Genomic DNA, 53,808 nt, shown 5'->3' with positions numbered 1-53,808 from the left:
AGGGCGATCGCCTGTTACCAAGCGGCATTAAAAGTTTATACCCCAGAAGCCTTTCCCCAAGACAATGCCAGAACCCAAAATAATCTGGGGGCTGCCTATAGCGATCGCATCCGAGGGGAACGCGGCGAGAATCTCGAAACGGCGATCGCCTGTTACGAAGCGGCATTACAAGTTAGAACCCGAGAAGCCTTTCCCCAAGACAATGCCGAAACTTTATTTAATTTAGGACTTGCCTATCGCGACACTTCCCAATTGCAGAATGCCTACGATACCTTTGCCCAAGCAATTAACACCGTAGAATCGATCCGCAGCGGCATCATTGAAGGCGGGGAGGCAGATAAACAGAAATTAGCCGAAGAATACAATCAACTGTATCTGGTAATGGTGGAAGTCTGCCTAGAATTAGAAAACTACGCTATAGCTTTGGAATATGCGGAACGCAGCAAAGCGAGAAACTTAGTCGAATTACTTGCCGCTACGCGCCTCAAACCCGAAGGAGTTTCCCTGGAAGTTTGGGAACGTTACGATCGCCTCTATCAAGAGTGGTGGAACATCCAGCAGCAGCGCTATAGTAGCGCCTCCTCCACCCCCGCAACCGCCACTGCCGACATCTCCCACCGCCTCACCCAGTTACGCCAAGACATCGATACCTTAATCGAAACCGAAATCGCCCTCCACGATCGGAAATTCCGCTTCGGGCAAGAAGTAAAACGGATCCGCTACGCCGAAATTCAAGCCCTGGTGGATCGCAACACCGCAATTGTGGAGTGGTATTTTACCAGCAAAGGCATCCACGCCTTTATCGTCACCTGCCAAGGGCAACAACCCATCCCCGTCTCCACCCCCAGCGATGCTGTTGAAGCGTTAGGACAGTTGACGGATGAGTATAAAAACGATTATCTTCACTCAGATGACACTCACTGGCAGCAGCAGTTACCCGCTTACCTGCAACGGTTGGCAGAGATTCTGGAACTGGATACCCTGCTGTCGCACATTCCCCCCCAGTGTCAGCAGTTAGTCTTAGTTCCCTATCGCTATTTGCATTTGTTCCCGCTTCACGCCTTACCTGTTTCCGAGACAGAATATCTCAGCGACAAATTCCCCCAAGGAATTCGCTATGCCCCCAGCAGTCAGATTTTGCAGCTATCTTTATCGGAAGATAGCACAGCAGAGGATACCCGAGAGGGCAAGATACCCCCACGTCCAGAAATACCGAAAGCTCTATTTGCTATTCAAAACCCAACAGAAGACGACCGCTTAGAACCTTATGTTTCTATTGAAATTGAGGCATTACAGAAACTATTCACTCCAGTCACCGTATTAAAAGGAAAAGCGGCGAGCAAAACTGCATTTACGCAAGTTGCGACCCAATTAAAAGAGTCAGCCTTCGTTCACTTCTCCTGTCACGGTTCTTTTGAGTTTGAGAACCCTCGCATTTCAAAGCTGTTTCTTGCTGATGCCAAGCTGCCGGGAATAGAGTTATCCGAAAAAATCAATCCTCTTGGATGCCTCACCCTGCCGGAAATTTTTAACCTGCGTTTCCGGCAATGTCGCCTCCTCACTCTTTCTGCCTGCGAAACCGGCATCACCGATATCACCACCACCAGCGACGAATATATCAGCATTCTCGCTGGATTTTTCTTCGCCGGTTCGCGCAATGTGTTGGGGACGCTATGGGAAGTTGATGCCTTTCCCACCGCAATTTGTATGATTCACTTTTATAAAACTCTCCTCGACTACAAAACTTGTCCCTCCGTAGCGTTGGCATTGAAGCAAACCCAGGAGTGGATGCGGCAAGTTACGGTTGCTGGTTTGTTAGAATGGCTCGATGAGTGTCGGTCGATCGGGGAGGAACGCCGGAAGGAAATGCGGGATGATTTAACGGACTGGTATAGCCAGACCGAAATTCCGTTTCAAAAGCCCTATTTTTGGGCGGGGTTTTGCGCCGTTGGACAGTAAAAATCCAAGCCAAAAGACAATGGAACTCTTGCAGAATTACGAAGAGATCCCCCCAACCCCCCTTAAAAACGCCAATCGGCTTAAGAAATTTAAGTTATAATTAAGCCGAGTATCTTTTGAGGGAAAAGAACGATGTCATCAGCAGCAAACGATTTGGTGGAAATGGTAGAAGCTTTACCGATTGAACTACAGGAACGAGTGGTAGAGCATTTGCGCGAGTACATTGCCGATCTACAGGATGAACAGCAGTGGGATGCCTCCTTTAGTCGAACCCAGTCAGCATTAGTCGCGGCGGCGCGAAAAGCGAAACGGGAACGGGCAGAGGGAAAAGCAACTGTAATGGATTACGAGCAGTTATGAAATCTGAAGTTCTTCCCTCCTTTTGGGCTGAGTATCGCAAGCTCAGTGATGATATTCGGCAACGTACCCGCAAAGCTTATCAGCTATGGGCTGAAAACCCATTTCATCCTTCTCTGCATTTTAAGTGCATCAATCAGAAAGAGGAGATTTGGTCAGTGCGAGTTACGCGGGGGTATCGAGCAGTGGGATTGAAAGAGGAAGACACAGTAACCTGGTTTTGGATTGGTAGCCATGATGATTACGAGCAATTTTTTGGCTAAAATGTGTGTGGCGTTATAACCTTTGAAGTGATTCTCAAGGAAATTAAAACGATGATGACACCAGAAGAAACAATAGAAGCCTTTCTGCAAGTTTGGGAAAACAAGCCAGACTTGTTTCTATCGCCGGATGTAACAAACGAAGAGTTAGACAGTTTAAACAAACAAATTACCTCGTCCAGCGATACATCTAACGCAGAGATTGCCAAACAGATTAGAGAGTGGTGCAAAAATCATCCCACTATCAGAGATGCAGTACGCGCCGCCCCAAAAAAAGTTAAAGGATACCAAAACATTTCCACTCAAGAAAGTCACTCTTTGCAGAATCAATATCCCAAAATTTCCTCAAGTTTGCGAGAACGACTTCCGAAAATTACCGAAAGCAAACCCAATGAATGAAGTTTGGGATGCTTTAGTTCGGGAACATCTGGAAAGTTGCGAGTATAAAATTGCGGGGTATTGGGATGAAAGCGATCGCTATTATGCAGAAATTGCCTTACCGCGCAGGTTGTCGGCTGAACTGATTAACTGTGCGATCGCTGTTTGCGGAGACAAACACCGGATTTACCTTCAATTTGTGCTGAAGAGTGCAACCCCTAAAGGGGTTACTACAAACGGGACGTTAATGCTGATTTATGATAAAAATATGGAATTTGTGGATGAAAATTGGCAGATCGATCTGAATTCTCTATGGATGGGGAACTCGTAAGATTGAAATCTACGGTTAAAGAGACTTTTGTCTAATTTGATGAAAGAATTTTTTTAATTCAAAATATCCTTTTAGTGTAGCTACGGGGTAATAATCGATGTTGGAACAACTAGATAGAATCACATTTAATCCTAAAGTAATGACAGGAAAAGCCTGTATTCGAGGAATGCGACTGCCGGTTTCTTTAGTGGTTAATTTAGTGTCAAACGGTAAAACAGCAGCAGAAATTATCGAAGACTATCCCTATTTGGAACCGGAAGATATTCGCCAAGCTTTGTTGTATGCGGCATGGTTAACCGAGGAAAGAGCGATACCCATTAAAAACAATCCAAATGTGGAGTCAGTTCAATGAAGTTTTTGGCCGATATGGGAATTTCCCCGCGCACAGTTGCTTGGTTAAGAAGTCAAGGCTATGATGCCATTCATTTAGTGGAACAAGGACTAGAACAAATTCCCGATGAAGCAATTTTGGTTAAGGCTGAAACTGAAGAAAGAATAATTCTTACTGTGGAACTAGATTTCGGTTTTTTGTTGGCAACAACTAAATCTTCATTACCCAGCGTTATTTTATTTCGGCTAGGAAACGCCAGTCGGGAAACGCTCGAAAAAAGATTAGCAGATGTTTTGGCAGAATGTGAAACGGAATTATCTACTGGCGCAATTATTTCTGTAAGTGATGAATATTTACGAGTGCGTCGTTTACCCATATAACCCAATTGTTGCCGCCACTCAACCCTTAAAGTATGATAAAGGAACCCACTCCCGACAAGGCAAACCCAATGAACCCTAAACCCAGCGATCGCATTTTTGCGCCAAACATCTATTTATGCGCCTACTACCTCAGCGACGACGCCAGAGAAAATCATCCCCTCTGGCAAGAATGCGATCGCCTTTTAGATAAGTTAGCTTCAAAACCAGAATCCCTCAAAAATCATCTCGATTTTAGCCAATCCAGAAATGGGGAACGTCAGATTTTACTCCAGGGTAAACCTCGGATTGACTTCACTCTGAAAAACGACGACGAAATTGAAGTCTATGCTCAACCTTTGAAACTCTCAGAAGATAGCTATGCGTTAGTCTTCAATGTCGGTTATGACGAGGAAAACGAATCGACTCCACCAGAAGTCGAGGTGAATCTCCTCAACAGCTTTAACCCCGAAAATTGCTTGCTGCTGCCAAAATCTGATGATAATTTTCTGGGACAAACTATCCTGCTTACCGCTTGGATAACCACCAAAACCAAACAACGGAATGCCACCTATCTACAAAACCTTGCCAATACCTGCTACCAGGAGTTACTCGGCAAGAATGCACCGCCATTATACCGCAGTGGCGAGTTATTTGGTAGCTCAATTTTTGAATATGGCAAACCCCGTGAAGCTGACAATTCTCCCCACGTCCTGATCTGGCTATTTCGCGACGAAGCTGCCGATCGCACTCTGCAAGATTGCTTCGATCCTATCTTCGATATGTTCTTCTATCGGAGCAAAATTGTCAAAGCGTTTCAAGACAGTCGCAACATTTACGACGAACTGAAGCAAGATTATAAACAACTTGACCCCTTCTTCGACAACCTGCAAAAAAAACTCGATAGCGCTAACCCCGACAAAGACGACAGTTACTTAGACGAGTTTAAAACCCAGTTAAAGCAACTCGCTTGCGATTCGTTGGAATACACCCGCCTCTTGCGAAAGCTGGAAGATTTTGCCAATACAATCGAGATAAATCTTTACAATTATAACGAGACAATTGAGCAAATTTGTGCTACACTAGGAACCGATAAGGAAGAACTATCATTTTTACAGCACTTCAGTCAACAAACCGCACCGTACTTCTACAGGCAAATCCAAGGGGACTTAGGCTATTTTGAACATGGGACGGAGTTAGTTGAGCAAGCGATCGCTTCGATTCGAGGGATTGTGGAAATCGACCAAGCCAAACGCGATCGCCAAATCGAAACTGCGATTTACGTGATTGGCGCTGGGTTAACAGGCGCGGGAATCGCCGCATCGAGTTCCGGCTATCTCACTGCTGGCAGTCAAAATGGTGAGATGACCATCCAATGGATTCCCGATTTTAGCCATTCGATTCATCCCTTTACCAAAGTGCTGGGAATTAGCATCGCGATCGGGGTTGTATTGGGAGTTGTCGCTTTGCTGATTAGAAAATTGATAGAATTAAAAAGCGTCACGACAATGTTGCACCGGATATTTAAAAAGCTAAATTGATTGAAGAAGGCGCACTAGAATTGATTGTGAAAATTGCGATTTTTAGTGCTAGTTATGACCTCAATGATAAGCTGAATGCCTATCAACGCAATGGAGTTCAGGAATATATTGTCTGGCAAATTTATAAGAATAAATTGGATTGGTTTATCTTCCAATAAGGTCGATAGGTTTCCTGAGAGTCGGATGAACAGGGAATTTTGCGATCGCAAGTGTTTCCGGGTCTATGGTTGTCTGTAGAAGCGTTGCGAGGAAAAGATGGCGCGAGTCTGAATACGGTGTTGCAGCAAGGGTTACAGACAGCAGAACATCAAGGGTTTGTGCAGCGTTTGGCATAGTTTTCAGCGGAGTGATGGAACGGATATTAAGATTAAGTTGAGAAACCGGGTTTCTTTCAACAACTTGTGATAATTTGCAGAAACTTAGGCAAGAAACCCGGTTTCTGGTCCCCTGGCAAGGTTGAGAAACCGGGTTTCTTTCAACAACTTGTGATAAGTTGCAGAAACTTAGGCAAGAAACCCGGTTTCTGGTTTCTTTTGATAGAAACCTGTTATAAAATGGATATAGCCTAACGTTTTATTTTACGCCGATGACTACTATTACTGTGCGAAATACTCCCCCTTTAGAAAGTGGCGATCGCCTGACTCGTGATGAGTTTGAGCATCGCTATCATGGGGCACCGGAGATTACCAAAGCTGAATTAGTTGAAGGAGTTGTGTTTGTGGCATCCCCCGTTCGTGTAAATCGACATAGCCGACCCCATGCGCTGATTATGGCTTGGTTGAGTGCGTATTGGACGGGAACGCCCGGTGTAGACCCCCAAATTGAGCCGACGGTTCGTTTAGATGAGGAGAATGAACCTCAACCGGATGCTTTGTTACGCCTTGAACCGGCAGTGGGGGGTAATTCTTCGATTACGGAGGATGATTATATTCAAGGTGCACCGGAATTGATTGTGGAAATTGCTGCTTCTAGTGCCAGTTATGACTTGAATGATAAGCTGAATGCCTATCAACGGAATAGAGTTCAGGAATATATTGTCTGGCAAATTTATGAGAATAAACTGGATTGGTTTATCTTAGAAGAAGGTCAATATGTTGCCCTAGTGCCGGATGAACAAGGGATTTTGCGATCGCAAGTGTTTCCCGGTTTATGGTTATCCGTAGAAGCGTTGCGTCAGAGGAATGTGGTGCAGGTGGTAGCGGGTGTTCAGCAAGGGTTACAGACAGCAGAACATCAAAAATTTGTGCAGGGTTTGGCGCAGTTTTCAGGGGACCGCCTACAGGCGGATAAATCCCACTGAATAAGACTTTCAGTCGGTTTCAACCGACTTTAGCTATGAGGCCGCCAATCGTTTGAACCCCCGCCGGGTGTTGCCACTTACCCAGTTGAATTACCCCACTGCGATCGCCTTGCCAAATTTGGTCAGGTAGCGGAATGCTTTCACCACAAAACTGGCACAAACATAAGGCGAAGTATTGTAAAATGAAGGCCATGCCAAGGCTTTATCTTCATCGTAGAAGTCGCTGCGTTCCGGATGCCCTTCAATCCAGGCTAATCGCACGGCATGACCAATTAATACATCCAGGACGATATATTCCTGAATCTGTAAATCCGGGTTGCGATCGCAAATTGCCGCGAGTTCCATCAAGGTTTCAATATTCACCTGTCGGTATTCCGGTGCTTGGATTTTATTTAGCAAATGTTCCACCCGCAGGGCAAAATTTTTCTCCCCTGGGGTCATTTCTGCTAAAATTAACTCGCTATCTAAGCGGTTGCGGCGCTCTAATTTATCCCCAATCACCAACCCTTTGCAATGTTGCATCACTTCCCACACCCGAGGGTAAAACTCTTTCGGGACTCGTCCTGCGGCACCATCTAACTGTCGCCGTCGCTGCCAATTTCCGCCAGAGATTTCCTCGGTTTCATTGGGGGAAGGCAGCACCACCCAGTCAATCTCTTGTTCCTGTTTTTGGACGTGCAGGGATTCTTGTTTTTTCAGGAGTTTATTCATCCCGGCATATCCTTTCAACACTTCCCGCAAGCGATTATTAATTTCAAAGGGACTTAATTCCATCACCCGTTCATAGGCTTCATCTTGGGTGAGGTGTAATTCTTTCGCTAATTCACTGGTAATCAGCAAGATTAAGTAACTCACGCGCAGGGTGAGCAATCCATTAAATAAGTCCGGTTCGGCTTTGATTAATAACCCTAGATAGAGTAAAATCTCCTGAGTCAAGACGCGATCGCGAATGTCCTCCCCGCAAAACAACCGAATTTTGTCCACAATTTCTGTATAGGACATCGGACGAGAAATCAGGGATGCCTCCGTATAGGCTTTGCCGACGGTAATCTGCTTTTGCCGGACGAGGATATCCGTCACCGCATCGGATAACCCAATATCCACTTTATTCAACAATCCGGCAGCGCGACGGACGACGGACCAATGAATCTGCTGTTCGGCGGCATTCTCGGTGCTATTACCCTCGGGTTTCGGAGTTGTTCTCGGGTTACTTCCGGCGATCGCACAATCCCCGATCGCCTTCCCGGTTCCCGCCTTAAAATACACTTCATTCAGTAAATCCGCCACTGTCACCGAGCGTCCGGGTCCTGCCAGTCCCGTTTCAAACTCTAATCCCTGCAAGCGACAGAGGGTATGCAACAGTTCAATTTGTTCATACAGATTATAGGAAGATCTCAAACTATCCAGCAACAATCCCGGATCCGTTTCACACTCTAGCATGAACTCCTGAGTATGATTCAACGGCCCATTTTTCTCGGGATCGTAAGCCAAAAAATAACAAGCGGGTGCGGCATTTTTCACCGGATTCTCACTAAACTGAAAGTCATGGAGAAAATCAATCCGCTCAATGCTGCCAGTGAGCATCAATTGATTCAGTCGTCCCAACTTCACCGGCGTCCCTTCGCAGTTCCCGTCCCGCAATTCTTTCATCAGTTCCAGCAATGCCGGGAGAAATCCCTCACTACTGCCATCAGTTTCCAACATCGCATGAGTTAGCAACAAAGTGACCGTGGGACGTCCTACCCCATGACCCCCAATTTGAGGATAGCGCCACCAATGGCGATGGATATAGGCGAGTTCACCCTTGATATTGGATACCAAAAAGTGATAATCTAAGGTGAGGTAAAACTCCTGTTGGTCTAAGAACGACGGCAAGAAGACAATCGTTTCCCCGCGAATCCGAAAAATATTAGAAGTAGTGAGACTGCGTAACCGGCGCACAGGTCGTCCCGTTAGCCCGAACTTATCGTTCCGGCCAATTTGCCGATAGACCCCAGAGAGGTCTCGCGCTTTTCGCACTTGAAGCGGTTCGACTTCTGCCGGAGTTTGGGTGGCAATCCCATGATAGGCGAGTTCGGTTTGTAGGTCTTCATCTTCCGCCAGCAGGGCGATTTGCACCACAGGTTTGCGGCGTCCGGCGAGGGTGCGGCGACGTCCTAGGGGGTCAATATCCCCTCGGTGTAACAATCCTTCATCGAGCATCAGACCGAGGAAATAGAGGCTTTGGGCCCAGACTAAGGGGAGATTTTCATTGGGGAGGCGCGTTTGAGTCTGGGGATTTGCCCGTTCCGCTTCTACTTTGTCCGCAGGAACGTAATACAACTCGGGAAGGAGTTTCAATCCGTAGGATTCGACAACTAGGGAGTTGAGGCGTTCTTTATACTCTTCGATTTGGGTGCGATCGCCTCTAAAAATGCCATCCAGGAATAAGTAAGTGAAAAATAACGGCCACTCACATTCAATATTCTCAAACTTTTTCAGTTCCCAAGGTTCGTAATGCAAGCGCCAAGGGTCTTCCAAAACCGTTTGATGTCCATCCCGCAAAAACCGCTTGCAGCCGTATTTCCCCTGTAATTTATTGATGACTTTCTGTTTGGTGCGATCGCATAAAGGCCCATCCTCAATTGCAAAAGCCGGAAACGTAATGATACTCAACAACGCCGCATCCACTTCCTTAGAACTCGATTCCCGAGGTAGAATCGATTCCAAAGTCTGTCTTGCGCGGGCAATTTCATCCGCCAAGACATGAATCACCGAATTCTGAGACCCTTTCACCCCAAACAGATTCACCCCATTAATCGCTTCCAATGCCGCCAGTGCCATGCCAATGGAAGAAGCATTTAACTCCGGATTCCCTTTATTAATTTTATTTCCCCGTTCCCAAATTCCATAATCCGGAGTGCGATAAGCTCGTCCAATATAATAGACTAAATTCTGAATAAAATTAACTTCATCCACCGTATAAATGATGGACAATCCCGAAACCGTCATTTGAGCCAACATCAACAAAAAGATGGACGTGGCATCAATTTGGAGATGTCCCCACTCATTATCCCCAACCACCGTATCTCCGCTATGGGTATCAAATTTGGCGTGCAAAGAATCCAGCAGGGATTGGGTTTCTTTGAAGCGTTCCACCTTGTCTGCTTGTCGCATCATACAAAACAGCAATCCCCGCATCAACTTGACAACACTATGTTCTAACTCATAAGTGCGTCCTTGGGAATCATCCATTTTGCGATAGGCGAGGGCCAACCCCCAAACCGCGAGAATGCTATAAACATTGTCGCGCACCCAGGCATCGGTATAGTCGCCGTGGGCGTTGATGGCAGTAGAAGCCGGTAACAGTCCTGTAATCGGATTTTGGCGAACTAGGATGAGTGACTGGATCTGGTGATAGTAATACTCTAATCGGGTTTGACGTTCGTTTGAGGTCAGGGTCATGAGGTTGTTGGGGGTTGAAGAAACAGTAAGATTGGACTCGTTGGCGCAAGGGATTTTTACCCCGCCTTGAGAATATCCTGGCGCTTTGATTCCAATTTTTATAAATGGGACCTCTCCCCCCCCAGCCCCCCCTCCCCTCCGAGGGGAGGGGGGGGAGTAATCACTCCCCCTTCCCTTGTAGGGAAGGGGGTTGGGGGGTTAGGTCTGATTTGGACTTTAATTCTGTCTAGTTAGTTAATAAAATTAAAATATAATTAAAATCAAATTTCGTCAAGAATAAGCTGAGGCATTAGCAAGCTGGAAGTAAGGGTCTAAAAACAAAAGGGTTATGTTACAGGTGTTGCAAAAATTTTCCGTATTAGGATTGCCGGTTCATATTACAACTGACTATCGAGATTGGTTACAGTCACGTTTGCAGCAACGCCAGGGTACTCATGTGGTGACGCTGAATGCGGAAATGGCCATGCAAGCGCTAGAGACTCCGGACCTCGCTGAGGTGATTCATCAGGCGGATTTGGTGATTCCTGATGGTGCCGGAGTGGTGTTTTACTTTCTCGTCCGGGGTCGAAAAATCCAGCGCTGTCCGGGAATTGAACTGGCGGAGTCATTGGTGCAGTTAGCGGGGGATTTGGGGGAGGACTGTTCCACCTTTTTCTTTGGGGGGAAACCGGGAATTGCTGAGATAGCGGCGAAGCGATGGCAAACAGAGTTACCGGGATTGGCGATCGCCGGAACCCAGGATGGATATCTCTCTCCAGAGGATGAACCGGCGTTCAAAGCGCGACTGCAACAACTGCAACCCCGATTGATTTTAGTCGGATTAGGCGTTCCTCGACAAGAGTTTTGGATTCGAGAAAATCGCCATTTATGTCCCGAAGCAATTTGGGTGGGAGTTGGCGGGAGTTTCGATATTTGGTCGGGTCAAAAAGAGCGAGCACCCGTTTGGTTACAAAGGATACAGATGGAGTGGGCCTACCGTCTCTATCAAGAACCCTGGCGCTGGAGACGGATGTTAGCATTACCCCAGTTCGCCTGGATTTCCATGAAAACCGCCCTCCGGCAGTAAGCATATTTCCAATTGTTCGTAGTAACGACTTCAGTCGTTTCCAATGTTTGTAGTAACGACTTCAGTCGTTTCCAATGTTTGTAGTAACGACTTCAGTCGTTTCCAATGTTTGTAGTAACGACTGAAGTCGTTATCCGGTGTTTGTAGTAACGACTGAAGTCGTTATCCGGTGTTTGTTAAAGCGCGCGCGCATCTTAAATATTAAAGGTCCGAGTCACCTTACCTCTTCCCAAGGGGGAGAACGACTGAAGTCGTTACTACGAACTAAGAAAGAAACGACTGAAGTCGTTACTACGAACTAAGAAAGAGAACGACTGAAGTCGTTACTACGAACTAAGAAAGAAACGACTGAAGTCGTTACTACGAACTAAGAAAGAAACGACTGAAGTCGTTACTACGAACTAAGAAAGAGAACGACTGAAGTCGTTACTACGAACTAAGAAAGAAACGACTGAAGTCGTTACTACGAACTAAGAAAGAGAACGACTGAAGTCGTTACTACGAACATGAAGAAACGACTAAAGTCGTGACCTTGAAAGGGAAGACCCTCTTCCTCCCCATCCTCCTCATCTCCCCCATCAACCAATGACCAATGACCAATGACCAATGACCAATGACCAATGACAACTCCCCCCAAACTACGCCGACACCCGACGCTGTGCTTGTTGTTCTTGGATGCGATCGAGGGTGCCGGTGGGGATGGAGGCGATGAGCGATCGCGTGTAGTCTTTTTGAGGGTTGCTGTAAATGCTTTCTGCCGGACCGACTTCTTCTACTTTGCCTTTATTCATGACTAGAATGCGATCGCTCATAAACTTGACCACACTCAAATCATGGGAGATGAAAATATAGGTGAGTTTAAACTCCTCCTGTAATTCTTTTAACAAATTCAGCACCTGCGCTTGGACCGACACATCTAAGGCAGAAACCGATTCATCGCAAATAATAAACTTAGGATTTAGCGCCAATGCTCTAGCAATACAAATCCGTTGTCGTTGACCTCCAGAAAACTCGTGGGGATAGCGATTCATCAATTCCGCATTTAATCCCACTCGTTCTAATAAATAGGCCGATCGCTCTCTTCGGTGGCGCGAACTCTCACCCACTCCATGTATTTTCAACGGTTCCATCACTAAGTTCCCAATGCTCATCCGTGGATTGAGGGAACTAAACGGATTTTGGAAGACAATTTGCATTTCTCGGCGCACTTGTCGCAACGCTTTCCCTGCAAGTTTACCCACATCTTGCCCTTCAAATAAGACGTTTCCAGCAGTGGGTTCAATTAATCTTAATAAGGTGCGAGCGAGGGTGGTTTTACCACAACCGGATTCTCCCACCAATCCCAAGGTTTCTCCCGGATACACTTCAAAAGAAACCCCATTCACTGCCATTACATAGCGTTGGGTTTCTCCAAAGACCCCGCGCACCGGAAAAGCAACTTCTAGGTTACGAACTTCTAATAAGGGGGACTTTTGCTGTAAGTTGGTTAACCGTTGTTGTACGTCCGCCGCACTGACTTCTTGGATGTTTGTTACTCCGTCAAGGGATTCGTGAGTTTCGCTGTGTTTTTCCCGAATCTCGCGATCGCCACTGGCATTGGTGACCTCTTCCATAAAATCCGAGACTGTCGGCAGATAAATTAACCGGCGATCGGGACGGGGACGACAAGCTAATAGACCTTTTGTATAAGGATGTTGGGGATTAGAAAAAATTTGCAATACCGAACCCTGTTCGACAATTTTACCTTGGTACATCACCACCACCTGATCCGCGATTTCCGCAATCACCCCAAGGTCATGGGTAATAAACATCATGGACATTCCCCTGCGATCGCGCAAATCCCGCATTAATTCCAGGATTCTCGCCTGGACCGTCACATCCAAGGCCGTTGTTGGTTCATCCGCAATCAGCAACGTCGGGTCACAGGAAATCGCCATTGCAATCATCACCCGCTGAATTTGCCCCCCAGAGAGTTCATGGGGAAAGCGCTTCAAAATCGCCAATTTTTGCTGATTCACCTGTTGCATGATTTCCCGTTCCGTTGCCGTTTCAGGCAACTGCACCTGTTCGCGCAACTCTGCATCACTGGGTAACAACTTCACCTCTTGTAAAGCTGCGATCGCCCGTCTTCTAGCCTCGGATTCTGATACTTGATGATGCAACAAAATCGCTTCAGTCAGTTGAAATCCGATATTATAAACCGGGTTCAAAGAACTCATGGGTTCCTGAAAAATCATCGAAATTTTGCCCCCGCGATACTGCTGTTTCGCTTGGGGAGGGAGGGCCAATAAATCGACGGGTTCTTCGTCCTGAGTTCCTCGAAACCAAATTTCGCCCCCGGAAATCCGTCCCGGAGTCGGCACTAATCCCATCACCGCCAGGGAGGTGACGGATTTCCCGGAACCCGACTCCCCCACGATCCCCACGGTTTGACCGCGTTGAACCGTAAAGGAAATTTGGTCAACCGCTTTAACGGGTCTTCCTTCGGTGAAAAATTGGACTTGCAGGTTGCGAACATCAAGAACGGTGTCTGTCATGGAGAATTAGGGGGAAAAGTTAGGAAGATTGTAACAGGGTCAGTTCGATAGATATTGTAGTGTAAGCGGTATTGTTAGAAGAAAAACTGCATCAGTATGCTCTCAATAGTAACCCACTCCGGAGCGGGACTGCTCCCCCGCTACTCTCTCCATCGGGGACCCTGGCACTAAAAACCCAGTCCAAGTCTGGAAAAGCCCCCACGGTGACAGGTTCAGGTTGCTGACCCCTTATTCCCCTCAAAGATGAATATTGCTATCCAATCAAAATCCTAAACTCATCAAATCACTTTTCGACCCAAGGATGAATCCCGCACCCCGTCAAAAACATCGGGTTCGATCCATATTCCCTCAGCATTCAGTTCTTGGCGAAAGGACTGAAGACGTTGCCAAAACTCTCCCCCGGTTTCAATTGATAAGCTAATTTCTTGACCATCCGGAATATCTAGGTCATCAAATATTTCGATATTTCGGCCTTTTTTAATTCCTTTGATTTGCATAAGGTATTGTTTTTAGTCTCTCATGAATAAACTTTTTAAAATTATAACATCCCCATCTAAAAATTTCATCAATCAGACAGAATAGGAAGAGTTTAGAGTCAATCTAGCCCGGTCCCGCAGGGGTGAAGGGTGGAAAAGCAGAAAGAGGCGATCGCTCGCCTCTGTATCAACAAAATCTTTTAATACCCTGACGCACCCAGGGGATTGACTCGGGGATGAACTTGACGGATTCACCTTTCCCCTGGAGGGCGATCGCTTCTTTTGATTACTGCGGGGTAGGGTGTTGATGGTTTTGATGATCTTGATGATCTTGATGGTTGGGGCCATATTCTCCGTGGCCCATCATGCCACCGCTATTCATGTTTGACTGGCAATGCTTCATCATTCCCTGCATTTGCCCCCTCATTTCCTCCATCTGCGCCCTCATTTCCTCGTGCTGTTGCTGCATTTGTTCGAGAGTCATGGGGGGGACCGGTCCTGCGGGTCTTTGTGCGAATAAAGGACCCGCACTGACTCCTAATAGGGTCAAACCTGCAACGGCGGTTCCGAGGACGGTTTTGGTGAAGAAACTTGCGTTCATTGCGACTTCTCCCTGGCTGAATTTTTTCCTGTTAAACACAGGATAAACCCTCCAGTTAAGAGGAGAGTCTAGGGGGTTTTACAATTCTTTACAACCTGGTGGAGATGATGCGGGGGCGATCGCCTCGGGAGGGCTGTCTGGGACCTAGTGTTGGGATTATAGCAATTGGAGGGTGGGCAATGCCCACCCTCCAATTGCTCTCTTAGCCCGCGCAGGCGGGCTTCGTCCGTATAGCCCCACCCTTCAGGGTGCGGGTTTTTATTAAGTCCAATTCCCCAAACGGAGATTAACTAATCGCTGCTGCCTCTTGGAGTTCAGGGTCTTGGAATAGAGGCGTGCTCAGGTAACGTTCCCCAAAACTTGGCTGAATCATCACAATCAGTTTGCCTTGATTTTCTGGCCGTTGAGCGAGGCGGATCGCCGCGCATAAGGCGGCACCGGAGGAAATACCGGAGAGGAGACCTTCTTCCCGGGCCAAACGACGACCGTAGGCCATTGATTCATCATCGCTGACCACAATCACTTCATCAATGAGTTCGACATTTAAAACATCGGGAATAAATCCGGCCCCGATGCCTTGAATTTTGTGGGGACCGGCAGATCCGCCAGAGAGGATGGGACTATTGGTGGGTTCAACGGCGATCGCCTTAAAACCGGGTTTACGGGCCTTAAGCACTTCGGCCACCCCGGTTAAAGTTCCGCCCGTTCCGACCCCAGCAACCAAAAAGTCTACGGCACCATCGGTATCTTCCCAAATTTCTTCTGCAGTGGTTTGTTGATGAATCTGCGGGTTAGCGGGGTTGCTAAACTGTTGCAACATATAGGCATTCGGGGTACTGTCCACAATTTCTTGGGCGCGAGAGATGGCCCCTTTCATGCCCATATTGCCCGGAGTCAATTCTACCTTAGCCCCATAAGCGCTCAACATCAATCGGCGCTCTTGACTCATGGTTTCGGGCATCGTTAGAATCAGTTGATAGCCCTTAGCAGCAGCGGCCATTGCTAGGGCAATTCCGGTATTTCCCGAGGTCGGTTCAACTAATACGGTTTTTCCCGGAATAATTCTGCCCTGCTCTTCGGCGACATTAATCATATTCACGCCAATGCGATCCTTAACCGAAGCAGCCGGGTTCATGCCTTCTAGTTTCACCACAATTCTAGCCACACAACCTTCGGCTTGAGGAATGCGGTTTAAATCGACTAAAGGCGTGCGACCGACGAGTTCGGTAATATTTCGAGCTATTTTCATGACTTCACTGAATGGATAGGTTTAGTGGGATGATTGACTGTTGAGAACGGTGTAGCGCCCGGTTGCACTCACCGATTGTACTGGGGTTCCCTTGGGGGATTTTTGAGCTTAACCCGACTCCAGTAAACGCTTGAGAATGGGGGATGGTCAAGGTTGATGTAATAAAACTTTACTCATCAAACGTCCCAGGATGTGAGAAGCGGCTGCCAAGTTTTGATAAATGAATCAATCCAAACCCTATTTCTCTAAACTGCATGGGAGTCGTCGTCAACCCGTGAAAATGACAAAAGATTATTATAGCGCGATTTGGAATGATTTTAATTGTGGATTGGGGCGATCGGCATCCATTTTGATTGCTTTTGGCTAGAATTAAAGGAGCAATTACGACAATTTACATTATTGCTTCATTGGCTCCTTCCTATTTAGGCGGGTATCCCCTAGTTCAACGATTTGTGCAAAAGCAATTATGAGTATTCCCCCACAATTCTGCGATGAATCGCCGGGTTATCATATCAAGGTAGAATTGAAGGAGTAAAAATTCTTAAGAGGGAAGCAAAGCTATCCCTTCAGATAGCAATAGTTGGATGTACCCAATGCAATTTTAAGGAACAAAACAGATGATAAATAGCTTTGAACTCAAGAACTTTGGACCGATTCAGCAGTTTGCCTGTCCCAGGGCCAGCCATATAAATGTCATGATTGGAGGGAATGGCACAGGAAAAACTATTTTCCTGAAAGCACTGTACACCGCCATGCGAACGATAGAAGACTATAAACGAGGTAACGAACCCCGTAGTGCTTCGGAAATTTTATCGGAGAAACTATATTGGACTTTTGAGGTAGACAAAATAGGCGATTTAGTCCGAAGAGGATCCGATGCACCCCTGTCTTTCCAGCTAAGTTTTAATGGAAATTCGTTTTTTTATGAATTTGGCAAAGATACGACTAGAACCATTAATCACATAGAAAATCAGGTTTCACCTCGCGAAAGCAACTCAATTTTCTTGCCCGCCAAAGAAATTCTTTCTCTTCAATCTTTGATTTTACAGTCCCGCGAGCAAAGTAAAACTTTTGGCTTTGATGATACCTATCTGGATTTAGCCCGGGCGCTGCGACAAGCTAAAACAAGGGGGGGAGATTATGCTGAATTTGCTCAATCCAGAAAAAGCTTAAAAGATATTATGAGCGGCACTCTGGAATACGATAATCTATCAGAAAGTTGGCAGTTTAAAAAAGGAAATCAAAAGTTTTCAATTGGCGTAACGTCCGAAGGAATTAAAAAATTTTCTATTATCGATACTTTACTGGAAAATCGGTATTTGGACCCTAATTCTATTGTTTTCATTGACGGAATAGAAGGGGCTTTACATCCCACAGCAATTTCCAAATTTCTTGATATTGTTGTAATGTTAGCAGAGAAAGGAATCCAATTTTTTATGGCAAGTCACTCTTATTTCGTGATTAAAAAGCTGTTTTTAATTGCTCAAGAAAAAGATGACATTTCCATTTCCATATTTTCTGCATCTGAAGACAATTGGAATACGGCTAATGTAAAAGAGGGTTTACCCGATAATCCGATTATTGATGAATCAATTCGGTTGTATCAAGAAGAGGTAAGGCTGGCACTGGAATGACTTTAGACCCTATTATTGAGTCAGGCATGACTTTTGGACCTTATCCCGAAGGACATTGCTTTTATATTGAGAACAGTCAAACCTATCAAGCCCTTCAATCCGATGTAAAAATGGCAGAGTTTCTGCTGCTGCGTGATTCAAACCGATCGCTAGTCTGGATTGTTGAGGCAAAATCTAGCTCTCCACGTCCTGAAACTCAACCCAACTTTGATGAATTTATCCAAGAGATTTGTGACAAACTCACCAATGCGATGGCTTTATGTATTGCCACTTGCCTCAAACGCCATGCTTCCACCTATGAAGAATTACCTGTTCCCTTTCAGTCTCTAGCATTAGAAAAAACTGATTTTCGATTGATATTGATTATCAAAGGACATCAGGATTCATGGCTTCCCCCACTCCAGGATGCACTGAAAAAAGCGCTCAAGCCTACCGTCAAAATTTGGAAATTATCTCCGACTTCTGTTGTTGTCATGAATGACCAGATGGCGCGGGAGACCGGATTAATTCAGTAAAACGAATCCGGTGTAAACCCTCGGGTTAAAGTAGGGGTAATTCATCAAACTACCCCTACTCAACTCCTGAACGAGTTATCCTCTGTTCAGGCAGTGTTACACCCTAAGACTGGGTATTAAACCCGGTCTAAATATTCCAAAACTTAGGCTTCATCTAAGGCGGCAACTCCGGGGAGTTCTTTGCCTTCGAGCAATTCTAAGCTGGCACCGCCGCCGGTGGAAATGTGGCTCATTTTATCTGCCAATCCGACTTTTTCCACTGCTGCCACGGAGTCGCCACCGCCGATGATGGTGGTGGTGCCTTTGGGGGTCAGTTCGGATAAGGTATGGGCGATCGCCTCGGTTCCTTTGGCGAATTTGTCGATTTCAAACACACCCATCGGTCCATTCCAAATCACCGTCTTGCAATCAGCCAGGGCCTCTTGGAAGGTTTTCACGGAATCAGGACCAATATCCAATCCCATCCAACCATCGGGGATATTCTCAACGCTGACAATTTGCGTATTGGCATCGGCACTAAATTTGTCCGCAATCACCACATCCGTCGGCAATAACATCGCCACGCCGCGTTCTTTTGCCTTCGCTTCCAAAGACTTCGCTAACTCTAGCTTGTCATCTTCCACCAAGGAATTCCCCACGCTGATTCCCCGCGCCTTTAAGAAGGTGAAAATCATCCCCCCACCGAGGAGGAGTTTGTCACACTTTTCTAACAGGGTTTCAATGACGCCAATTTTGCTAGAAACCTTAGAACCCCCAATAATCGCCGCCAAAGGACGCTGAGGTTCTTCGATCGCCCCTTTCAGGTATTGCAGTTCCTTCTCCATCAAAGACCCCGCAACGGAAGGACTCAGGTAATGAGTCACCCCTTCAGTAGAAGCATGGGCGCGGTGGGCGGTCCCAAAAGCATCATTCACATACAAATCGGCCACAGACGCCAGTTTTTTCGCAAATTCTGGGTCGTTTTTCTCTTCTTCGGCATAGAACCGGACATTCTCCAATAAGGCAACCTGGCCGTTTTCCATGCCTTTGACCTTGTTTGCCACCTCATCGCCAATGCAGTCATCGCATTTGATAACTTCTTTGCCGAGTAATTCCGAGAGGCGCTTGGCAACCGGGGTGAGGCGCATTTTTTCATTCACCTGACCCTTGGGGCGTCCAAAATGGCTAGACAGAATAACTTTGGCCCCTTTACCCGTTAAATCTTGAATCGTCGGTAAAGCAGCCCGAATCCGGGTATCATCGGTGATGTTACCGGCATCATCAAGGGGTACATTGAAGTCAGCACGAACTAAAACCCGTTTACCGGATAGGTCTGAGGCTGACAAATTTGCTACAGTTTTCTTGGGCATGAAGATCCCTCCTAATTGCGTTTTTTGGTCTGTTTTCTAGAAAATCGGCTTATAGCGCGTGGGATTTAACTCCTGCGCCGAGGCAGTACCCCAAAACTGACGCCAGGAATGGCGTCCTTGATAGATCAATCTCTATCGATCTGGAAGGTTTGCCGTAAACATTTTATCGTTGAGTGCGTCCTAAACACGGCTGCTATGTTTAAAACTGTTCTTTTTCCAATCGATGAAAGTCGCGAGTCCCGTGAAGCGGCAGATACAGTGGCCCAAATGGTCAAAACCTTCAACTCGCGCTTAATTTTGCTCTCGGTGAATGAGGTTCCGGTGGAGGGAGAGGAACCCCCACCTCCAGAACGGGTAATGACCCCGGAGGCGATCGCCGAATTACTCAAAAATGCTCAGTCGATGTTTTCTAAGCTGGACATTGAAGCGGAAACCATTGAACGGGAAGGAAAACCCGCCTTTGTCATTTGCGATGTCGCCGATGAAGTCAATGCGGACTTGGTGATTATGGGTTGTCGCGGCATCGGGTTGACAGAAGAGGGTCTCGCCGATAGCGTCACCAACCGGGTGATTAATCTGGCCCCTTGTCCCGTGTTGATTGTCCCGTAGGGGATAGGGGGGAGATGGGGGAGATTGGGGAGATTGGGGAGATGGGGGAGAGACCATTCTCCCCTGTTCGTAGTAACGACTTCAGTCGTTCTCTTGTCAAAGTTCGTAGTAACGACTTCAGTCGTTCTCTTGTCAAAGTTCGTAGTAACGACTTCAGTCGTTCTCTTGTCTTTGTTCGTAGTAACGACTTCAGTCGTTCTCTTGTCAAAGTTCGTAGTAACGACTTCAGTCGTTCTTCCGGTGCCTTAAAATGTAGCATTTTAAGCTTTATGGTTTGAGCCCTAGACGTGGTTAATCCGGAAACGACTGAAGTCGTTACTACGAACAGTGGATCCGGAAACGACTGAAGTCGTTACTACGAACAGTGGATCCGGAAACGACTGAAGTCGTTACTACGAACAGTGGATCCGGAAACGACTGAAGTCGTTACTACGAACATCGGAGAATGATCTCTCCCCCATCTCCCCCCACTTCCCCATCAACCCATGACAAATGACCAATGACAAATGACCAATGACAAATAACAATGACAACTCCTGACATTCAATGGTATCCCGGCCATATTTCTAAGGCGGAAAAACAACTGGCGGAACAGTTGAAATTGGTGGATGTGGTGTTGGAGGTCCGAGATGCGCGGATTCCTTTGTCTACCCATCATCCCCAGGTGCCGCAGTGGGTGGGGAGTAAAAGCAGAGTTTTGATTATTAATCGGGTAGATACGATTTTGCCCCCCCTGCGCGATCGCTGGCATCTGTGGTTTCAACGCCAGGGAGAAACGCCGTATTTTACCAATGCTCAAGATGGGACGGGGATAAAGGCGGTGTCTAAGGCGGCGAAGGAGGCGGGGATTGCCCTCAATCAACGGCGTCTCGATCGCGGGATGCGCCCTCGCGCTGTTCGGGCGGTGGTGATTGGGTTTCCCAATGTGGGCAAATCGGCGTTGATTAATCGCTTAGTCGGGCGTCGGGTGGTGGAAAGTGCCCGACGTGCGGGGGTGACTAAGCAACTGCGCTGGGTTAGGATTTCTGATGAACTGGAACTGTTGGATGCCCCTGGGGTGATTCCCAGTAAGTTAGAGGACCAAGATGCTGCTTTAAAGTTAGCCATTTGTGATGATATTGGCGAGGCAGCTTATGATAATCAACGGGTGGCATGGGCATTTGTGGATATGGTGAAAGAAATTGAGGCAATTGGGAGCGGATGGATGCCACCGGATGCGTTGCGATCGCGCTATAAACTTGACCCCCTCCCCATTACCGGGGAAGATTATCTGCATAATTTTGCCGAATCCCGATATGAAGGCGATGTGGAACGGGCGGCGAGGCAAATTCTCAATGATTTTCGCAAGGGATTGTTAGGGAAAATTCCCTTAGAATTGCCTCCGGAGTAACGGGGTTCAAGAGGGCGATCGCCTGGGCAAGTTACCCGAGGGCTAGAATCTCTGGCGACACCGGGGTAATTGCCCTTCGCAGTTCGCTTTCAGTCGCATTCAGCACAAGAGCTAAGACTCTACCTGTGGACTCCTGCTGAATGAATGTCCCTTCCATCTGTCCATTTTCATTGGGATCCAGTTGGCCTAGGGACAATTCACTTAACACCAAAATATCATCAGTCGTATAGGTTTGCAAAATAGCGACTTCGGTCTCTAAATCCCGAGTAAATGGTTGAAACACCAAATCATTCACCGTTACGTCTGCGGTGAGTCCAATGCGATCGTTATTAAAATCTAAAATAATATCTGCTTCTTCGGGATTGGTCGAGGCGGCATCGGTGCGCAGGACAAATAAATCTGTACCACTTCCCCCCACCAGGCGATCGAGTCCGAAATCCCCGATTAGGGTATCATTTCCTTCCCCACCTATCAGCAAATCGTTGTCTTGACCCCCTCTGACGAGATCGTTTCCTCGACTCCCAACGACTAAATCATCCCCGCGATTGCCATTGAGAATATCATCCCCTTCTTCTCCATAAACGGCATCATTATCCTGTCCACCGCGCAAGGTGTCATTACCCCCTCGGCCAAATAATAGATCGTTGCCCAAATTGCCGTTGATCAGTTCATCAGATACCGAACCAGTGACCGTATCATCCCCTGCTAAAGCTCTGACTCCCCCTGGGCGTTCAGCGAGTTGTCCCGGACTCAGCCTAAAATCATCGGGACGCAGGGGGTCATCCCGGAGGTCCAAAAAGTCCTCTGGGTTTAATCCATCACCCGGGGGAGGTCCCGGTTCTGTCGGTCCCGGTGTTGGTCCCGGAACCGACACCGGGTCGGGTTCTTCTGGGATCAGTGTACTCAAGCAACCACAGGCTAAATCTCCGGGTAAAACTCCTGCTACCATCTGTTTTTCTCCCTGTTGAAACTCACGTTATTGATTCTTTTTATTGTATGGCCTGATTTCCAATCCTCAACCCCTGGGATGAACCGGATGAACCGCAGGACAAGACTTGTCGGTGGATTTGAGCGTTTCCTCAAATTTTAAATCCCATGTCTTTTAAACTTTGGCGCAACGCTGGACCTGCCGGGGATTTTCGTTGTTCATAGAGGGAAACTGACCGTCGAAAGGCTTCTAATCCATCTAAAATATTGCCGCCTTTGAGTAAGGCAACGCCCAGATTTTGATAGGCTTCGGCATAGTTGGGATTGAGTTGAATGGCTCGTTGATAGGCGGCGATCGCCAGGGGAATTTGCTTTTTCTCTTTTAGGGCAATTCCCAGGTTAAAATAGGCTGAACTCAGGGATGGGTCGATTTGTAAGACTTTTTGATAGGTGGCGATCGCCCCGGTGAGATTTCCGGTTTCAAGCAGGAGGTTACCTAAGTTGTTATATGCCCCCAATTTGATGGGTTCTAAAATCGGCAGGGCAACCGCTTTTTCATACTGTGCTTTCGCTTTGCTCAGTTTCTGTTTACGGGTATAGGCAATTCCCAAATGATAATGCAGTTCATAGACCACCAAGGGTTCTAAGCGCGTACTGGCGGCTAATCCCAGTTTTAATAACTGCATCCCCCGTTTAATCTCTCCAGTTTGCACATACAATGCCCCCAGTTTGCTGCAAGTATAAGCATCGTTGGGATTGGTGGCGAGATAAGATTCCATTGCTTCTCGGGCTCGGGTCAATTTATCTCGGGAGGCGATGGTTTCTGCTTGATAGCCTTGATGTAAAATTGCCACCTCCATCAATGAACCCACTTGCCATTGATTGGATTGCTGCTGTAACATCCGTTGTACACTATCATCAATCATAGCATGATAGGGCCGCTCAAATTGGATGCCCGGTTGATTTCTAAACAAGCGTGAAACTAGGGAATAAGGGGATTGTTGCGCGCCGATTTCTTGGCGAATTAAGTTCATTAACAGATAGGGGTTCCCTTGGAGGTTGCCATTACCATTCACCAATTGTTTGATTTGGGGGACAACTTCCGGGGTCAAGACTTCATCGGCATCTAAGACGAGAATCCAGTCCCCTTGGGCGTATTTTAGGGATTCATTGCGCGCTGCAGCGAAATCATTGCACCAGTCGAAGTGATGAACCTTTGCACCAAACTCCTGGGCGATTTCTACGGTGCGATCGGTGGATCCGGTATCGAGAACCACCATTTCATCCACCAGATCCTTAACGCTGCCCAGACATTTGGGAAGGGTCGCTTCTTCGTTTTTGACAATCGTGCAAAGACTCAGCTTCATCGGAAACCAGTTAAAGGTAAGGGGTCAATTTTATTGTACTGGTAGAGACCCCGGAATGGTAGTCTAAGTTGAGGGCAGTGGGGATCGCTGCCTCCCGAGACCCGAGACGAGAGTCCTCGCCTCAGGGCGGAGGGATTGGTTTATACTGAGACAGCAGAGGATGAAGAGGTAAGAATGTGGCAGAAATTATTCTCAGAACGGATAATCCAGACCGAGTTACGGACTTAATAAAAAGAGCGATCGCTGCTGAAATAGACCGCCTTGAAAAAAATCTGAAATTCACCCAAACAAGACTTCATGTTTTTGAAGATAAATATAACCAACCCTCCCATCAGTTGAAAAATAGACTGAGGGCAGAAGATATGGATGGGGGAGATTTAGAATATTTAGAATGGGCGGGAGAATATCAACTGTTTTTAGAGTTGGATGAACAAATTAAAATCCTCAAAAGTTTAGAATATGTCAATCCATAACGCCAGTTTTTACCTTAAACTCAGATTGAGTGACCTCGGCACTCTCGTCATCCCGTGAGAACCCAATTAGGAGATGATCCTCATGACTCTAGCCCGATATCCTGACTTGCCAACCCTGGAAAGCGATCGCCTCATGCTCAGAAAAATGAGCCTAGAGGATGCACCGGATCTGTTTGAGTATGCCTCAGACTCCCAAGTTGCCCAATACACCACCTGGACCCCGCATCAATCCCTAGAAGACAGCCAGATTTTTTTAAATTCTATCCTCGAAAAATATCAGACTCATGAAAGTTGTGATTGGGGCATTATCCATAAAGGCGACTGCAAATTAATCGGCACTTGTGGTTTCGTCAACTGGGTTCAAGCTCATCATCACGCTGAAATCGGCTATGCTTTATCCCGACCCTATTGGGGACAAGGATATATGCCCGAAGCTGTAAAAGCTGTCGTCACCTTTGGCTTTCAGGAAACCGACTTAAACCGGATTGAGGCGCAATGTAAATTAGCTAATCACTCCTCTGCAAGGGTTATGGAAAAAGTCGGCATGAACTATGAAGGAATCCTCCGCCAACAAATGTTCAGTAAAGGCAGATTTCATGATATGAAACTCTATGCCATTTTGCGGGAAGATTGGGAAAATTTATCCAAGTAAACGGTGTCATTTCAGGGAAAAAGGGAGTTTAGCTCTCTCATTCCATAGCTAAACCCCCAACCAAACTGACTCAAGCCTTGGGTTTAATTCAGTAAATTGTCGCGACCTTTAGGGCAAATTTTCCTACATTTGAGGCGGCAGAATTACTTTATCAATCACATGAATCACGCCGTTACTTGCTTCGATATCGGCTTGAACCACGTTAGCACTATTGACCATAACGCCATCGTCACCCACTGTCACATTGATGGGACGCCCTTCAAGACTGGGAACTTCCGTGGTACTCAAATCCCCAGACATGACTGAACCCTCTACGACATGGTAAGTTAAAATTTGAACCAACATATCGCGGTTTTCAGGCTGCAATAACTGCTCTAAAGTGCCTTCGGGTAAAGCGGCAAATGCTGCATCGGTGGGTGCAAAAACGGTGAAGGGACCTTCTCCAGAGAGAGTATCCGTTAAACCGGCAGTTTCTAAAGCGGTAGTGAGGGTGGTGAAGGAGTCGCTACCGGCTGCAATTTCAGCAATTGTCTGTTGACTCATTGTCATTGTGTTGTCGGGGGTTTGAGCCACAGCTTCAGCGATCGCCTCGTCAGAAGCTGTGCCATTCTCTGCCGCAGTGTTCACTCCTGCCACCACCGGCAATCCCATCATTAAACTCGTCCCTGCCACACTCAAAAAGATAGCAACCTTTTTGTTGAAACCGTTCCAAAACTTAGAACTCATCAGGTTTTTCCTTATATGTGAAAAATCGAAATTGTCGATGTATGAAGTAATGTTACACGACGATTTTCGATTTGACCACTCCAGCAAAAAAATTTTTCAAATTTCCTGGAATAGCGGGGCCTAGCCCCTATCCGTGAGGATTCTAGTCGGAGGCATAATGGGCCTGGAATTGGCATCAGGAAGGGGGCGATCGGTCCAACTTTCCTCACCCTAAAAACCAATGAAATTTTTGCAGGGCAATAACTTTGCCGATAAATTTGGGCAGATTTATCCAAGAGTCCCTCCCCCAAAACTGAGGGCTAGAACAACCCTTTTTTCCCAGATTGAGTCCCTGAACCAAGAGGGGATGAGTCTTACTTAAATGTGAAAATACCGCGCCCCTTGAGAGATTGATTTAGCCCGAAAAGTCAGTCTATCTGGATTTTTTTAGCGCCAATTTAAGGGCATCTCCAAATTTTTGACTTATATTCTCTTTTAAGTGACACTAATCATTAATTAAATATCTATTTTAGGGTAGAGAGAAATTAGGTCAAGATACCCTATTTATTTCGGAGGATGTTTAGCAAGGGCATCGCCTGGACTGACTCCCCTCTATTCCAAGTCATATCAGAGGCGATCGAGTGCTGCTTCCCTTATGAGTTAACCTGTATAAAAACAGGAATCGGCTTACTTTGAGACAGGTAAAAATTAACCGCTTCTCAGATTTCTAAAAAAGTCAGTTATTGATTTATGATGACAGAGCAGATTATTGAAGAGGTACTGTTATGATAACCCTCGTTAAATTAAAGAACTTTAAAGCCTTTGAGGAACAGTCGTTTCAGTTTGAGCCTAAGAACGAGATGGAGGCTATGCTGCCGATCGCGAGTTTAGCGGTTGGATGTTCAATGTTAATCTCTCAACCTGATTTCCTATTCCTGAGACTCCCATGAATCAACAAGAATTGCTCGATCGCCTCAAACAAACAGTCCACGAAGTCGAACCCTCAGCCGAAATCATCTTATTTGGTTCCCGTGCCCGTGGGGATGCCGCATCAGACTCGGATTGGGATTTTCTGATTCTGCTGAATGGTGAGGTTGACCCCGATCGCTCCTTAGCAGTCCGCGATCGCTTATATCATCTGGAATGGGACTGTGGCGAAGTCCTCACCTCCATTGTCCGCAGTCGTCAAGACTGGCAAACTCCGCTTTACCAGTCCACCTCATTTTATCAATCAATTCAAGAAGATGGCATCCTCCTATAAACCCGATATCGCCTCCCCAAGAATCAAGAAAAAAGCCCGCACAGGCGGGCTTTATCCTTATACCAAATCCGGTTTTTAAAAGTCGGTTTTCGCTTTTAGCCCGCGCAGGCACCGCTTCGTCCGCAAGTGCCCCACCCTTTCCTTACGGAACGCTACGCGAACAGGGTGCGGGTTTTTACAGACCTTTTACAACCGGATTCCGTATTAGAGATTAGCTGGACATTACGAGTTACTTTCCACCATCACCGGCTGGATGACAGAAGTTACAGCGTCAGCGCCATTGCCTTCTAACACCTCTTCCTGAGATTCTTGATGATACAAAGCGGAATCGATGCGGCAACCTCGGTAAGCTAGGACATATAACTCCTTGAGGTCGCGAATCAGGGGATAGCGGGGATTAGCACCTGTACATTGGTCATCAAATGCCTGATCCGCCATTTCTTCCACTTCTTCATAGAAGGCTTTGTCATCCCCAGAGAGGGCTTCTTTCAGGGTTAGAGGAATGTCTAACTCTTTCTTGAGGTTCTCGATCGCCTCTACCAAGTTCTCGATTTTCTCTTGTTCGTTCTCGCCACCCAGTCCGAGATAGTCGGCAATCCGCGCATACCGCCATTTGGCATTGGGATATTTGTATTGCGGGAAGATCGCTTGCTTAAATGGCGTGTCGGTGGCATTATACCGGATGACGTGAGAAATCATCAGGGCATTGGCTAACCCGTGCGGGACATGGAAGGTCGAACCCAGTTTATGCGCCATTGAGTGACAGACGCCGAGGAAGGCGTTGGCAAATGCCATCCCGGCAATAGTAGCGGCATAATGCACTTTCTCCCGCGCTTTCGGGTCTTTCGCACCGTTTTTGTAAGACGAAGGCAGATACTTAAACAGCAAGCGAATCGCTTCTAAGGCCAATCCGTTGGTAAACTCGGAAGCACAGACGGACACATAAGCTTCTAAGGCATGGGTGAGGGCGTCGATACCACCATAAGCGGTGAGTTTCTTGGGCATATTTAGCACCAATTCCGGATCGACGATCGCCATGTTCGGAGTGAGAGCATAATCCGCCAGGGGATACTTGATTCCCGTGCGATCGTCGGTGACAACGGCGAAGGGGGTGACTTCTGAACCCGTTCCCGAGGTGGTGGGAATGGCAACCATGATCGCTTTGACACCCAAGGGAGGGAGTTCATATACCCGTTTGCGGATATCCATAAACCGGGTGGCAAGTCCTTCAAATTCGATTTCCGGATGTTCATACATCAACCACATGACTTTCGCCGCATCCATCGGCGAACCTCCCCCAAGGGCGATAATCACGTCGGGTTTGAAGGAGTTCATCCGCGCCAGTCCCTTATTAACCGTAGTCAGGGATGGATCGGGTTCCACGTCGAAGAAGATGTCATATTTGACGCCAATTTCTTCGAGGACTTCTTCCACGGACTTGGTGAGACCCATGTCGTACAACGGTTTATCGGTGACGATAAAGGCGCGTTGTTTTCCGGCGAGTTCCCGTAGGGCGATCGGGAGGGAACCATATTTAAAGTACACTTTGGGCGGAATCCGGAACCAAAGCATATTTTCCCGGCGTTCCGAGATGGTTTTGATGTTGAGCAGATGTTGGGGACCGACGTTTTCGCTGATGGAGTTGCCTCCCCAGGTGCCGCAACCGAGGGTGAGGGAGGGGTCGAGGCGGAAGTTATACAGGTCGCCGATCGCCCCTTGAGACGAGGGGGTATTAATCAGCACCCGCGCCGTTTGCATTTGCCCTTCAAATTCGTGGATATTCTGGGTATTCGCCGGAGATGTATAGAGTACAGCAGTATGTCCCCGTCCGCCAAACTGCACTAAGTCATGAGCTTTATGGACGGCATCATGAAAATCTGTCGCCCGATACATGGCTAAGATAGCCGAGAGTTTCTCGTAAGCAAAAGGTTCAGCTTCAGAAATCTCTTCCACTTCGCCAATCAGCACCCGCGTCTCTTCGGGTACGGAAATTCCGGCAATTTCAGCCAGGGTTTGAATGGATTGTCCGACAATATCGGGATTTAAGCGTCCGTTGACAATGATTTTGCTGCCGAGTTTTTGCCGTTCTTCTGGGTTCAGGAAGTATGCGCCGCGATCGCTAAATTCCTGTTTGACCTCCTCATACACCTCATCCACCACAATCACCGATTGTTCTGAGGCGCAAATCATCCCATTGTCAAAGGTTTTGCTCAGAATAATCGAGGAAACAGCCATTTTAATATGGGCAGTTTCATCAATCACCGCCGGAGTATTTCCAGCACCTACCCCTAAAGACGGATGTCCGGAAGAATAGGCCGCTTTGACCATACCCGGACCGCCAGTGGCCAGGATTAATTTAATCTCCGGATGCTGCATCAACTGCTGAGATAATGGCACCGTGGGCTCATCAATCCAGCCGATCAGGTCTTCCGGTGCTCCGGCAGCTACGGCAGCTTCCAGGATGATTTTTGCCGCATCTCGGGTGCATTCTTTCGCCCGGGGGTGAGGAGAGAAAATAATCCCGTTCCGGGTTTTTAGGGCGAGGAGGGCTTTAAAAATAGCTGTGGAAGTGGGGTTGGTTGTGGGAACGATCCCCGCGAGAATGCCCACAGGTTCGGCTATTTTCTGGAAGCCAAAAGATTTGTCTTCTTCGATAATGCCGCAGGTTTTTTCGTGCTTATATTTGTTGTAGATAATTTCTGAGGCAAAGTGGTTTTTAATCACCTTGTCTTCCACGACTCCCATGCCTGTTTCTGCTACCGCTTTCTTGGCCAGAGGAATTCGGGCGGAGTTAGCGGCTAGGGCTGCTTTCTTGAAAATTTCATCCACCTGTTGCTGACTGTAGGTGGCATATTTTTCTTGGGCCGCCTTGACGCGCGCAATCAGTTGTTCGAGTTCTTGAGTGTTCGTGACTTTGCTGTTCATGTTAATTATTTCCCTATCTCTCTAGTACCACAACATTAACATTTAGATAGGCTTGATCGGGATAGAATTGTCGGTTTTTGATGAGTGGCCTGGGATAACGAGTCCTGCTCGGGTTTGAGCGGATTAATTGTAATCTAGACTACCCATTTTCAAAGTCTGACTGGGGGTAATTCATGGCTTAGATCAGATGTTTGATGCTGATCGGGGGGTGGGATTTTAGGATCTAACCTCGTTTCGCCATTGCTACACCGTCCGTTAAACTTCTATACCTCTATCATAAACAACTTTTGGGATTTTAGGACAGCAGGGGTTAAAATATTTTTTGAAGGGTTTTTATGTAGGGATTCTGTCTATTTTAACACTTTTTTCCCATTTTGCCGAGGCTGAAATCTTAAATTTTTCTACATTTTTTTAAATCACCGGATCGATGCCAATGACTCAGGAACACAGGGGTGAACCGATGCCGAAGCTCAGATCAGGCTCTAAGCATAAGAGTACCTGGGGACATCGCCCAGGATTTTATTATATTTTAAGCTTTCTCTTGCGATTGTTGATGCGGTTGATGCTATGGATCATGAGTGGGAAATTGCCTCGGTTTGCCCCATCCTCTGCCACCACAGTCTCCGATGGTTAGGTGGCGAGGCCACCCCGTTGCTACAGCCGAAAAATTGGGTCGTCCTCAATCGGTGATGCTGGCTTTCTCATGCTGTATAGAAATTCACCAACCTAGCCCTGTCAAGGTGATAAATTTGATAACGAAAAAAAGTGAGGGAATGTAGGGGCGCTTCGAGAAGCGCCTGTCCAAGAGTTCAATTTGATAACAAAAAAGAGTGATGGAATGTAAGAGAATTATATAAAATAGTTTAATATTTGATTGGCTCAGGACTTACGCAATCTATAAAAATGAACCCCGCCCCAAATGTAGAGGCGATTCGCGAATCGCCTCTACATTTGGGTTTTGCCCTCCAAAAATGCGTAAGTTCTGTAATCGCATCTGTATCCCCTGAGTCCGGGAACCGCTATATCCCAATTTCAATACATCAGCAGTTTACCCAGTCCCCACATTCACCCCAAAAAACAGGGCTGTGTCCACCCTAATCACTCAAACTTCTAACATAGTGTTGCATCACCGGGTCTAGGGTTAAAGCCGCAGATTTGTGGAGTAAATTGCGTTTTTTCAGGGATTGAATCGCCTTGAAAAAATCCGAATCTGATAAAAGTTCCGGGGGTTTCTGGCTAATCTCTACAGGTTGTTCTTGGTTAGCTAACCACCGAATGAGGACTTTTTCCGATGCACTGAGGCGTTGATAATGTTGTTTGAGACTCGGTTCTATATTGCCTAAATAGAGGGGAGGATAAGAGAGGAATGTTTCCACACTCCCGTCAAATAGCTCCAGGATAGCCGTAGCGATGATATTTAACCACAAAGGGTTGCCATTATAAAGTTCAATCAGCCGTGACCATTGAGGTTGGTCCTGGAGTTTTTTAGTCGTGAGGAGTTGGCTGGCTGATTTCCCTAAACCGGCAAGTTGAAGAGTTTTGCAGGAGCAGTCTTCGGCTTCTAGGGTGGCAACTTCTAGGGGCTGTTCCCAACTGAGGAGCAACAAACAACTGCCATGAGAAAATCGCCCCATTTCTTCGAGGAAACGACCATAGTTTTGGTATCCCGGGCAGTAATTTCCGACTAACTCCCCAGGGGTCAAGGTGTCTTGAAAATCATCAAGAATGATTAAGCAGCGGTGGTTTCTGAGATAGTCTAAAAAGGAGTTACGAGAGTTTAAATAGTTGATGAATGATTGATTTTGGATGGGGGAAGTTGGGGCGATAAATTCGATGATATGGCTTTGCAGAGCGTTGAGGGTGGGGAATTTGCGATGACTGCGCCACAGGATGCGATCGAAGTTGTCTTTAATCTCTTCCACCAGTTGTCTAGCCAGGGCAGTTTTACCGATACCGGAGAGTCCAGTGAGGGTGATAATCCGGCTTTGTTCGGTCAAAATCCATTGTTTGAGAGTCGCCAGTTCGTCGGTGCGGTTGTAGAAGCGGAGGTTATCAGGGGCTTGGCTGAGGTCGTGGCGAGGTTCTGATTGGGTTTTGGGTGTGGAGGGCGATCGGTTTTTCGGTTTTTTTGAGTTTTTGTATAAATCGTTACAGAAACTTATGTTATTCCCAATATGCACGCCCTCATTGTAAGAAAAAATCCGATTTTCAACGAGCGATCGGACATTCTTTTTTTTAACATTCTCTCCCAAAAGCTCCGATAGAAGTTTCCATAATTCCGATGCCGACTTCCTAACGTGATCGCTACTACAGTGGTATTCCTCAGCAATATCCTGATATCCCTTACCGTCCCACGCCCCCTCTAAAATAACCCGTTGCAGCGAGTCCAGATGCTTCCCTGTTCGGTCAAAAATCAACTCATCGGTCCACTGCAAAGCGTCTTGAATCTCCATAGCTGCTAAAGGGGGTTGTGGTTTTATTGGCTTTGGCCCCCCATTATCCCACATTTTCCCCCTTTTTGCAACAAAATCCTACATTATCCCATTTCTTTACTTTTAATCCATTGATAACTACCCCCCGAAATCCCATTTTTATGGTATTGACGAACTAGAAAAAAATTGAGATGATTAGGGCTATGAATCAGTGTTCCCTAATTAAAGATAGTTATCCTACTTAAAGTAGTAGTTGAAGTTCAATGAAAAATCGCCAAAAAACTGGGCCACAATTTAGGTTTATCACAAAAAGCACCGTTTTCCATTCTGGAGTTCTCAATGTTAATTGAAATCCTCGGACGGGAAAACTATGCACTACAAGTCGAATCGTTCATGCAGTCGCATGGTATTCACAAGATTATCGGGTTCTCAGGTGGTGCTGATGATAGATTGCAAGGAGTCCCAGAAGATGATGATTTGCAGTTAAAGTATATAGCTTTCCGCAATACATTTCATGAACGATTGATATCCGACGCACTCAAGCTATTGCGAGGATATAGGGTTGCCATCTTAACGGGAGGTACTGAAGGCGGTATCCCAGAATTAGCAACCCGAAAAGCAAAGGAATATGGGTTCAAAACCATTGGTGTATTTCCGCGTAAAGGGAAGAAATACACTTTAGGGTCATCTCTATTAGATTTGTCGATTTGCGTAGATCCCATGATCGGGGAAGCCAGATGGGGGGATGAAGGGGCTACTTGGACATCTCTGATTGACGGAATGATTGTGATTGGTGGCAGCGCAGGGACGTTAACAGAGTGTGCTCACATCCAAAAAATCAATGAATCGCTAATAAAAAATAATGAAATGCCCAAATATATTGTTGCTATTTACGGTACGGGTGGCACAGCAGAACAACTTCCCCATCTGTGGGTTAAACCCAATGTGAGAAATGTGTGTATGCCAATGAATCGTATATACACAGGTCGAGAAGCATCCCAGTTTCTCATCGAAAAGCTGGCTTTAGATGACTACTTTGATCCCAGAATCCAACCAACACAACAAAGCAATGGAGAATCGAACTAATGGCTATTTCTGGATTTCCTGAATTTTTGCCTGGAGAGCAGATCACATTCAATCAAGTCATTGATGTCATCAGGAAGGGATTTGAACGGGCTGGTGCTGTACCTATCGAAACACCAGCAGTTGAGCGCATTGAAACCTTATCGACTGCCAAAGGCAACATTAGCAAGGAAGTATATGGATTACGCAGGCTAAAAGCCGAAGAAGGAGATGACGCTACAGATTTAGCCCTTCACTTTGATCTCACTGTTCCCCTTGCTCGCTACGTGGCGGAACACGCTAACGATCTTGCGTTCCCCTTTCGACGCTATCAAATTCAACCTGTGTGGCGTGGTGAACGCGCTCAAGCAGGTCGCTATAGACAGTTTTACCAATGTGATATTGATGTTATTGGAGAAGAGGAACTCTCCCTATTAAACGATGCTGAAATGCCCTTCATTATCTACCAGATATTTAAGGAATTGAACATTGGACATTTTCAGATAAGGATCAACAATAGAAAAATCTTACAAGGTTTTTTGACTCATGTTGGTGTTGATGAACCTAAAGTACCCATTGTTATTGGTATTGTTGATGCTTTGGAGAAAGTTGGAGTTACCCAAGTCACCGAGGATTTAACCAAAGCTGAGTTAAGTGCTACTGCTATCGAGTCCATCCTAGAGTTCTTCTCAAAGAAAGCCTCTAACGATGAATTGATAGACTACCTCAAATCCTTGAATATTAAAGGACAATTTGAAACGGGTTTGAACGAAATCATCACAGTCCTTGAAGGTATTGGTAACTTGGGAGTTCCAAGTGACTACTACGGTATTGATCTTTCAATGGTACGTGGTTTAGATTACTACACTGGCACAATATACGAGACCCGGCTCACTGGTCATGCGGGCATTGGCAGTATATGTAGTGGGGGCAGATATGAGAATCTTGCTGCTAATTTCGCCGGCAAAAAGTATCCAGGTGTGGGCATCTCAATTGGTTTAACGAGGCTGCTCCCAAAACTCTTTGAACTTGGAATTATTCAACCGTCGAAACCAACTGTTGCATCAGTGCTAGTTATGTATCTTGAAAAAGATAGACAACAAGACTATCTTAGAATTGGGGGAATTCTCCGAAATGCTGGCATCAATACCGAAGTGTATCTCGAAGACAAAAAGCTTGCAGCACAAATGAAGTATGCAAACAAGAAGGGGATTCCATTTGTTGTAATTATTGGCCAAGAAGAGTTCGATAAAAATACTGCTCTCATCCGAAATATGGCAGATGGAGAACAACAAAGTGTTCAATCTGAAGATCTGGTTTCCACTATACAAACATTGCTAAGGTGCAGTCATGGATAATTTCAGATTCTATGACTTGCAACCCAAGATCAGCAATTTTCCAGATGAAGTCTTGGCAGGCTTAAGCAAGCAACAGAAACAAATCCCGCCAAAATTCTTCTATGATGAGTATGGCTCCAAGATTTTTGATCAAATCTGTGAGTTAGAAGAATACTATCCGACACGAACTGAATTTGGCATCTTGCAACAGCATTCCTCAGATATTGCTGATGAAATTGGAGAAAATTCTCTCATTATTGAGTACGGCAGTGGTAGTAGCAAAAAAATTGGTTTCCTTCTGGATTCACTGATTAAACCTTTGATTTATATGCCAATTGATATTTCAAGACAGCATATGTTATCTGCATCCAAGACGATTGCAGATAAGTATCCGAATCTAAAGGTATTAGCGGTTTATGCTGATTATACGACAGAAATGCTACTCCCTGAGTATGCTATCTCCTCCGTTCAAAAGAAAGTTATTTTCTTTCCTGGTACTACCATTGGCAACTTAGAGCCAGAGGAAGCAATACAACTTTTGAAGCGATCGGCAACGATCGTAGGTTCAGGTGGTGGAATGCTAATTGGGTTTGACATGAAAAAAGACCCGCAAATTCTTCATGCTGCTTACAACGATTCAAAAGGTGTAACTGCGGCTTTCAACATGAATCTGCTAACTCGCATAAACAGAGAACTAGATGCTGATTTTAATCTGAATAGTTTTAATCACTATGCCTTATTTAACGTGAAAAAGGGCAGAATTGAGATGCACTTGGTGAGCTTGGAGGATCAAATTATTAGTGTAGCAGATCGAAAATTCAAGTTTATAGAGGGTGAAAGTATTCACACAGAAAATTCTTATAAGTTTAGTATGGAGGAAATAAAAAAAATGTCTGAAGAGTGCGGATTTAAGTTAGTAAAGGTTTGGAGTGATAATAATAACTATTTCAGTATTTGTTATTTATCGGTGGTTTAAGCTCATGAAAACACTACAATGGGAATGGTTACCGAGAGAGAAAATTCAAGCAACTGATAATATTGCTAGTCAGATACATCAAGTTTTCTTTAACGGAATGGGGTTGTCAAGAGGGTGGAGCATTGATGGCATAAAAGCTACCTTATCTGAGTTGACTATATTAGGGCTACTCTATGATGAAAGTCATAATTTGTCAGGCTACGCATTTTATCTAGTCCCAGAAATTCCGATTTGGAATGATACCTATTTGCTATGGCAAGGTGCTTTTTGCTTATTGAAAGAAGTACAAGGTCATCTAGCTACAAGGTATCTTGAAGTGCTTCACCAAGTGGTTTACACACTAAGTACTGAAGAACCAAATAAATTTGCAGGCAAGACTTTTAGTTGGATTGGCTGTAGAACACAAAATCCTGTAGTCTTTTTAGCCCATAAAAGGGTGGCAAAGGTTGTTTATCCATTTGATGTAACTTACGAGACAGACGATGGGATGCAACTCATAGATTTCTTATCTAAAAATATATCTGAAATACGAAAAGCTTCTGTGGCTTTCAAAATAAATAAAACTAATGGCATTTGTAGGAGAGTCTATAGTGAGGGAGTCTTGGGTGACTATAGATTTCCAAGTAAAGATTACTATTGTTTTGAAGAAAAATTAAAAAATTGGAACTTTCACCGAACCGAAGGAGATTCTATTGTTGTTTTAGCTCAATTACGCGCTCCTATATCTTATCCTTAAACAACTGCTATGAACTTAAGCGACAAAAACTCAATTAATCCAAACTACAATAGTGCTTTTCCTAACTACTTTTCTTTTAGTACACTCTTAGTAGAAGAAGAATGGTACGGTTTCACATTCTCTTCTCAACAAAATGTTTGGATAGCCTGTCATCGAGTTGGAGATGTAACAAACCTTTACAAGCTGAATTTCTCAGATGGCTTACCAGAAACAATTCTTCCAGGTAATTTTTTTGGATACTCAGGTTCTAGCTATCAGTTGAGTGCGCCTATCTGGTCACCAGACGGGCAATATATTGCTTTTGCCGTCAATAGTTCGCAAGACACTGAATCAGGACTTTGGATAGTTGATTACATGGATGGTTCGCTTGATCAGATATTTCAAGGATCAATCAACTTTGCTACAGGTAGCTTCAATGAGTTTACACAGACTCACCTTAACCGAAACACCCCCGATTTATTATTTACTGATGATGGGAAATCATTAATCTTTCGTAGCATTTATAAAGATACCTCGGAAATGAATGATTGCCTAGCTGAACCGATATGTTACTCAGTTCTCTTACAAGTATCAATTGATAAAAGCACCATTAAAACAAGATGTAGAGTTAAAAATGGGCGAGTTCAAAGTTTTACTGCCCTTGATATATCAGCGGAAACGGTTGCCGTTGGCATTAATTGGGGGCAATACTCAGAAGTTTACATAATAAATGAAGCGCCACTATACATTAACTCACCTAGTAACACTCCTTTAGATACTGATGGTATTTATGCAGGTATCTGTGTTACTTGGGACAAACATGATAGTGATTTGCCATTATTAGTCCGTTGTAACAATACTGGTTTTGCTAAATGGCATCGTTTTGCACTAAAAGTTGGACAGCTTGTATATAGTTCTACTCAAACAATTTGTTCGGGAAATTTCGATGATGGTCAATTGCTGGTACAACCTGATGGGTGGTTATTGACTACAAGTGAAGTGGGTTTGGGAAGAGAGACAATTTGGCTTTGCGATCGCACTGGTAACAAGAACGCAATCACAGAAGCACAGAATGCTGTAGAAACTATTGCTGCTAGAATTGGCTCTGAAGTTTATTTTTATGAGGAAAAAGCCTTTCAGCCTCCTATTCTTTTGAAAATAGGTACTCACCAAAGCAGAACTGAGGTAGCTATTTGTAGTCACCGTCGAGGGAAAGTACAACTAGAGTTGACAGACTTCTCAACAAAAGATGGGCAACATCCTTACGTGCAAATTTATCTACCCGATACTGAGCCACCTGTAGGTGGATTTCCTGGAATCGTTTGGATTAAAGGCGGACCAATCACCAACCTAAGCCGTTACTCTAGTTTCATTTCGGTTGAGCTTTTAGTAAAGCAGGGATTTGCTGTTGCCTCTGTAAATTATCGAGCAAGCAATGGTCAAGGTGTCGTTCATATGTCAGCAGGACTAGCAGAAAATTTAGGTATCGCCGATCGTGATGATGTTCTTCGGACTGCTGAGATATTTGCTAATCATCCTCATATAAACGCTTCTCGGTTAGGTGTTTGGGGGTATAGCTGGGGTGGATATCTTGTCCTGCAAACAATTACCGCACCACAACATCCTTTTGTCTGTGCGTGTGGTAGTGGGTTTATAAGTAACTGGCACACTCAGCAGACTCAAACTGAAGTCCGTTACTATGACCATCGTTTAGTAGGCGATTATGTGAATGAGCTTGCGGAAAGAGTAAAGGAGCGATCGCCTATCCATAGATTCAGTCCAGAAATAGTAAAGATTCCCGTACTTCTATTTCAGGGAGAACATGATGTTGATACTCCTGTCAATCAAGCCTATGAGTTACAGAGAGTTATTAAGGATCATGCTTGGAAAAAGCCAGTCACCCTCAAGATTATGTCTAGCGAGGGACATTCTTTTAGTCAGGTTGCAGAGCTACAATACTGGCGCGAGTCTGTTCGGTTTTTTACCCGATACCTGAAACATTGGAACTTGATTGACAACCCATCTGGTTCCCAATCCCTTTATTAGGAGCCGTGTAAAAATAAATTGGTCAATTACGGCGAGACTCGGGGCTTAATGATATAGTTCCATTCACCCCTCCAAGAGTGGGGTTCAATAGCAATAGAATTAAAGTCTTGATCCGCCACTTTGATTCCTATTTCGTAGCGACTTTCATCTAAGTTTGCTTGGACTTCCAGTCCTTCGTGTTTTTTCATTCAAATAAGGTAATAATGACTCATATTTATCTCGAATGCTTTTTAGGGTTTCATTGTCCACAATCGTATGGCTCGCCGCAGCGCTACTTCTTAAGTATCCCACGGGGGGTCTAATTGGTCAAGTTATTTTTACACGACTCCTTATGCTCCACATAAAGAACGCTTTGAAAAATCACCATATAGCTCACCATAGGATTGAACATGAACTATACAATAATTCGATTAACTAAATTAGAAGAGTTACCAAAAGCATTTGAATGTGGATTAATACAACTCTATCAAAGTGTGTTTTCTGAGCCTCCATATCAAGAATACTTCAGTGATGACGAAATAAGCGAGATATTCACCTCTTATATTTCTATTTTAGGAGTAGTGTTGCTTTTAGCATTCTTAGATAATGAAGTTATTGGCTTCTGTTCTGCTGTCCGATTTGTTACGAAGTGTTTTGATGATTTTGAATTGATTGACAAAAAAGATACTTTCTCTAGCACTTACTTGCAAAAAAGCTTTCGTTTAAACCCTGAACATACATGGTATTTAGATGAATTAGGTGTTAGGCAAGATCAACGAGGAAAAGGTTTGGCAAAGCACCTAGTCAAGACTTGCCTAGATACTTTAGTCTCTACTGATAAAAATGCTACTATAAATATACTTTTGAATACAGCAGAGGAGAATCTTGTAGCGCAATCACTTTACCAGAAGCTTGGGTTTCATTTTGTGGAAGGTGAAGCTGTAAATGTCTCTCAGATGCGTCAGGATGGCAACGTCCAAAAAGATCGGCGAATTTTCATGCTCAGAATTATAAATAAGGAGGGAGAAATTATGACAATGGCAGAGAACAAAAAAAACTACACCACAGAATGGCAACTAGCTACATATCTCGAAGTAGAGTGGTCAGATTTTTTATTCGGCAATACTCTATCTGATTCCCATGAAAAACTGCTTAATCCTAGAACAGATCGTATTTATCCAAATTTCTATCGACGGATTGGTGAACTAGCGCAAGAATGGCTACAAAAGAACCATTCCCTACCCGTGAAATACCTTGATGTTGGTGGCTCAACAGGGCGTACTTTATATGAGATATACAATTCCTTCCCTAGTTTAGCCGAGTTGGTATTAGTAGAACCATCTCCAAAGTTTTGTAAATGGGCTCAACAAATACTAATTGACTCAGAAGAACTAGGCTATTTTCCTATTGTCGGTAACTGTGATAAGCCTTCTTATGGAAAAGCTGTAAACCGCCCCGATCCTATTAGGTTAAAAGAACTTTACATATACGAGGCATTTGCAGAAAGCGTTCCGCGACCTGCTAACTATTTTGATTTGATTACGTGCCTTAATGTTGCAGATCATCATCCGAATCCTAAAACCCTTGTTCAAACCCTATACGACTTACTCTCTCCCAACGGGTATCTGATCTTTGCGAGTCCAATGGACTTTAATGAAATTTATACGCCAGATAAAGAGCGATGGGTAAGCAATCTAAATATCCTGTTTCCAAATGAACTATGGAAGTCAATTGGAGACAATGATGTGTTCTACGATTTTCGTCCTCATTGTCGAAAGTGGATACGTTTTAGCTCTCAAGTAGTTGCAAAGCAAAAACGTTAACTTGTGCAGTAACTTATGTTCTGCGCTAATCTAAATTTCATACCCAACCCAACTAAAATTGATATGCTTCCAACCATTGAAACCATTCCCCTCCTACAACTTGCCTCTGGCGATCGTCTATCCATCAAGGTCTATAAGTTCTCTGGTGCTAGACAGGGCAAAAAAGTTTACCTACAAGCTAACTTACATGGCAATGAAATTGTAGGTAATGCTGTCATTCATCAATTAATTGAGTTTTTGATGACTCTCGATCAAGAAGTCTTAACGGGAGAAATTTGGCTTGTTCCAGTCTGTAATCCATTAGCAACAAACCAACGTTCCCATCAGTTTGCTACAGGACGATTCAATGCCTATGATGGCAAAGATTGGAACCGAATCTACTGGGACTATGAAAAAATTTGTCAGGATTTAGAAGAGTTTGCACAGTCACAACTTAATCTTGAGCCAGATATCATTAAGCAGAACTATAAGGATAAAATCAAAACTCGCTTTGAGCAGATTCAAGCCAAAATTGATGCCCCTAGTAGCGTTCAGCTAACCGATAAATATCGATATAAGGTGCAATCTCTCTGTTTAGATGCTGACTACTTGATCGACTTGCACAGTAACACTAATTATGGGTTGGAATATTTGTATTACTTCCGCGATCGCGAAGAAAGTGCAAAATTATTCTTACTCGAACATGGCATCATGTTTGATGATTATGATGGGGATGCTTTTGACGAAGCGTTTATGAAGCCTTGGCTGGCACTAGAGAACGCCCTATCTAAATTAGGGAAACAAATCAAATTTGATGTAGAGGCATACACCCTAGAACTAGGTACTGGAATGGAAATGAATCCAAATTCAGTTTCTAAGGGAGTTCGTGGAGTTAAGAACTACCTAGTTCAAAAAGAGATTTTCAATATAGAAAGCCTGCCCCCAGAACAATTCATGGAACTCAACATGAGTTTCAGACCCTTAAGCCAAGTTAAAAAATACTGGGCACCTGTAGGTGGCATGGTTCAATCCAGAGTAGCTCTTGGTACTTCGGTTCAGCAGGGGGATCTTCTCTACCAGGTTTTGAGCTTTGATAAGTCAGAGGAGTTTCCTACCGTTAAAAATGTTCATTCAGACAGATGTGGATTGGTTTTTCATGTTTCGATTAACCAGTCTGTAAATGAGGGGGAGTTTGTTTTAGCGCTCATGTGAATAAAGAAACTTGCTTCATCGCTGGCCGCTTTAGATACTTTGGTTGTAACATAAATATAGAAACCGGGTTTCTCTGATGGGTTTGGAGCATTCTCACAGAGATTTTGCTATCAACCCGGTTTCTCCGGTACAATTACCATCAATCCAAACCCTCGTATATTGGTATGATAAAATTAATCAGTTGAAGCCTTTTTAGGAAAATTAAAGCTATGACCACTAAACAACCCCCCTACAGTAAAGAGGAATTCGCTCGTCTTGGGGATGAAATTTATGAATTTAAGGTTCGCCCACAAGTGGAGAACGGTAATGATGGCAAGATTGTGGCGATTGATTTAGAAACTGGAGATTTTGAGGTCGATAAGAGTGAAATTGCTGCCTGCGATCGCCTTGAAGCCACTCACCCTGATGCTCAAATCTGGATTGTGCGAATCGGTTCGGGCTATGTCCGTCGCTTGGGCTGACAAACGAAGAGAAATGATTACCGGAATTGTTAATAGAGATTTTGAACTGATTATTCCCCATATTCACACCCTGCCAACTTATCACCAGACTCGGTGAATGGAATAGGCATCAAAAGCCGAATCGCGACTAATCAAAACCAAGCGATGATTCATGGCTTGTGCGACCAAAATCCGATCAAACGGATCGCGATGATGGAGGGGTAAGCTCAGGTAGAACTCGGTATCAGCGAATGTAATGGGCAGAACGCCTATTTTTAGTTGTTGTAGCACTTCCTCTAATTCTGAAAATGATTTCTGTAACCTAAGTTTGCCTAAACCCAATTTAATTGAAATTTCCCATAAACTGGCAATACTTACCGAGAGATTGTTATTGGCATCTTCCAGAATTTCGGTGGCTCTATCACTTAAATTTTCACTGTTTTGCAAGTACCACAGTAAAGTATGGGTATCCAGTAGGCAATTCATCTTACATATAATCCTTTAAATCTTCCAGAGGTTCATCAAAATCATCAGACATCCAGATTTGACCCTGCCAAATCCCCAGTCCGCCTCGCGGGGTTGCTTTGGCGGTTTGAGCAGCGTCTGCCGCATATCGGTTCACCAAAAATTCTGTATAGTCCAAAACTGACTGCTTTACAGATTCTGGGAGTTTTTCCACATTTTTTAAAATCGCATTTTCTATCATTTTTTTACTTGAAAATCTGCCTCTCTATGAATCAATTAACTCTCCTATCTGGCTTTTCCAGACGCCGAGATTTGATGTGGGGCAGTCCACCCGGGGGGTTTATGGAAGCCCAACCCATGGACTATAGCTAGTGATTTTTACCCACTTAATCCTAGTTTTCTTGTTTTCAAGATAACACATCCCGGCGATCAATGCCAGGAACCTGGACTGTCATTTAGTTCAAAATTTGAAGACCTCCGCAAAAAGGAAGCAGAAAGCGGCAGAGAAGTTGTCACTTTGTCGCGCCAACCGGGTTTAAAAACCCGTTGGAGTGGACGAGATTTTGATGGTGAAATCAAGAAAACCAAGCCCAGTTAGGAGCCACAGTTAGGAGCCACAGTTAGGAGCGATCGCCCACAATTGCGGATGCCATATCCCCTCTTTAAATTGCTCCTTAGCCCGGTCAATGGGTTTGAGGCCAAAACACTCAACAACCCTCAGCAATTTGTTAGTCTAACAACTTCACGATTCCCTGCGAAACCTGGAAGCGATCGCACCTACTCATTTTGCATGAAAACTCTGTCTGAGTCTGCTATACTGAACTAAAAAAAGTAATGAAGCTAAGTTTATGAAAATTAAAGCCATTATTCATCCAGCAGAAGAAGGGGGCTATTGGGCAGAAGTCCCAGCCCTTCCCGGTTGCATTACCGAAGGTGATACCTGGGACGAGGTCACTCAGAATTTACAAGACGCAGTTGAAGGTTGGCTGAGTGTGGCGAAAATCATGGTCGTCGCAGTCCTTGTTTAGATAATTTCGTGGCAATCTGTTCGCCAAAATCAGTGGATTCAACCTGATGATGAGGTTGCATTTGACTATCGATCGCCCCGATTAAGTCTCCAATTTTTTCAGATAACGGTTCGGCTTCAGGCTGGGGTTGTTCAAGTTGAGATAAAATCCAACTTTCGGGAGTTAACCCTTGTTTTTGGGCGACTTCGAGGAGGGCTTGATAAGTTTGTTTAGATAGAATCAGGGTATGTTCTGACATAATTCTACTGAGTGAGCTTGATTCGATTTTAACTCCAATCCCTATGAATGGCAACGATGTAATCAAGCCAAAAAGTAGGGGCGTTACAAGGAAAATACCCACGCCACTTTTTGCCAAATACCGCCATTCTCCGGAACGCGCCATCACTTCTTTCAATGGGGTGTCACTCTAAGCTAGAAGATTTGGGTTATTCCCATCATTTGTGGCAGAGGGTGACACAGCTACATCTGCTTAAATCTTAGCAACCTGGGGAGCGATCGCCCTCCAATTGCAGATGCCATATCTCCTAGACTCAGAAACCTTCTGTGATGAGTGTCTGTATCCTCACAGAGGGCGATCGGTACTTAAAGCCTTGGGCTACAATAGTTAGAAACCCTACCCACTGTTTTAAATCCATGACAACCAACACTTCCCTAGAAGAACGCATGGCAGCAGTAGAAGCAGCCATTACTAAACTTAAATTTTTCTAGGATTTTTAAGGAATCACCGGATCAATACTAGAGACTCAAATGGAGAGAGTAGAAAGGATATTGAAGCGAATGCAAGGAGTTAAACCGAACATGGTTTGGGGACATCGGCGAGGATTTTATTATATTTTAAGCTTTATCTTGAGCTTGATGTTGTCAACGCTAGGGATGATGAGTGCAGGATTGCCTGGGGTCGCACAATCCTCGGGGGTAGCAGTCCCGGAAAGTTCGTTGCCGATCGCCAACCCGTTTGCTGCGGCGGGAAAAATTGGTAACATTGTGTATGCACCTGTTACCTTGGATGGTCGGAAGCTGTTCCAAATTACGGCAGAAGAGGGCATCGCCGATCGCACCCCCTCCAGTACATCCCCGCTTCAGATGCGGGTGACGATGTATGAAACGAAGCTGAAGTGGGCGATCGCTGCTGGTTTTGACCCCCAGACCCTAGAAGTGAGTTTTGAGATCCAGGAGGGTCAAGGGGTGCTGTTTGTCCGGGATGGCGATCGCCTCGCCCAGAAGGATATTCTCACCCTGACGGAACTGGATGCCCGACTCTATGGCGTGGGGGTGACAGATTTGGCAACTCACGTTAGTCAGACGATCGCCCAAGCTTTGATTCGCGGCCAGTTTGAGCGTCAACCCGAGTATCTGCGCCTTCAAGGTGCGATCGCTGCTGCCATTCTCCTCGGGACTCTGGGCGCTGCCGGGGTGCTGCTACGGATACAGCAGAGACTCAAACGGGAATGGAATGCGATCGCCACCCAAGCCACAAGTGAGACCAACCCACCCTCGGATCAGGAGGGGGAAATCCAGTCGGATGTTCTCACTCAGGTGGATCGCCAACTCACTTGGGAACGACAACGAGATGTGAATCTCCTGAAACGCCGAATGCTGCAAATGACGCAGTTGGCGATCGCCTTGGGGAGTCTAGCAACTGTGGTGGGATTATTTCCCCAAACGCGCTGGTTACAAAGTCGATTGTTGACTCAACCGTTGCTGCTGCTGATTTTACTCCTAACTAGCGTTCTGATTAAACTGGCTCATGTTGCGGTCGATCGCTGTTCTAATTCTTGGATAGAAATGCAGGCGATCGCACCGAACGCTTCTAAACGTCTAACGGTGAGAGTTTCTACTTTTTCTCACGCCTTAAAAGGGATGATTACCTTTACAATTTTTGCCCTCGGACTTTTGCTGATTCTTTATCAGCTTCAAGTCCCGATTGCGCCGGTACTTGCCGGTGCTGGGATAGCGGGATTTGCGATTTCTTTTGCCTCTCAAAATTTAATCCGGGATGTGATTAATGGCAGCTTGATTTTATTAGAAGACCACTATGCGATCGGGGATGTAATTGATACCGGCGCAGCATCTGGGGTGGTTGAATATATGAACCTCCGCATCACCCAGATTCGTGGCAGTGGGGGTAGACTTAGCACGATTCCTAATGGGAGTATTTCCACCGTCCACAATCTGACTAAAGATTGGTCTCGTCTGGATTTTACCATTGAAATTGCCTATAGTTCTGATGTCACCCAAGCGCTACAGGTGGTGAAAGAGGTGGCGGAAAAATTGCATCAAGACCCGGAATGGGCCGATCGCATTCTGGACCCGGTAAATGTATTGGGAGTGAATAACATGACTCATCAGGGGATTGAACTTAGCCTATGGATGCAAACCCAACCGGGACAACAATGGAGAGTGGGTCGAGAGTTTCGCCATCGGCTCAAAATCGCCTTGGATGAGGCTGAAATTGAGGTGGGAATTCCTCAGCGATCGGTCTATTTTCATAACGATTCAGAAAAATAACCCCAGCAAATCCGTTATAGCGGATTGCCTCAAATTTGACGAAACAAGATTCACAAGTTAGTGTGGGATGGGAACTTTGTCTGATGCTCTGTGGGATATGGGACATTCGCCGAGAGAGTTAAATTTGTTGGGTTAACGGGGGATTGTCTCACACAAATAAAATGAAATTCGGGTGCGTCAGATTGGAACCTGGAGGGAAATTTCTCACGGGTTTTCAGGACTGACGTACCCGATTGGATGCACTGGAGGAAGAAACGACTGAAGTCGTTACTACGAACTTAAGAGGAAACGACTGAAGTCGTTACTACGAACATCACAGAAGAGAACGACTGAAGTCGTTACTACGAACTGGGGACGATCGCCTGTAAAATTTGGTCGCGGTTGAGGTTGCGTCCGATGAAGACTAGGCGGGTTTGCCTGGGTTCGGCTTCTTGCCAGGGGCGATCGTAGAAGTGGTCGAAGCGTTTGCCGACGCCTTGTAGGACTAATCGCATGGGTTTATTCTGGACTGACACAAATCCTTTGATGCGATAAATTTCTGCTTTCTCGACTAAGTTTTCTAGCTGTTTAACTAGGGTTTTTGGATCAAAGGTTTGGTCTAGGATAAAGTTGAATGAGGTGATATCATCATCGTGTTCATGGTCTTCCTCGGTGTCGTGATGGCTGGGACGGCTGTCGAGGTTGTCTTCGACGGCAGCATTAAATCCTAGGAGTAAGTCGGCTGTAATTTCACTGCTTTTGCAGGGAACAATTTTGACGTGAGGGGGAAGTTGCGATCGCAGCCAAGTAATCACTTTAGTTTGAGTTTCTTTCTCGACTAAATCGACTTTGGTGAGTAATACTAAGTCAGCACAGGCGAGTTGATCTTCAAACAGTTCTTCGATGGGGGTTTCATGATCTAAGCTGGGGTCAGCTTGGCGCGCTTGTTCTAAGGCGTCGATATCGCCAACCAAAGTACCGGCAGCGACTGCCTCACAATCGACCAGAGTGACGACGCCATCGACGGTGGCCCCGGTGCGAATTTCCGGCCAGCGAAAGGCTTGGATCAGGGGTTTAGGGAGGGCGAGTCCGGAGGTTTCGATTAACATACAATCGAGGCGATCGCGATGTTTGAGCAATTCCTGCATGGTGGGCAAAAATTCCTCTTGAACGGTGCAACAGAGGCAACCATTGGTTAGTTCAATAATATTGCTATCGGTAGCGGGAGATTCGTCACAGACTTGGCAGGATTTGAGAAACTCGCCATCGATGCCAACTTCGCCAAATTCATTGACGATGACGGCAATGCGTCGTCCTTGATTGTTTTGGAGGAGGTTGCGAATGGTGCTAGTTTTGCCAGCCCCGAGAAAACCAGTGATTACAGTAACAGGAATTTTATGCATGGGGTGATGTGAGATAAAGTAAAAGGTGAATCGGGGTGACCTAACCCCCCAGCCCCCTTCCCTACGAGGGAAGGGGGAGTAAGATAGCCACCCCTGCCCTTGCAGGGAAGGGGTGGCTAGGGGAATTAAGTTCCCCCTAGCCCCCCCCTGCCCTCGCAGGGAAGGGGGGGCTAGGGGGGGTTAGGTTCCTCCGGTTCCCCTAGGAACCTGAAATTCAGATCAACGAAATTAACCTACAATTGAAGAGGCTAGAAAGGCTGCACCGATGCCACCGATCGCAAATCCAGCAAATCGTAGGGATAAGTTGGAGTCGCGATCCAAAGCGCTAAGAGTTTTGCGCACAAAACCGATCGCAGCGGAGGCGATCGCGATTTGGATGGCGGTAAATCCAATCAGGTAAGCCAATAGAGGGGCAGTTTCTGCGCCGATGATGGCTTCACCGTAGGCATAGCCGTGAAAGATGCCAGCGACGGCAGCGATCGCCGCAACCAGGGTTAAATTAGGCCGTTCTTTCATCCCTAGGAGGGTTCCGACGGTGAGGACGGAAGCGGCAATGATGATTTCTACCGCAGGAATATCCAGGGTGAGTAAGTGAATTCCCGTTCCTCCCATTGCGGCGATCGCAAAGGTGATGGGAATCGCGATGCCGTAGGGATGGAAGGCAGACAGTAAGGCGATCGCCACCACAAAGGCGAAATGATCCAACCCGATAATCGGATGTGCGAATCCCGAGAGTAATCCCTCCCAGAAGTTACTCGGTGTGGCGGAACCCATCGGGTGATGGGCGAATGCCGGTTCGATTCCCCAGAACAAGGCAACAGCGAGGGCAACTATGATCGCTCCCCCGGTTATTCTGGGGTGATGGGGTAGAACAGATGGGAATCGGTTGAGGGTTTGTTTAAGCATGGGTTCGGTTTAAAAAAATTGATTGGGTCAACATCTATAAGTGAGTTACAGCAGGGGCATAAGTGCGACTGAGACTCGGTTTCCTCCGGAACAGTGAGGATTAATACCAAATCCGGTTGGTAAAAGTCAATTTCCGTGATTAGCCCGCGCAGGCGGGCTTTGTTCGTGTAGCCCCACCCTTTAGGGTGCGGGTTTTTATAGACTTTGACAACCGTATTCCGTATAACCCCCGGCAATGGGGAGAAAAAATCAGGCACTCGGAACCATTCCGAGACCTGGGTTTCCAGAAAATTGGCTAGGATGTGAGTATTCAGTCGGGTTGACGGAACTCACAAAGAAAGCAAATTTTTCCCCTCGGCGTTGGTGTAGGGTCAAAAGTACGATCGCGCTGCCGTACTGTTACGCGCCAGGGCTACTATTGACAGAATAGAGTGTTCTAGTAAAGGAAAATCAATGCCCATCTGTACCTCGCAGATGAATGTAAGGGTTAACGACCGAGGCGGTGGGCATTCTGACTTACCGACCCCAGAGGGCAAATCGAGATTCACCGGAAACCTGGGGTTGGGATCACAGTTGCGGGACAGTGCCGGATTGGGACCGGGCTTTCCCCCTTACGTCTGATGGCTGGACCCCATCAGAACCGCCTGATAGGGGATATCTTACCCCATCGGAGACACTTTAGAACTGTGGAAATGGAGCAAAGCGGAAAAAGTTGGCCGGTTCTCCCGGTTCCCTGGGGGTTCATCGGGCAAAAAAGGGGGGCAACGCTGGGTTGGTCATTGGTCATTTGTCATTGGTCATTTGTCATTTGTCATTTGTCATTTGTTATTTGTTATTTGTCATTTGTTATGGGTCAATCTCCCCCATCCTCCCCATCCTCCAGTGACCAGTGACCAATGACCAACGACCAATGACCAACGACCAACGACCAACGACCAATGACCAACGACCAACGACCAACGACCAATGACCAATGACCAATGACCAACGACCAATGACCAATGACCAATGACCAATGACCAACGACCAATGACGAGTTAAACCAGAGGCAAACTGAGGGATTCATACAGAAGAATGGACTGACGATGGGGACGGGCGATCGCCCCTTCATTTTCTAGGCGTTGGAGGAGGCGAGTCACCGTCACCCGGGAGATGCCGATCGCCTCGGCAATTTCTTGATGAGTCATGGGCAATTCTAGCAACCGTCCCTGTTCCACGGGACGAGCAAATTTATCGCTTAACCAGACCAAAAACTTGAGCAAGCGTTCTTGGACTTGCTTACAGTGAATAATGGTCAGCAGTTCTTCCGTTTTTTGGGTGTGGGTGCGAATGGCATCTAAGACTTGTTGCCATTGATGCCCTGCAATCATGCTGACTTCCACGGAGGTTAAACATTCTATTTGATAACCATTAATGCAACAGAGGGGTTCACCCACCACATCTCCTGGACCCCAATATCCCGAGGCGATGGTGGACCCATCTTCCGTCCAGGCGATCGTCCGGACTACTCCGCGATCGATTTTCCACAGGACATCTTGCCACATCGGAATCGAGTCTTTGCGGCGGAATGTTCGCCGCAGGGTGGAGGGGACTGAAGCTAAAGTTGCAATGGTCATAAAAAAATAGTTTTGAGGTTATTATGGTTGGTTTTGAAATGGGATGAAAAAAGAGGCGACTGCCCCAAACCGGCATTGAGGAAATGCCGGGGCAGTCGCCTCTTTTCTCGGATGGGAAATTTTATTCAGCCTCATCGGACTCAGTGCCAATTCCTAATTGTTTTTTCGACCGCTTGAGCTGTTTCCAAAGTCTTTTAATTTGTTTGTAAGCATCCTCTGGCGGTAATTTCCCCCCGGTTTCTAAACAACTAATCACGCTAACGCGCTGGGCAAACTCCTGCAAGTTGGCATTAAACACCATATTTTCTGGATTGTCTGGTGTAAATTTGCCGTAGTAACGACTGCGAGGAGATAGAAAATCAAATTTGTCATGCATTGTCTTACCCCAATCTTTCCCTTGGCTATTTGCGGGAGAATCAAGCCCTGTACCGGAATCTGTTAGCGGAGATTCCCCCTCCTGACCACTTTAGCGTTATTGCCAAATTGTGGCAATTAAGCACTGGCCCTTCACTTTCTGCGGTTTGGGTTTAGGCCGGACACCGATTCCTCGGCGAGTTCAGGTTCGGCCATTGCTGGGGGAAATTTTTGCCCGGTTTGGGACCTGTGTTGTTTGGCGGTTTTCCCCGGCGATCGCTTTGTTATTTTGAACAATAACCGCATGATTAATAGGGTATCTTTAGTCAGCAGTTAGCCAAATCAGTCAAAAGAAAGATTTTCAATTAATCCTTGTTTCTGAGGACGGCGGGACCGTCTGAACTCCAGAGAAGCAGAAACCGGGGGCCATCGTCTCAAGCGGGTGGCAAATCCAGCAACAATTTAGTGAATAAACCGGGTTGTCTTCCAGCGATTGAACCCACATCCTCCGGAGGATGTGAGTTTCAAGCCCGTGCTTTGGCGGTGAACCCTCAGGGGGACGACTTCGAGAAACCCGCTGGGAACGGACCAGGGCCAAGGATGGGGGACCTCAAATAGGCGATAAATGGGAGCCAGAAGTTTAAATAAATTAAGATTCAACATCCTCCAAAAGGTAGAGATTTAAGCCGGATTCCGGTACAGTGAACAAAAGCGCGATGGAGAGGCGGAAGCATTGGCTGCCCCGATCGCCGCTGGTGCGTCAAAAATCTGCTGTGCAACTCCCTACTATCAGCAAAGGAATCCCAGATGAACCTCCTAGAACTAGAACGAGAAACTACCAAAATGACTCGGGCGATCATGACCCGACATATTGCGATCGGGAAAGATACGATCGCCGATCTCCGCACCCGGATGACCCTAGAAGAATTATCCGGCGTGATCATTGTTAGTATCGAACGGTTGCTCTGGTTGGACTGGGACTCGATGGTTTGGGCGATCGCCCATCTGATTCCCTCCGACATCATGGCTCAAATCCAAAGCAATCTCCGGACTACCCTCTATCAACGCTTAATTCACAAAGGCTTAATTCCCGGAGTGGATTTCAGCATTGATGGTCACGGCAATCTGCGGTTGAATGCCAAAGCCCAAAAATCTGTGGCCTAAAAAGCCCGATCGCACCGCCTTTGTTCTGCCTGCCAATTGAATAGCGCCAACTTAGCAAGAAAAAGTAAAGAACGGGTAAAGAAAAATTGCCAATTCAAAGCGGGCAGTTTTTCTCTACCCCGGCGCAGGGGTGAACCCATTCCCCACACCCATCCTCTAATTCTGCGCCACCCCAAACGGGGTATAAGTTCCACCCAATGCTTCGACCACCGCACGGGTATTCGAGACCATCATCTTAATATAAGAATCGGCCTCGCTACCGGGCACACCAATGGAATCGGAATAGAGTTCCTGGGAGGCCAACTTGACCTGGGCCTCCTCTGCTACAGTCCGGATCAGTTGTGAGTTAATGGTGGTTTCTGCAAAAATTGCCGGAACCTCTGTTCGTTTAATCTCCTCTACCAACTGCGTCACAGTTTGGGCGCTGGGTTGTTCCTCCGTACTAATGCCGATTAAGGTGCCGGTAATCTCTAACCCATAGCCTTGAGCATAGTATTGGAAGGCATCATGAGTGGTAACTAAGCGGCGGTTTTCCGGGGGAATTGTAGCAATTTGCGCCTGAATCCATTGATGGAGTTCTTCCAAGGTGGCGGTATAGTTGGCAGCATTTTCCTGGATTGCTGCGGCATTTTCTGGGGAGAGTTCGCTTAAGGCATCCCGAATCGCGTTAACCATTGCGATCGCATTCATGACATTCCCCCACACATGAGGATCCGGAGTCGTCGCCGCCTCATCCGCCATCTGCAACGGTGTGACGACTTCCCCCACTGCCACTTTTCGAGCATTCACTCCCGCAGCATTCATCAACTTAATCAGTTCCGGTTCTAGGTTATAGCCGTTATAAAGAATCAAATCCGCATTCTCTAAGGCAATGGAGTCAGCGGGGACAGGTTCATAAATATGGGGATCGACTCCCGGGGTCAAAATGCCCGTGAGTTGGATCTCTTCGGTGGCAATGGACTCGGTTAAGTCCGCAATAATGGTACTGGTGGAGACCACTTGGGGCTGATTCCCAGAACTGTCCCCCGCCCGATTCACTTCAGGGTTAGTACAGCTACTCAGGCAGAACCCCAAAATCAGGCCAGTTGCCAGTTTCCAGAGGGATTGTTTTCCCGGATAGTCTGCGATCGCTCTCATTTTTTTAACCCTTTTCATTTTTGTTTCATATTTTATTCACAATGGGTTCATATTTACACTATCCTGGAATTAAAAGCTAAATTTTAGAACCTGTTATGAAAAGACCTAACCCGTTCAAACCGGACAGTTCCTGGAAAAATCAGCCGCCAACTTTGGTGGATCAAGCCATCTGTATCAGTCATCTGGGGGTCAATTATCGTCAGGTCCAGGCCCTGAGCGATGTTAATGCGGTGATTCGCCCGGGACGCCTCACCGGGATTATTGGACCCAATGGTGCCGGGAAAAGCACGTTAATCAAAGCAATGTTAGGATTAACCCCGATTCTCAGCGGTAGGGTCCTCTATCAGGGAGAACCCCTGATGGAACAACGTGATCGCATCGCTTATGTCCCCCAGAGATCGCAAATTGACTGGACCTATCCCGCCACAGTCTGGGATGTGGTAATGATGGGACGGGCCAAGAAAACCGGCTGGTTTCGGCGCTATAGTACGGTCAGCCGTCAGATTGCCTCCGATGCGATCGCCCGCGTCGGCATGAGTGACTACCGCAACCGCAAAATTGGGGATTTATCCGGGGGACAACAGCAGCGCGTGTTTTTAGCGCGATCGCTGGCGCAACAAGCCGAGATATTCTGTTTCGATGAGCCCTTTGTGGGCATCGACCAAAAAACCGAAGCGGTCCTGTTTGAGATTTTTCACGAACTCGCTGAAGCGGGAAACATTGTGGTGGTGGTGAATCACGACCTCGGGGAATCGATTACCCATTTTGATGATTTAATCTTGTTAAATCGGGAATTAATTGCCTGTGGTGGTCGAGAACAAGTCTTGCGATCGGACAATATGTATCGCGCCTATCAAGGACAGGTGCAGTTTTTTAGCGATCGGGCTGCGTAAAGGACCTAACCCCCCCGGCCCCCCTTCCCTGGGAGGGAAGGGGGGAGGAAGAGAAGAGAAGCTACCTCCCCCAGTGCTTACAAGGATAAGGTTTTTTATATTTCCGGTCCCCTCCCCTTGGCAAGGGGAGGGTTAGGGTGGGGTCTTCTTGACGGGGCGATTCCCTACGGGATAGCTCCGCTTACCGCCCCGTCACGCACTCGTAATGAGGCGATCGCCCCGTTAGGAGAACCCCACCCTAACCCTCCCCTTGCTAAGGGGAGGGGACCGGATGTGCTCGCCTGGTTAGGAGAACCCCACCCTAACCCTCCCCTTGCTAAGGGGAGGGGACCGGATGTGCTCGCACCGTTAGGAGAACCCC

General features: G+C 46.1%; 56 protein-coding genes, 1 pseudogene and 1 riboswitch. Of the genes and pseudogenes, 36 read left to right on the top strand and 21 right to left on the bottom strand.

Annotation, left to right across the window (positions count from 1 at the left end; translation table 11 throughout):
* From NG833_RS16035 to NG833_RS15990, 11 genes are all read left to right on the top strand, one after another.
* On the top strand, positions 1-1,959 hold a 1,959-nt coding region (locus NG833_RS16035; RefSeq protein WP_254566290.1), incomplete at its 5' end, for a CHAT domain-containing protein.
* Between the two features lie 132 nt (positions 1,960-2,091).
* On the top strand, positions 2,092-2,319 hold the full coding sequence (locus NG833_RS16030; protein ID WP_254566289.1) for a hypothetical protein: 228 nt from the start codon (positions 2,092-2,094) through the stop codon (positions 2,317-2,319).
* Positions 2,316-2,579 carry a type II toxin-antitoxin system RelE/ParE family toxin gene (locus NG833_RS16025; protein ID WP_254566288.1) on the top strand — a complete coding sequence of 88 codons (264 nt, stop codon included), beginning with the start codon at positions 2,316-2,318 and terminating at the stop codon, positions 2,577-2,579. Before NG833_RS16030 ends, NG833_RS16025 begins: the two co-directional genes overlap by 4 nt.
* Positions 2,580-2,630: 51 nt before the next feature.
* Positions 2,631-2,975, top strand: a complete 345-nt coding sequence (locus tag NG833_RS16020) for a hypothetical protein (RefSeq protein ID WP_254566287.1) — start codon at positions 2,631-2,633, stop codon at positions 2,973-2,975.
* Complete coding sequence (locus NG833_RS16015) at positions 2,968-3,285, top strand: hypothetical protein (protein WP_254566286.1); 318 nt, start codon at positions 2,968-2,970, stop codon at positions 3,283-3,285. The genes NG833_RS16020 and NG833_RS16015 overlap by 8 nt, the downstream gene beginning before the upstream one ends.
* A gap of 97 nt (positions 3,286-3,382) precedes the next feature.
* Positions 3,383-3,637, top strand: coding sequence for a DUF433 domain-containing protein (locus NG833_RS16010; RefSeq protein ID WP_256556010.1), 255 nt, complete (start codon positions 3,383-3,385; stop codon positions 3,635-3,637).
* Entirely contained in the window at positions 3,634-3,996 is a 363-nt protein-coding gene (locus NG833_RS16005; RefSeq protein ID WP_254566284.1) for a DUF5615 family PIN-like protein, read from the top strand. Before NG833_RS16010 ends, NG833_RS16005 begins: the two co-directional genes overlap by 4 nt.
* 68 nt (positions 3,997-4,064) lie before the next feature.
* Positions 4,065-5,513: a hypothetical protein gene (locus NG833_RS16000; RefSeq protein ID WP_254566283.1), complete on the top strand. Its 1,449-nt coding sequence runs from the start codon at positions 4,065-4,067 to the stop codon at positions 5,511-5,513.
* Positions 5,510-5,671 (top strand): Uma2 family endonuclease, encoded by a 162-nt coding sequence (locus NG833_RS15995; RefSeq protein WP_254566282.1) that lies wholly within the window; start codon positions 5,510-5,512, stop codon positions 5,669-5,671. The genes NG833_RS16000 and NG833_RS15995 overlap by 4 nt, the downstream gene beginning before the upstream one ends.
* Positions 5,672-5,722: 51 nt before the next feature.
* Entirely contained in the window at positions 5,723-5,848 is a 126-nt protein-coding gene (locus tag NG833_RS30460) for a hypothetical protein (RefSeq protein WP_256556009.1), read from the top strand.
* A 251-nt stretch (positions 5,849-6,099) separates the two neighbouring features.
* The gene (locus tag NG833_RS15990; RefSeq protein WP_254566281.1) at positions 6,100-6,813 is read left to right on the top strand and encodes a Uma2 family endonuclease; all 714 of its coding nucleotides are present in this window, start codon (positions 6,100-6,102) and stop codon (positions 6,811-6,813) included.
* A 90-nt stretch (positions 6,814-6,903) separates the two neighbouring features.
* Here NG833_RS15990 and NG833_RS15985 read toward each other — a convergent pair whose 3' ends face one another.
* A complete protein-coding gene (locus tag NG833_RS15985; RefSeq protein WP_254566280.1) occupies positions 6,904-10,257 on the bottom strand; it encodes a glycoside hydrolase family 15 protein in 3,354 nt (1,117 codons plus the stop codon).
* A gap of 328 nt (positions 10,258-10,585) precedes the next feature.
* On the opposite strand from NG833_RS15985, the gene NG833_RS15980 reads away from it, so the two are divergent.
* Positions 10,586-11,323: a WecB/TagA/CpsF family glycosyltransferase gene (locus NG833_RS15980; protein ID WP_254566279.1), complete on the top strand. Its 738-nt coding sequence runs from the start codon at positions 10,586-10,588 to the stop codon at positions 11,321-11,323.
* A 638-nt stretch (positions 11,324-11,961) separates the two neighbouring features.
* Here NG833_RS15980 and NG833_RS15975 read toward each other — a convergent pair.
* The 4 genes from NG833_RS15975 to cysK all read right to left on the bottom strand — a co-directional run bounded on the left by NG833_RS15975 (position 11,962) and on the right by cysK (position 16,186).
* Positions 11,962-13,860 (bottom strand): ABC transporter ATP-binding protein, encoded by a 1,899-nt coding sequence (locus tag NG833_RS15975; RefSeq protein ID WP_254566278.1) that lies wholly within the window; start codon positions 13,858-13,860, stop codon positions 11,962-11,964.
* Positions 13,861-14,138: 278 nt separating this feature from the next.
* Positions 14,139-14,357, bottom strand: coding sequence for a hypothetical protein (locus NG833_RS15970; protein WP_254566277.1), 219 nt, complete (start codon positions 14,355-14,357; stop codon positions 14,139-14,141).
* Positions 14,358-14,622: 265 nt separating this feature from the next.
* Complete coding sequence (locus NG833_RS15965) at positions 14,623-14,937, bottom strand: hypothetical protein (RefSeq protein WP_254566276.1); 315 nt, start codon at positions 14,935-14,937, stop codon at positions 14,623-14,625.
* A gap of 286 nt (positions 14,938-15,223) precedes the next feature.
* Entirely contained in the window at positions 15,224-16,186 is a 963-nt protein-coding gene (gene cysK, locus NG833_RS15960) for a cysteine synthase A (protein WP_254566275.1), read from the bottom strand.
* 220 nt (positions 16,187-16,406) lie between these two features.
* Between cysK and NG833_RS15955 the strand changes: the two genes are divergently transcribed.
* The 3 genes from NG833_RS15955 to NG833_RS15945 all read left to right on the top strand — a co-directional run bounded on the left by NG833_RS15955 (position 16,407) and on the right by NG833_RS15945 (position 18,335).
* Positions 16,407-16,553, top strand: a complete 147-nt coding sequence (locus tag NG833_RS15955) for a hypothetical protein (RefSeq protein WP_254566274.1) — start codon at positions 16,407-16,409, stop codon at positions 16,551-16,553.
* 250 nt (positions 16,554-16,803) lie between these two features.
* Positions 16,804-17,820, top strand: coding sequence for an AAA family ATPase (locus tag NG833_RS15950; protein ID WP_254566273.1), 1,017 nt, complete (start codon positions 16,804-16,806; stop codon positions 17,818-17,820).
* Positions 17,817-18,335: a hypothetical protein gene (locus NG833_RS15945; protein ID WP_254566272.1), complete on the top strand. Its 519-nt coding sequence runs from the start codon at positions 17,817-17,819 to the stop codon at positions 18,333-18,335. Before NG833_RS15950 ends, NG833_RS15945 begins: the two co-directional genes overlap by 4 nt.
* A gap of 143 nt (positions 18,336-18,478) precedes the next feature.
* On the opposite strand, the gene NG833_RS15940 is transcribed toward NG833_RS15945, so the two are convergent.
* A complete protein-coding gene (locus NG833_RS15940; RefSeq protein WP_254566271.1) occupies positions 18,479-19,684 on the bottom strand; it encodes a phosphoglycerate kinase in 1,206 nt (401 codons plus the stop codon).
* 195 nt (positions 19,685-19,879) lie between these two features.
* Here NG833_RS15940 and NG833_RS15935 point away from each other — a divergent pair, with 195 nt between their 5' ends.
* The 3 genes from NG833_RS15935 (at position 19,880) to ylqF (ending at position 21,683) form a co-directional block, all read left to right on the top strand.
* Positions 19,880-20,293 carry a universal stress protein gene (locus NG833_RS15935; RefSeq protein ID WP_254566270.1) on the top strand — a complete coding sequence of 138 codons (414 nt, stop codon included), beginning with the start codon at positions 19,880-19,882 and terminating at the stop codon, positions 20,291-20,293.
* A 41-nt stretch (positions 20,294-20,334) separates the two neighbouring features.
* Entirely contained in the window at positions 20,335-20,571 is a 237-nt protein-coding gene (locus NG833_RS15930) for a hypothetical protein (RefSeq protein WP_254566269.1), read from the top strand.
* A gap of 248 nt (positions 20,572-20,819) precedes the next feature.
* Positions 20,820-21,683 (top strand): ribosome biogenesis GTPase YlqF, encoded by an 864-nt coding sequence (ylqF, locus tag NG833_RS15925; RefSeq protein ID WP_254566268.1) that lies wholly within the window; start codon positions 20,820-20,822, stop codon positions 21,681-21,683.
* Positions 21,684-21,714: 31 nt separating this feature from the next.
* Here the strand turns inward: ylqF and NG833_RS15920 are convergent, their stop codons facing one another.
* Both NG833_RS15920 and NG833_RS15915 read right to left on the bottom strand, forming a co-directional pair.
* A complete protein-coding gene (locus tag NG833_RS15920; protein ID WP_254566267.1) occupies positions 21,715-22,632 on the bottom strand; it encodes a calcium-binding protein in 918 nt (305 codons plus the stop codon).
* 130 nt (positions 22,633-22,762) lie between these two features.
* The gene (locus tag NG833_RS15915; RefSeq protein WP_254566266.1) at positions 22,763-23,977 is read right to left on the bottom strand and encodes a glycosyltransferase; all 1,215 of its coding nucleotides are present in this window, start codon (positions 23,975-23,977) and stop codon (positions 22,763-22,765) included.
* A 176-nt stretch (positions 23,978-24,153) separates the two neighbouring features.
* Between NG833_RS15915 and NG833_RS15910 the strand changes: the two genes are divergently transcribed.
* Together NG833_RS15910 and NG833_RS15905 are read left to right on the top strand one after the other, a co-directional pair.
* Complete coding sequence (locus NG833_RS15910; RefSeq protein WP_254566265.1) at positions 24,154-24,450, top strand: hypothetical protein; 297 nt, start codon at positions 24,154-24,156, stop codon at positions 24,448-24,450.
* Between the two features lie 82 nt (positions 24,451-24,532).
* Positions 24,533-25,102: a GNAT family N-acetyltransferase gene (locus tag NG833_RS15905; protein ID WP_254566264.1), complete on the top strand. Its 570-nt coding sequence runs from the start codon at positions 24,533-24,535 to the stop codon at positions 25,100-25,102.
* Positions 25,103-25,225: 123 nt separating this feature from the next.
* Here the strand turns inward: NG833_RS15905 and NG833_RS15900 are convergent, their stop codons facing one another.
* Complete coding sequence (locus NG833_RS15900; protein WP_254566263.1) at positions 25,226-25,828, bottom strand: fasciclin domain-containing protein; 603 nt, start codon at positions 25,826-25,828, stop codon at positions 25,226-25,228.
* Positions 25,829-26,753: 925 nt separating this feature from the next.
* Between NG833_RS15900 and NG833_RS15895 the strand changes: the two genes are divergently transcribed.
* Complete coding sequence (locus NG833_RS15895) at positions 26,754-27,068, top strand: nucleotidyltransferase domain-containing protein (protein ID WP_254566262.1); 315 nt, start codon at positions 26,754-26,756, stop codon at positions 27,066-27,068.
* 222 nt (positions 27,069-27,290) lie between these two features.
* On the opposite strand, the gene adhE is transcribed toward NG833_RS15895, so the two are convergent.
* Positions 27,291-29,993, bottom strand: a complete 2,703-nt coding sequence (adhE, locus tag NG833_RS15890) for a bifunctional acetaldehyde-CoA/alcohol dehydrogenase (protein ID WP_254566261.1) — start codon at positions 29,991-29,993, stop codon at positions 27,291-27,293.
* Positions 29,994-30,453: 460 nt separating this feature from the next.
* Here adhE and NG833_RS15885 point away from each other — a divergent pair, with 460 nt between their 5' ends.
* A complete protein-coding gene (locus NG833_RS15885) occupies positions 30,454-30,627 on the top strand; it encodes a hypothetical protein (protein ID WP_254566260.1) in 174 nt (57 codons plus the stop codon).
* Between the two features lie 460 nt (positions 30,628-31,087).
* On the opposite strand, the gene NG833_RS15880 is transcribed toward NG833_RS15885, so the two are convergent.
* Complete coding sequence (locus tag NG833_RS15880) at positions 31,088-32,446, bottom strand: NB-ARC domain-containing protein (RefSeq protein ID WP_254566259.1); 1,359 nt, start codon at positions 32,444-32,446, stop codon at positions 31,088-31,090.
* Positions 32,447-32,764: 318 nt separating this feature from the next.
* Here NG833_RS15880 and NG833_RS15875 point away from each other — a divergent pair, with 318 nt between their 5' ends.
* Genes NG833_RS15875 through NG833_RS15855 form a run of 5 tightly spaced genes read left to right on the top strand, consistent with a single transcriptional unit; the run spans position 32,765 to position 38,561 of the window.
* Positions 32,765-33,511 carry a hypothetical protein gene (locus NG833_RS15875; protein ID WP_254566258.1) on the top strand — a complete coding sequence of 249 codons (747 nt, stop codon included), beginning with the start codon at positions 32,765-32,767 and terminating at the stop codon, positions 33,509-33,511.
* Positions 33,511-34,845, top strand: a complete 1,335-nt coding sequence (gene hisS, locus NG833_RS15870) for a histidine--tRNA ligase (RefSeq protein ID WP_254566257.1) — start codon at positions 33,511-33,513, stop codon at positions 34,843-34,845. Before NG833_RS15875 ends, hisS begins: the two co-directional genes overlap by 1 nt.
* On the top strand, positions 34,838-35,800 hold the full coding sequence (gene egtD, locus NG833_RS15865) for an L-histidine N(alpha)-methyltransferase (protein ID WP_254566256.1): 963 nt from the start codon (positions 34,838-34,840) through the stop codon (positions 35,798-35,800). Before hisS ends, egtD begins: the two co-directional genes overlap by 8 nt.
* 4 nt (positions 35,801-35,804) lie before the next feature.
* Positions 35,805-36,536: a hypothetical protein gene (locus NG833_RS15860; RefSeq protein WP_254566255.1), complete on the top strand. Its 732-nt coding sequence runs from the start codon at positions 35,805-35,807 to the stop codon at positions 36,534-36,536.
* 9 nt (positions 36,537-36,545) lie between these two features.
* Complete coding sequence (locus NG833_RS15855; protein ID WP_254566254.1) at positions 36,546-38,561, top strand: prolyl oligopeptidase family serine peptidase; 2,016 nt, start codon at positions 36,546-36,548, stop codon at positions 38,559-38,561.
* Between the two features lie 26 nt (positions 38,562-38,587).
* Here the strand turns inward: NG833_RS15855 and NG833_RS15850 are convergent.
* A pseudogene (locus NG833_RS15850) lies at positions 38,588-38,737 on the bottom strand (ISAzo13 family transposase); the annotation flags it as partial.
* Between the two features lie 213 nt (positions 38,738-38,950).
* Here NG833_RS15850 and NG833_RS15845 point away from each other — a divergent pair.
* The 3 genes from NG833_RS15845 (at position 38,951) to NG833_RS15835 (ending at position 42,015) form a co-directional block, all read left to right on the top strand.
* Complete coding sequence (locus NG833_RS15845; protein ID WP_254566253.1) at positions 38,951-40,363, top strand: bifunctional GNAT family N-acetyltransferase/class I SAM-dependent methyltransferase; 1,413 nt, start codon at positions 38,951-38,953, stop codon at positions 40,361-40,363.
* Positions 40,364-40,426: 63 nt separating this feature from the next.
* The gene (locus NG833_RS15840; protein WP_254566252.1) at positions 40,427-41,554 is read left to right on the top strand and encodes a succinylglutamate desuccinylase/aspartoacylase family protein; all 1,128 of its coding nucleotides are present in this window, start codon (positions 40,427-40,429) and stop codon (positions 41,552-41,554) included.
* Positions 41,555-41,763: 209 nt separating this feature from the next.
* Positions 41,764-42,015: a hypothetical protein gene (locus NG833_RS15835; RefSeq protein WP_254566251.1), complete on the top strand. Its 252-nt coding sequence runs from the start codon at positions 41,764-41,766 to the stop codon at positions 42,013-42,015.
* Positions 42,016-42,096: 81 nt separating this feature from the next.
* Here the strand turns inward: NG833_RS15835 and NG833_RS15830 are convergent, their stop codons facing one another.
* Positions 42,097-42,480 carry a type II toxin-antitoxin system VapC family toxin gene (locus NG833_RS15830; RefSeq protein ID WP_254566250.1) on the bottom strand — a complete coding sequence of 128 codons (384 nt, stop codon included), beginning with the start codon at positions 42,478-42,480 and terminating at the stop codon, positions 42,097-42,099.
* 1 nt (position 42,481) lies between these two features.
* A complete protein-coding gene (locus NG833_RS15825) occupies positions 42,482-42,700 on the bottom strand; it encodes a DUF2281 domain-containing protein (RefSeq protein WP_111890892.1) in 219 nt (72 codons plus the stop codon).
* Positions 42,701-43,307: 607 nt separating this feature from the next.
* On the opposite strand from NG833_RS15825, the gene NG833_RS15820 reads away from it, so the two are divergent.
* Positions 43,308-43,487: a type II toxin-antitoxin system HicB family antitoxin gene (locus NG833_RS15820; RefSeq protein ID WP_254566249.1), complete on the top strand. Its 180-nt coding sequence runs from the start codon at positions 43,308-43,310 to the stop codon at positions 43,485-43,487.
* On the opposite strand, the gene NG833_RS15815 is transcribed toward NG833_RS15820, so the two are convergent.
* Positions 43,462-43,725: a hypothetical protein gene (locus NG833_RS15815; protein ID WP_254566248.1), complete on the bottom strand. Its 264-nt coding sequence runs from the start codon at positions 43,723-43,725 to the stop codon at positions 43,462-43,464. The genes NG833_RS15820 and NG833_RS15815 overlap by 26 nt on opposite strands.
* Before the next feature lie 308 nt (positions 43,726-44,033).
* On the opposite strand from NG833_RS15815, the gene NG833_RS15810 reads away from it, so the two are divergent.
* Both NG833_RS15810 and NG833_RS15805 read left to right on the top strand, forming a co-directional pair.
* The gene (locus tag NG833_RS15810) at positions 44,034-44,195 is read left to right on the top strand and encodes a hypothetical protein (protein ID WP_254566247.1); all 162 of its coding nucleotides are present in this window, start codon (positions 44,034-44,036) and stop codon (positions 44,193-44,195) included.
* Between the two features lie 69 nt (positions 44,196-44,264).
* Positions 44,265-45,995: a mechanosensitive ion channel family protein gene (locus NG833_RS15805; RefSeq protein WP_254566246.1), complete on the top strand. Its 1,731-nt coding sequence runs from the start codon at positions 44,265-44,267 to the stop codon at positions 45,993-45,995.
* 341 nt (positions 45,996-46,336) lie between these two features.
* On the opposite strand, the gene cobW is transcribed toward NG833_RS15805, so the two are convergent.
* The 4 genes from cobW to NG833_RS15780 form a co-directional block, all read right to left on the bottom strand.
* Positions 46,337-47,377, bottom strand: a complete 1,041-nt coding sequence (cobW, locus tag NG833_RS15800; RefSeq protein ID WP_254566245.1) for a cobalamin biosynthesis protein CobW — start codon at positions 47,375-47,377, stop codon at positions 46,337-46,339.
* A 228-nt stretch (positions 47,378-47,605) separates the two neighbouring features.
* Positions 47,606-48,283 carry a HupE/UreJ family protein gene (locus NG833_RS15795; protein ID WP_254566244.1) on the bottom strand — a complete coding sequence of 226 codons (678 nt, stop codon included), beginning with the start codon at positions 48,281-48,283 and terminating at the stop codon, positions 47,606-47,608.
* A gap of 483 nt (positions 48,284-48,766) precedes the next feature.
* Positions 48,767-48,943: riboswitch (cobalamin riboswitch) on the bottom strand.
* Positions 48,944-49,320: 377 nt separating this feature from the next.
* Entirely contained in the window at positions 49,321-49,899 is a 579-nt protein-coding gene (locus NG833_RS15785) for a Crp/Fnr family transcriptional regulator (protein ID WP_254566243.1), read from the bottom strand.
* Between the two features lie 121 nt (positions 49,900-50,020).
* Positions 50,021-50,275: a hypothetical protein gene (locus tag NG833_RS15780; protein ID WP_254566242.1), complete on the bottom strand. Its 255-nt coding sequence runs from the start codon at positions 50,273-50,275 to the stop codon at positions 50,021-50,023.
* Positions 50,276-50,384: 109 nt separating this feature from the next.
* Between NG833_RS15780 and NG833_RS15775 the strand changes: the two genes are divergently transcribed.
* Together NG833_RS15775 and NG833_RS15770 are read left to right on the top strand one after the other, a co-directional pair.
* Entirely contained in the window at positions 50,385-50,546 is a 162-nt protein-coding gene (locus NG833_RS15775; protein WP_254566241.1) for a hypothetical protein, read from the top strand.
* A gap of 514 nt (positions 50,547-51,060) precedes the next feature.
* The gene (locus NG833_RS15770; RefSeq protein ID WP_254566240.1) at positions 51,061-51,417 is read left to right on the top strand and encodes a hypothetical protein; all 357 of its coding nucleotides are present in this window, start codon (positions 51,061-51,063) and stop codon (positions 51,415-51,417) included.
* A 156-nt stretch (positions 51,418-51,573) separates the two neighbouring features.
* Here the strand turns inward: NG833_RS15770 and NG833_RS15765 are convergent, their stop codons facing one another.
* Positions 51,574-52,554 (bottom strand): metal ABC transporter solute-binding protein, Zn/Mn family, encoded by a 981-nt coding sequence (locus NG833_RS15765; RefSeq protein ID WP_375293916.1) that lies wholly within the window; start codon positions 52,552-52,554, stop codon positions 51,574-51,576.
* Positions 52,555-52,649: 95 nt separating this feature from the next.
* Here NG833_RS15765 and NG833_RS15760 point away from each other — a divergent pair, with 95 nt between their 5' ends.
* Complete coding sequence (locus NG833_RS15760; protein ID WP_254566238.1) at positions 52,650-53,447, top strand: metal ABC transporter ATP-binding protein; 798 nt, start codon at positions 52,650-52,652, stop codon at positions 53,445-53,447.
* A gap of 164 nt (positions 53,448-53,611) precedes the next feature.
* Here the strand turns inward: NG833_RS15760 and NG833_RS15755 are convergent.
* Positions 53,612-53,808 (bottom strand): hypothetical protein (locus NG833_RS15755; protein WP_254566237.1); only part of this gene is annotated, 197 nt, incomplete at its 5' end.

The sequence above is a fragment of the Oscillatoria sp. HE19RPO genome (assembly GCF_024220515.1).
Lineage (GTDB): Bacteria > Cyanobacteriota > Cyanobacteriia > Cyanobacteriales > Laspinemataceae > Laspinema.
This window is presented reverse-complemented; position numbering and strand designations above follow the sequence as displayed.

Coding starts and splice junctions, on each gene's coding strand:
- NG833_RS15985 (WP_254566280.1), bottom strand. CDS start 10,257: ATGACCCTGACCTCAAACGAACGTCAAACCCGATTAGAGTATTACTAT.
- NG833_RS15940 (WP_254566271.1), bottom strand. CDS start 19,684: ATGCCCAAGAAAACTGTAGCAAATTTGTCAGCCTCAGACCTATCCGGT.
- NG833_RS15785 (WP_254566243.1), bottom strand. CDS start 49,899: ATGACCATTGCAACTTTAGCTTCAGTCCCCTCCACCCTGCGGCGAACA.
- NG833_RS15805 (WP_254566246.1), top strand. CDS start 44,265: ATGCAAGGAGTTAAACCGAACATGGTTTGGGGACATCGGCGAGGATTT.
- NG833_RS15760 (WP_254566238.1), top strand. CDS start 52,650: ATGAAAAGACCTAACCCGTTCAAACCGGACAGTTCCTGGAAAAATCAG.
- NG833_RS16005 (WP_254566284.1), top strand. CDS start 3,634: ATGAAGTTTTTGGCCGATATGGGAATTTCCCCGCGCACAGTTGCTTGG.
- NG833_RS15810 (WP_254566247.1), top strand. CDS start 44,034: ATGAGTGTCTGTATCCTCACAGAGGGCGATCGGTACTTAAAGCCTTGG.
- ylqF (WP_254566268.1), top strand. CDS start 20,820: ATGACAACTCCTGACATTCAATGGTATCCCGGCCATATTTCTAAGGCG.
- NG833_RS15770 (WP_254566240.1), top strand. CDS start 51,061: ATGAACCTCCTAGAACTAGAACGAGAAACTACCAAAATGACTCGGGCG.
- NG833_RS15840 (WP_254566252.1), top strand. CDS start 40,427: ATGCTTCCAACCATTGAAACCATTCCCCTCCTACAACTTGCCTCTGGC.
- NG833_RS15930 (WP_254566269.1), top strand. CDS start 20,335: ATGGGGGAGAGACCATTCTCCCCTGTTCGTAGTAACGACTTCAGTCGT.
- NG833_RS16010 (WP_256556010.1), top strand. CDS start 3,383: ATGTTGGAACAACTAGATAGAATCACATTTAATCCTAAAGTAATGACA.
- NG833_RS16015 (WP_254566286.1), top strand. CDS start 2,968: ATGAATGAAGTTTGGGATGCTTTAGTTCGGGAACATCTGGAAAGTTGC.
- NG833_RS15825 (WP_111890892.1), bottom strand. CDS start 42,700: ATGATAGAAAATGCGATTTTAAAAAATGTGGAAAAACTCCCAGAATCT.
- NG833_RS15875 (WP_254566258.1), top strand. CDS start 32,765: ATGTTAATTGAAATCCTCGGACGGGAAAACTATGCACTACAAGTCGAA.
- NG833_RS16020 (WP_254566287.1), top strand. CDS start 2,631: ATGATGACACCAGAAGAAACAATAGAAGCCTTTCTGCAAGTTTGGGAA.
- NG833_RS16030 (WP_254566289.1), top strand. CDS start 2,092: ATGTCATCAGCAGCAAACGATTTGGTGGAAATGGTAGAAGCTTTACCG.
- NG833_RS15795 (WP_254566244.1), bottom strand. CDS start 48,283: ATGCTTAAACAAACCCTCAACCGATTCCCATCTGTTCTACCCCATCAC.
- cysK (WP_254566275.1), bottom strand. CDS start 16,186: ATGAAAATAGCTCGAAATATTACCGAACTCGTCGGTCGCACGCCTTTA.
- NG833_RS15815 (WP_254566248.1), bottom strand. CDS start 43,725: ATGTCAGAACATACCCTGATTCTATCTAAACAAACTTATCAAGCCCTC.
- NG833_RS15915 (WP_254566266.1), bottom strand. CDS start 23,977: ATGAAGCTGAGTCTTTGCACGATTGTCAAAAACGAAGAAGCGACCCTT.
- NG833_RS15980 (WP_254566279.1), top strand. CDS start 10,586: ATGTTACAGGTGTTGCAAAAATTTTCCGTATTAGGATTGCCGGTTCAT.
- NG833_RS15950 (WP_254566273.1), top strand. CDS start 16,804: ATGATAAATAGCTTTGAACTCAAGAACTTTGGACCGATTCAGCAGTTT.
- NG833_RS15860 (WP_254566255.1), top strand. CDS start 35,805: ATGAAAACACTACAATGGGAATGGTTACCGAGAGAGAAAATTCAAGCA.
- NG833_RS15990 (WP_254566281.1), top strand. CDS start 6,100: ATGACTACTATTACTGTGCGAAATACTCCCCCTTTAGAAAGTGGCGAT.
- NG833_RS16000 (WP_254566283.1), top strand. CDS start 4,065: ATGAACCCTAAACCCAGCGATCGCATTTTTGCGCCAAACATCTATTTA.
- NG833_RS16025 (WP_254566288.1), top strand. CDS start 2,316: ATGAAATCTGAAGTTCTTCCCTCCTTTTGGGCTGAGTATCGCAAGCTC.
- NG833_RS15780 (WP_254566242.1), bottom strand. CDS start 50,275: ATGCATGACAAATTTGATTTTCTATCTCCTCGCAGTCGTTACTACGGC.
- NG833_RS15975 (WP_254566278.1), bottom strand. CDS start 13,860: ATGACAGACACCGTTCTTGATGTTCGCAACCTGCAAGTCCAATTTTTC.
- NG833_RS15885 (WP_254566260.1), top strand. CDS start 30,454: ATGCCGAAGCTCAGATCAGGCTCTAAGCATAAGAGTACCTGGGGACAT.
- NG833_RS15835 (WP_254566251.1), top strand. CDS start 41,764: ATGACCACTAAACAACCCCCCTACAGTAAAGAGGAATTCGCTCGTCTT.
- hisS (WP_254566257.1), top strand. CDS start 33,511: ATGGCTATTTCTGGATTTCCTGAATTTTTGCCTGGAGAGCAGATCACA.
- NG833_RS15855 (WP_254566254.1), top strand. CDS start 36,546: ATGAACTTAAGCGACAAAAACTCAATTAATCCAAACTACAATAGTGCT.
- NG833_RS15900 (WP_254566263.1), bottom strand. CDS start 25,828: ATGAGTTCTAAGTTTTGGAACGGTTTCAACAAAAAGGTTGCTATCTTT.
- egtD (WP_254566256.1), top strand. CDS start 34,838: ATGGATAATTTCAGATTCTATGACTTGCAACCCAAGATCAGCAATTTT.
- NG833_RS15970 (WP_254566277.1), bottom strand. CDS start 14,357: ATGCAAATCAAAGGAATTAAAAAAGGCCGAAATATCGAAATATTTGAT.
- NG833_RS15830 (WP_254566250.1), bottom strand. CDS start 42,480: ATGAATTGCCTACTGGATACCCATACTTTACTGTGGTACTTGCAAAAC.
- NG833_RS15905 (WP_254566264.1), top strand. CDS start 24,533: ATGACTCTAGCCCGATATCCTGACTTGCCAACCCTGGAAAGCGATCGC.
- adhE (WP_254566261.1), bottom strand. CDS start 29,993: ATGAACAGCAAAGTCACGAACACTCAAGAACTCGAACAACTGATTGCG.
- NG833_RS15945 (WP_254566272.1), top strand. CDS start 17,817: ATGACTTTAGACCCTATTATTGAGTCAGGCATGACTTTTGGACCTTAT.
- NG833_RS15920 (WP_254566267.1), bottom strand. CDS start 22,632: ATGGTAGCAGGAGTTTTACCCGGAGATTTAGCCTGTGGTTGCTTGAGT.
- NG833_RS15935 (WP_254566270.1), top strand. CDS start 19,880: ATGTTTAAAACTGTTCTTTTTCCAATCGATGAAAGTCGCGAGTCCCGT.
- NG833_RS15895 (WP_254566262.1), top strand. CDS start 26,754: ATGAATCAACAAGAATTGCTCGATCGCCTCAAACAAACAGTCCACGAA.
- NG833_RS15765 (WP_375293916.1), bottom strand. CDS start 52,554: ATGAGAGCGATCGCAGACTATCCGGGAAAACAATCCCTCTGGAAACTG.
- cobW (WP_254566245.1), bottom strand. CDS start 47,377: ATGCATAAAATTCCTGTTACTGTAATCACTGGTTTTCTCGGGGCTGGC.
- NG833_RS15880 (WP_254566259.1), bottom strand. CDS start 32,446: ATGGAGATTCAAGACGCTTTGCAGTGGACCGATGAGTTGATTTTTGAC.
- NG833_RS15820 (WP_254566249.1), top strand. CDS start 43,308: ATGAAAATTAAAGCCATTATTCATCCAGCAGAAGAAGGGGGCTATTGG.
- NG833_RS15965 (WP_254566276.1), bottom strand. CDS start 14,937: ATGAACGCAAGTTTCTTCACCAAAACCGTCCTCGGAACCGCCGTTGCA.
- NG833_RS15955 (WP_254566274.1), top strand. CDS start 16,407: ATGAATCAATCCAAACCCTATTTCTCTAAACTGCATGGGAGTCGTCGT.
- NG833_RS15845 (WP_254566253.1), top strand. CDS start 38,951: ATGAACTATACAATAATTCGATTAACTAAATTAGAAGAGTTACCAAAA.